The sequence below is a fragment of the Mesorhizobium sp. AA23 genome (assembly GCF_001672435.1).
Taxonomy (GTDB): domain Bacteria; phylum Pseudomonadota; class Alphaproteobacteria; order Rhizobiales; family Rhizobiaceae; genus Mesorhizobium.
The window spans coordinates 111820-169490 of the sequence record NZ_LYTP01000033.1 but is presented as its reverse complement, the minus strand read 5'-3'; the positions used below and the strand labels follow the sequence as shown (position 1 = coordinate 169490).

Annotated in this window: 52 protein-coding genes and 3 pseudogenes (1 of these 55 running past the window's edge); 21 read left to right on the top strand and 34 right to left on the bottom strand. The window is 59.5% G+C overall.

Features of this window, described 5'->3' with window-relative positions; translation table 11 throughout:
* The first annotated feature begins 52 nt into the window (after window positions 1-52).
* Window positions 53-1156, top strand: a complete 1104-nt coding sequence (locus tag A9K66_RS28710; protein ID WP_067330623.1) for a glycosyltransferase — start codon at window positions 53-55, stop codon at window positions 1154-1156.
* A 59-nt stretch (window positions 1157-1215) separates the two neighbouring features.
* On the opposite strand, the gene A9K66_RS28705 is transcribed toward A9K66_RS28710, so the two are convergent.
* Window positions 1216-1944 carry a glycosyltransferase family 25 protein gene (locus A9K66_RS28705; RefSeq protein ID WP_067330621.1) on the bottom strand — a complete coding sequence of 243 codons (729 nt, stop codon included), beginning with the start codon at window positions 1942-1944 and terminating at the stop codon, window positions 1216-1218.
* 243 nt (window positions 1945-2187) lie between these two features.
* On the opposite strand from A9K66_RS28705, the gene A9K66_RS28700 reads away from it, so the two are divergent.
* The 3 genes and pseudogenes from A9K66_RS28700 to A9K66_RS28685 form a co-directional block, all read left to right on the top strand.
* Window positions 2188-3048 (top strand): hypothetical protein, encoded by an 861-nt coding sequence (locus A9K66_RS28700; RefSeq protein ID WP_067330783.1) that lies wholly within the window; start codon window positions 2188-2190, stop codon window positions 3046-3048.
* Window positions 3049-3926: 878 nt separating this feature from the next.
* A pseudogene (locus A9K66_RS28690) lies at window positions 3927-4184 on the top strand (transketolase C-terminal domain-containing protein); the annotation flags it as partial.
* A gap of 24 nt (window positions 4185-4208) precedes the next feature.
* Window positions 4209-4409 (top strand): annotated as a pseudogene (locus A9K66_RS28685) (dehydrogenase); the annotation flags it as partial.
* A 134-nt stretch (window positions 4410-4543) separates the two neighbouring features.
* Here A9K66_RS28685 and A9K66_RS28680 read toward each other — a convergent pair.
* The 8 genes from A9K66_RS28680 to A9K66_RS28645 form a co-directional block, all read right to left on the bottom strand.
* A complete protein-coding gene (locus tag A9K66_RS28680; protein WP_067330607.1) occupies window positions 4544-5959 on the bottom strand; it encodes an aspartate ammonia-lyase in 1416 nt (471 codons plus the stop codon).
* A gap of 84 nt (window positions 5960-6043) precedes the next feature.
* Entirely contained in the window at window positions 6044-7540 is a 1497-nt protein-coding gene (locus A9K66_RS28675) for a GMC family oxidoreductase (protein WP_067330604.1), read from the bottom strand.
* A 9-nt stretch (window positions 7541-7549) separates the two neighbouring features.
* Window positions 7550-8650 (bottom strand): sn-glycerol-3-phosphate ABC transporter ATP-binding protein UgpC, encoded by a 1101-nt coding sequence (gene ugpC / locus A9K66_RS28670; RefSeq protein ID WP_067330601.1) that lies wholly within the window; start codon window positions 8648-8650, stop codon window positions 7550-7552.
* Window positions 8651-8654: 4 nt separating this feature from the next.
* Window positions 8655-9533 (bottom strand): carbohydrate ABC transporter permease, encoded by an 879-nt coding sequence (locus tag A9K66_RS28665; RefSeq protein ID WP_067330598.1) that lies wholly within the window; start codon window positions 9531-9533, stop codon window positions 8655-8657.
* Complete coding sequence (locus A9K66_RS28660) at window positions 9523-10407, bottom strand: sugar ABC transporter permease (protein ID WP_067330594.1); 885 nt, start codon at window positions 10405-10407, stop codon at window positions 9523-9525. The genes A9K66_RS28665 and A9K66_RS28660 overlap by 11 nt, the downstream gene beginning before the upstream one ends.
* Before the next feature lie 87 nt (window positions 10408-10494).
* On the bottom strand, window positions 10495-11745 hold the full coding sequence (locus tag A9K66_RS28655; protein ID WP_067330591.1) for an ABC transporter substrate-binding protein: 1251 nt from the start codon (window positions 11743-11745) through the stop codon (window positions 10495-10497).
* 81 nt (window positions 11746-11826) lie between these two features.
* Complete coding sequence (hisD, locus tag A9K66_RS28650) at window positions 11827-13137, bottom strand: histidinol dehydrogenase (RefSeq protein ID WP_067330780.1); 1311 nt, start codon at window positions 13135-13137, stop codon at window positions 11827-11829.
* A gap of 101 nt (window positions 13138-13238) precedes the next feature.
* The gene (locus A9K66_RS28645; protein WP_067330588.1) at window positions 13239-15041 is read right to left on the bottom strand and encodes a thiamine pyrophosphate-binding protein; all 1803 of its coding nucleotides are present in this window, start codon (window positions 15039-15041) and stop codon (window positions 13239-13241) included.
* A 487-nt stretch (window positions 15042-15528) separates the two neighbouring features.
* On the opposite strand from A9K66_RS28645, the gene A9K66_RS28640 reads away from it, so the two are divergent.
* On the top strand, window positions 15529-16413 hold the full coding sequence (locus A9K66_RS28640; protein WP_067330586.1) for a sugar phosphate isomerase/epimerase family protein: 885 nt from the start codon (window positions 15529-15531) through the stop codon (window positions 16411-16413).
* A gap of 49 nt (window positions 16414-16462) precedes the next feature.
* Here the strand turns inward: A9K66_RS28640 and A9K66_RS31395 are convergent, their stop codons facing one another.
* Window positions 16463-16852, bottom strand: a complete 390-nt coding sequence (locus tag A9K66_RS31395; protein ID WP_245307746.1) for a hypothetical protein — start codon at window positions 16850-16852, stop codon at window positions 16463-16465.
* An 893-nt stretch (window positions 16853-17745) separates the two neighbouring features.
* Between A9K66_RS31395 and A9K66_RS28630 the strand changes: the two genes are divergently transcribed.
* Entirely contained in the window at window positions 17746-18930 is a 1185-nt protein-coding gene (locus tag A9K66_RS28630; RefSeq protein WP_067330777.1) for a Gfo/Idh/MocA family oxidoreductase, read from the top strand.
* 29 nt (window positions 18931-18959) lie between these two features.
* Entirely contained in the window at window positions 18960-19748 is a 789-nt protein-coding gene (gene hisN / locus A9K66_RS28625) for a histidinol-phosphatase (RefSeq protein ID WP_067330584.1), read from the top strand.
* Between the two features lie 99 nt (window positions 19749-19847).
* On the opposite strand, the gene A9K66_RS28620 is transcribed toward hisN, so the two are convergent.
* Entirely contained in the window at window positions 19848-20669 is an 822-nt protein-coding gene (locus tag A9K66_RS28620) for a helix-turn-helix transcriptional regulator (protein WP_067330581.1), read from the bottom strand.
* Between the two features lie 131 nt (window positions 20670-20800).
* On the opposite strand from A9K66_RS28620, the gene A9K66_RS28615 reads away from it, so the two are divergent.
* Window positions 20801-21856, top strand: coding sequence for a Gfo/Idh/MocA family oxidoreductase (locus A9K66_RS28615; RefSeq protein WP_082954135.1), 1056 nt, complete (start codon window positions 20801-20803; stop codon window positions 21854-21856).
* A 31-nt stretch (window positions 21857-21887) separates the two neighbouring features.
* Here A9K66_RS28615 and A9K66_RS28610 read toward each other — a convergent pair whose 3' ends face one another.
* From A9K66_RS28610 to A9K66_RS28570, 8 genes are all read right to left on the bottom strand, one after another.
* Window positions 21888-22703 (bottom strand): IclR family transcriptional regulator, encoded by an 816-nt coding sequence (locus tag A9K66_RS28610; protein ID WP_245307745.1) that lies wholly within the window; start codon window positions 22701-22703, stop codon window positions 21888-21890.
* Between the two features lie 59 nt (window positions 22704-22762).
* The gene (locus A9K66_RS28605) at window positions 22763-24337 is read right to left on the bottom strand and encodes an ABC transporter ATP-binding protein (protein WP_067330574.1); all 1575 of its coding nucleotides are present in this window, start codon (window positions 24335-24337) and stop codon (window positions 22763-22765) included.
* Between the two features lies 1 nt (window position 24338).
* Window positions 24339-25169, bottom strand: a complete 831-nt coding sequence (locus tag A9K66_RS28600) for an ABC transporter permease (protein WP_067330571.1) — start codon at window positions 25167-25169, stop codon at window positions 24339-24341.
* Window positions 25170-25186: 17 nt separating this feature from the next.
* A complete protein-coding gene (locus A9K66_RS28595; protein WP_067330568.1) occupies window positions 25187-26143 on the bottom strand; it encodes an ABC transporter permease in 957 nt (318 codons plus the stop codon).
* Between the two features lie 72 nt (window positions 26144-26215).
* The gene (locus tag A9K66_RS28590) at window positions 26216-27796 is read right to left on the bottom strand and encodes an ABC transporter substrate-binding protein (RefSeq protein ID WP_082954133.1); all 1581 of its coding nucleotides are present in this window, start codon (window positions 27794-27796) and stop codon (window positions 26216-26218) included.
* Between the two features lie 81 nt (window positions 27797-27877).
* A complete protein-coding gene (locus tag A9K66_RS28585) occupies window positions 27878-28756 on the bottom strand; it encodes a dihydrodipicolinate synthase family protein (RefSeq protein WP_067330566.1) in 879 nt (292 codons plus the stop codon).
* A 604-nt stretch (window positions 28757-29360) separates the two neighbouring features.
* Window positions 29361-29951, bottom strand: coding sequence for a DUF1349 domain-containing protein (locus A9K66_RS28575; RefSeq protein ID WP_245307744.1), 591 nt, complete (start codon window positions 29949-29951; stop codon window positions 29361-29363).
* A gap of 128 nt (window positions 29952-30079) precedes the next feature.
* Window positions 30080-30787: a hypothetical protein gene (locus A9K66_RS28570; protein WP_245307743.1), complete on the bottom strand. Its 708-nt coding sequence runs from the start codon at window positions 30785-30787 to the stop codon at window positions 30080-30082.
* A gap of 411 nt (window positions 30788-31198) precedes the next feature.
* Between A9K66_RS28570 and A9K66_RS28565 the strand changes: the two genes are divergently transcribed.
* The 3 genes from A9K66_RS28565 to A9K66_RS28555 all read left to right on the top strand — a co-directional run bounded on the left by A9K66_RS28565 (window position 31199) and on the right by A9K66_RS28555 (window position 34880).
* Window positions 31199-32845: a GMC family oxidoreductase N-terminal domain-containing protein gene (locus tag A9K66_RS28565; RefSeq protein ID WP_082954132.1), complete on the top strand. Its 1647-nt coding sequence runs from the start codon at window positions 31199-31201 to the stop codon at window positions 32843-32845.
* Between the two features lie 135 nt (window positions 32846-32980).
* Window positions 32981-34156, top strand: a complete 1176-nt coding sequence (locus A9K66_RS28560; protein WP_197507530.1) for an MFS transporter — start codon at window positions 32981-32983, stop codon at window positions 34154-34156.
* 421 nt (window positions 34157-34577) lie between these two features.
* Window positions 34578-34880, top strand: a complete 303-nt coding sequence (locus tag A9K66_RS28555; protein WP_067330561.1) for a hypothetical protein — start codon at window positions 34578-34580, stop codon at window positions 34878-34880.
* Window positions 34881-35121: 241 nt separating this feature from the next.
* Here A9K66_RS28555 and A9K66_RS28550 read toward each other — a convergent pair whose 3' ends face one another.
* A complete protein-coding gene (locus A9K66_RS28550; protein ID WP_082954130.1) occupies window positions 35122-35979 on the bottom strand; it encodes a universal stress protein in 858 nt (285 codons plus the stop codon).
* A gap of 439 nt (window positions 35980-36418) precedes the next feature.
* Between A9K66_RS28550 and rnk the strand changes: the two genes are divergently transcribed.
* Window positions 36419-36883 carry a nucleoside diphosphate kinase regulator gene (rnk, locus tag A9K66_RS28545; RefSeq protein ID WP_067330551.1) on the top strand — a complete coding sequence of 155 codons (465 nt, stop codon included), beginning with the start codon at window positions 36419-36421 and terminating at the stop codon, window positions 36881-36883.
* A gap of 159 nt (window positions 36884-37042) precedes the next feature.
* Complete coding sequence (locus A9K66_RS28540) at window positions 37043-37606, top strand: nucleoside-diphosphate kinase (protein ID WP_067330548.1); 564 nt, start codon at window positions 37043-37045, stop codon at window positions 37604-37606.
* 8 nt (window positions 37607-37614) lie between these two features.
* Here the strand turns inward: A9K66_RS28540 and A9K66_RS28535 are convergent, their stop codons facing one another.
* A complete protein-coding gene (locus A9K66_RS28535; protein WP_067330545.1) occupies window positions 37615-38160 on the bottom strand; it encodes a DUF488 domain-containing protein in 546 nt (181 codons plus the stop codon).
* A gap of 696 nt (window positions 38161-38856) precedes the next feature.
* On the opposite strand from A9K66_RS28535, the gene ctaD reads away from it, so the two are divergent.
* Window positions 38857-40452 carry a cytochrome c oxidase subunit I gene (gene ctaD / locus A9K66_RS28530; protein ID WP_067330541.1) on the top strand — a complete coding sequence of 532 codons (1596 nt, stop codon included), beginning with the start codon at window positions 38857-38859 and terminating at the stop codon, window positions 40450-40452.
* A gap of 35 nt (window positions 40453-40487) precedes the next feature.
* Window positions 40488-41117: a Tim44/TimA family putative adaptor protein gene (locus tag A9K66_RS28525; RefSeq protein WP_067330537.1), complete on the top strand. Its 630-nt coding sequence runs from the start codon at window positions 40488-40490 to the stop codon at window positions 41115-41117.
* Window positions 41118-41238: 121 nt separating this feature from the next.
* Here A9K66_RS28525 and A9K66_RS28520 read toward each other — a convergent pair whose 3' ends face one another.
* The 9 genes from A9K66_RS28520 to A9K66_RS28485 form a co-directional block, all read right to left on the bottom strand.
* A complete protein-coding gene (locus A9K66_RS28520) occupies window positions 41239-42060 on the bottom strand; it encodes a universal stress protein (protein ID WP_067330534.1) in 822 nt (273 codons plus the stop codon).
* A gap of 156 nt (window positions 42061-42216) precedes the next feature.
* On the bottom strand, window positions 42217-42507 hold the full coding sequence (locus A9K66_RS28515) for a hypothetical protein (RefSeq protein WP_067330531.1): 291 nt from the start codon (window positions 42505-42507) through the stop codon (window positions 42217-42219).
* Between the two features lie 81 nt (window positions 42508-42588).
* The gene (locus A9K66_RS28510) at window positions 42589-44118 is read right to left on the bottom strand and encodes an FAD-dependent oxidoreductase (RefSeq protein ID WP_067330528.1); all 1530 of its coding nucleotides are present in this window, start codon (window positions 44116-44118) and stop codon (window positions 42589-42591) included.
* A 370-nt stretch (window positions 44119-44488) separates the two neighbouring features.
* Complete coding sequence (gene fsa, locus A9K66_RS28505; protein ID WP_067330524.1) at window positions 44489-45145, bottom strand: fructose-6-phosphate aldolase; 657 nt, start codon at window positions 45143-45145, stop codon at window positions 44489-44491.
* Between the two features lie 123 nt (window positions 45146-45268).
* Window positions 45269-45640, bottom strand: a complete 372-nt coding sequence (locus tag A9K66_RS28500; protein WP_067330520.1) for a DUF488 domain-containing protein — start codon at window positions 45638-45640, stop codon at window positions 45269-45271.
* Complete coding sequence (locus A9K66_RS30610; RefSeq protein WP_127241940.1) at window positions 45591-45845, bottom strand: hypothetical protein; 255 nt, start codon at window positions 45843-45845, stop codon at window positions 45591-45593. The genes A9K66_RS28500 and A9K66_RS30610 overlap by 50 nt, the downstream gene beginning before the upstream one ends.
* Window positions 45846-45883: 38 nt before the next feature.
* Complete coding sequence (locus A9K66_RS28495) at window positions 45884-46291, bottom strand: cytochrome c family protein (protein WP_067330758.1); 408 nt, start codon at window positions 46289-46291, stop codon at window positions 45884-45886.
* A gap of 118 nt (window positions 46292-46409) precedes the next feature.
* Window positions 46410-48176, bottom strand: coding sequence for a GMC family oxidoreductase (locus A9K66_RS28490; RefSeq protein WP_067330517.1), 1767 nt, complete (start codon window positions 48174-48176; stop codon window positions 46410-46412).
* 27 nt (window positions 48177-48203) lie between these two features.
* Window positions 48204-49055 carry a gluconate 2-dehydrogenase subunit 3 family protein gene (locus tag A9K66_RS28485; RefSeq protein WP_156751165.1) on the bottom strand — a complete coding sequence of 284 codons (852 nt, stop codon included), beginning with the start codon at window positions 49053-49055 and terminating at the stop codon, window positions 48204-48206.
* 95 nt (window positions 49056-49150) lie between these two features.
* Here A9K66_RS28485 and A9K66_RS28480 point away from each other — a divergent pair, with 95 nt between their 5' ends.
* Window positions 49151-50002 (top strand): LysR family transcriptional regulator, encoded by an 852-nt coding sequence (locus A9K66_RS28480; RefSeq protein ID WP_067330755.1) that lies wholly within the window; start codon window positions 49151-49153, stop codon window positions 50000-50002.
* Here the strand turns inward: A9K66_RS28480 and A9K66_RS28475 are convergent.
* From A9K66_RS28475 to A9K66_RS28465, 3 genes are all read right to left on the bottom strand, one after another.
* Window positions 49992-50699, bottom strand: coding sequence for an ATP-binding protein (locus tag A9K66_RS28475; RefSeq protein WP_067330508.1), 708 nt, complete (start codon window positions 50697-50699; stop codon window positions 49992-49994). The two genes, A9K66_RS28480 and A9K66_RS28475, sit on opposite strands and share 11 nt — an antisense overlap.
* A 248-nt stretch (window positions 50700-50947) precedes the next feature.
* On the bottom strand, window positions 50948-51427 hold the full coding sequence (locus tag A9K66_RS28470; protein ID WP_245307742.1) for a plastocyanin/azurin family copper-binding protein: 480 nt from the start codon (window positions 51425-51427) through the stop codon (window positions 50948-50950).
* A 41-nt stretch (window positions 51428-51468) separates the two neighbouring features.
* A complete protein-coding gene (locus A9K66_RS28465; RefSeq protein ID WP_067330502.1) occupies window positions 51469-51882 on the bottom strand; it encodes a DUF5602 domain-containing protein in 414 nt (137 codons plus the stop codon).
* A gap of 428 nt (window positions 51883-52310) precedes the next feature.
* On the opposite strand from A9K66_RS28465, the gene A9K66_RS28460 reads away from it, so the two are divergent.
* Window positions 52311-52955 (top strand): PTS sugar transporter subunit IIA, encoded by a 645-nt coding sequence (locus tag A9K66_RS28460; RefSeq protein ID WP_067330499.1) that lies wholly within the window; start codon window positions 52311-52313, stop codon window positions 52953-52955.
* On the opposite strand, the gene A9K66_RS28455 is transcribed toward A9K66_RS28460, so the two are convergent.
* Window positions 52912-53382, bottom strand: a complete 471-nt coding sequence (locus tag A9K66_RS28455; RefSeq protein WP_067330495.1) for an Lrp/AsnC family transcriptional regulator — start codon at window positions 53380-53382, stop codon at window positions 52912-52914. The two genes, A9K66_RS28460 and A9K66_RS28455, sit on opposite strands and share 44 nt — an antisense overlap.
* Before the next feature lie 226 nt (window positions 53383-53608).
* Between A9K66_RS28455 and A9K66_RS28450 the strand changes: the two genes are divergently transcribed.
* From A9K66_RS28450 to A9K66_RS28435, 4 genes and pseudogenes are all read left to right on the top strand, one after another.
* Entirely contained in the window at window positions 53609-54670 is a 1062-nt protein-coding gene (locus tag A9K66_RS28450) for a homoserine dehydrogenase (protein ID WP_067330751.1), read from the top strand.
* Window positions 54670-56079 (top strand): annotated as a pseudogene (locus A9K66_RS28445) (aldehyde dehydrogenase family protein). Before A9K66_RS28450 ends, A9K66_RS28445 begins: the two are co-directional and overlap by 1 nt.
* A 136-nt stretch (window positions 56080-56215) precedes the next feature.
* Window positions 56216-56995 (top strand): ABC transporter ATP-binding protein, encoded by a 780-nt coding sequence (locus tag A9K66_RS28440; protein WP_067330491.1) that lies wholly within the window; start codon window positions 56216-56218, stop codon window positions 56993-56995.
* A gap of 46 nt (window positions 56996-57041) precedes the next feature.
* On the top strand, window positions 57042-57671 hold the 5' portion of the coding sequence (locus A9K66_RS28435) for a transporter substrate-binding domain-containing protein (RefSeq protein ID WP_067330488.1). The gene runs 141 nt beyond the window's last position; only the first 630 of its 771 coding nucleotides appear in the window; it begins with the start codon at window positions 57042-57044; its stop codon lies beyond the right edge, outside the window.

Below are 57671 nucleotides of genomic sequence, written 5' to 3'. Positions count from 1 at the left end.
GCCGTTCAGCGGGAGGTCGCTTAGCGACTGCGTCCAATCGCGGACCCCTTCCTTGAAGATAGCGGTCTACACCATCGCGTTGAACGAAGCCGCACATGTTGAGAGGTGGGCAAATTCGGCCGTCGGCGCCGACTATCGGATAGTCGCCGACACCGGCAGCACCGACGACACGGTATCCCGACTGATCAACGCCGGCGTTACCGTGCACCGGATCGCGGTCCGCCCATGGCGCTTCGATGACGCCCGAAATGCCGCCTTGGCGCTCATCCCCGCCGACGTCGACGTGTGCTGCACGATGGATATGGATCGTTTCCTCGAGCCCGGCTGGCGCCCCAAGCTGGAGGCGGCCTGGAGACCCGAAACGACAGCCCTCTATTGCCAGACGATCTATAGAGCGAGTGTCGACGACCCCAGACCGTTGCGGCAATGGGCCACCAAGAATTTTCACCATCGCTGGGGATATCGCTTCAAGCGCCCCGTCCATGAGGCCCTCGTCTTCACCGGAGAAAGGGAGGTGGTCACGACCAGCAACGACCTGGTCATGTTCGAGGTGCAGGACCTGGCCAAGCCAACCAGGAGCAGCTACCTGCCTCTGATGGAGGTTGCCTACAAGGAAGATCCCGACGACGCACAGATGTGTTTCTGGCTCGGGCGGGACCTGATGTGGGCCAACCGGCCCGACGAGGCCGTCCAATTGCTTGAGCGCTACCTTGGCTTGCCGACAAGCACCTGGGGCGAGGAACGGTCAGAAGCGATGCGCTACATCGCACGCATGATGCCGGACCAGAGATTGGTGTGGTTGGACAAAGCGCGAATGGAAGCGCCGCATCGGCGCGAGATCTGGGCCGACCTTGCGGAGGAACTCCACGGCAGGGCCGACTGGTTGAATCTGTTCTGGGCGTGCAGCAACGGAATCGAAAACACCCGTCGCACCGGAAGCTATCTCGATGACCCGAACTGCTGGGGCTTTCGGCTGTTTGATCTGGGCGCCATCGCCTCATGGCACCTGAATGCGATGGACCGTGCTGTGGAATGGGGGCAGATGGCGCTCGAGCTTGACCCGGGCAATGAGCGTCTCAGGAACAACCTCGATTTCTTCATTCGGCGCCGGCACGAAGATCGAGCAGCGCCGCTCGGCGAAGAAGGTGTTCGGTGAAGGCTATCGGTTGCCTGATGGGACGGACTGGCCGACTGCGGTCAACGCCAGCCTGTCGCTCACGTATTGATCCGTACCGATTCCTCCGGCCGTTCGTCACTGATGACAAGCGGCGGCAAGCACACATAGGCTTTGAGCGAGGGCATCACGCCCGCCATGATGCAATCGATGCCTGCATTGTTCAGCCTTAGGCCGAAGCCTGCAAAATCCACGATCATCGGCCGTATCGGAAGGCACCACTCCAACAGCGCGCGCGCGCCACGTGGCGAGACGGAGTAACAAACCGTGCCGAGCAGATAGCGCGCTCGAAGCAGAGCAGGTTCGATTTCCGCCTCCTGGAAGTCAGCAATATGCGTCATGACTTCGCCCGGAAAGAACTCCAGCCTGGCACCGGTTCCGCCAGGAAGGGCATCTAGCCAGGCATAGCATCGCAGACTTGCACTCCACAGGATGAAATCCCAATCGGCCGGGATGTTCGCCAAGAGCGCGTTCGTATGTCGTTCGAACTCGCGAGAGAAGATCGCATCATCTTCGGCAACCGTTATCACCTTGTGCCGACCGACGGCCTCTCTCCAGAGCGTCACGTGCGAGATGGCGCAGCCCAGACTCCCAGGCGCATACTCCAAATCCGAACTGATAACCCCACGCTCTATCAGCTTGTCGCGGTCGATGGATTTTCCGTCAAATCCGGAGAACCTCCGGACTTCCGGCAGGTGCGAGTTCAACTTGCGAAATTTATCCAGCCGCCCGACACTTCGATCGAGATTGATTACATAAATCTCCGACATGACGCTTTTAGCCCCATTTTGGCGATGGTTCGTCCATTCACTCACTTTGCATCGAGCGAACCAGCTTGCGCCCCGGCCTCCACTTGAGAGAACTTCAAGTCTAGCCGGATCGGTGGTAGCTGGCGAGACGGCTTGGACCAGGCATTCGAACTTTTGGAGGATTTGCGTCCGGCAACTGGAGAGGCTATGAGGCGCCGAGATTTGGCGGTTGGCATCATCGTTGCGGCAGCATCGGCTACCGCAATGGCAAAGTTTTCGGCCATCCTGGACCCGGGCTATGCAGCTATGCCATCCCCCCGGAATAAAACACCCGCGACGCTTCTGTCCGCCCCGCTCGAACTCGCGGGCAATTGGGGCCGCATGCTCCCGCAAGCGGCAGAACAGGTCGTTGAAAAGGCGCGGCGCGCCTGCCTAGACGGCGTCCGACTGCTGTCTGATCGCCAGCCGGCAAGGCTCCGCGTCGACCGCCATGGCACCGGACAGCCGGCGATCTGGCTGCATCCCGACGGCAGCAGTATGGCCTGGATCATTGTCGACATCGGCGAACGGGACTGGTCGAAGCTTGCCTACCAGTTCGGCCATGAACTCGGCCATGTGCTTGCCAACAGCTGGCAGGCCGATGCGAAGCCGGCACCGCCTTGCCAATGGCTGGAGGAAGCCATGGTGGAGGCCTTCTCGCTGCGAGGCCTGGGACGCCTGGCGAAAGACTGGAAACAGGACCCGCCTTTCGCAGGTGACAACGCTTTCGGCGATGCCATTGCCGAATATCGTGGGAACATAATCAAACGCTATACCGCGCTCGCCGACAGCCAGGGACTTACCCGAGATGCTGCGACGTGGTTCGCCGACCACCGAAACGAGATCGAAGTTCCAGGTCTCAATCCGTTCGCGCAAGCAATGTGCCCGACCATTCTCGCAGAATACGAACAGGTTCCCGATTGCGTTGAGGCGCTGGGCGCGCTCAACCGCTGGCCTGGCCGCAGCGGGGTTCCAATCGCCGAATATCTCCGCCGATGGAAAAAGAGCTGTACCGAATTGGACGCCTCGCCGCACCTGCCGGTCCGACTCCAGCAATTGTTGCATGTTACCCGGGAGCGACGCTAACCAAAGCTCGGCAATGTGGCGGGAATCTTGTGATCGGACACATACGGGGGCCTGCGCGGACGCTACGGGTCTCCAAAAAAGCAGGGACGAGAACGCCCAAGCCGGCAGTTGGTCAGCGGCCGTCTGTATGTCGTGGCTGATGTGGAAGGGATTGTTGCTTGGCAGCGTCCGGATCGGTCTCCTTCGCCTTCGGCTCGGAGTGTCGCCGACCATATACAAGCCTGAACACAATCGCGAGATAGCCGACCTGCAACAGAAGCGCGGCTAGGAGGCTCCAGGCAATGCTCATCCAGACGGACCCTGTGACCTCATAGGCCCAGGTTCCGACTACGCTCGACGTGATAAGCATTCCGACCAGAAACTGAGGAAAGTACATCTCCCCAATCCTGCTTCCAGGCACTCGAGGCGAAAATTTCACTATTTTAGCAATCGAGCAAGTATCGCCATCTGTACCAATTTCGACGCAGCACCGAGTTTCTCATTCGAGCAGCACGGTAACGGAAGACGCTGGAACGTCAGGTCGAAAGCTTAGAGGATGACGTGTTCCTAGGAGAATTCCGAGTTGGAAGGCGAGCGGATGTCCGGCGGGGTGGCGATATCAAACAAGGTCGCCAGCGCGTACACACCCGCCGGGGAGTGAGCGACTGACGAAGATGTGGGGACTTTTGCGTGGGCCTTTCTGCACCGATTCCTGCCGCAGTACGCCGTTCGTTTCGCTTTTCCATTTTCTCCCCCGAAACGAAGACGTAAGGCTTACCCGCGAACCCGCCATTAGAAGGACGCAAAAAGGCGGACCAGGGAATACCGGGTCCGCCTTGTCTGCCGACGGGCTTCGGGGAAGAAGGCTGGGTTCGACAAACTATCCGAGGCAATCTCAGCTGGACAATGAGAGAATTCTTGCGGCCGCGCGCCAAGCTGGCCGGCTGGTGGTGGTGGCGGAAAACCACACCGTCATAGGCGGACTGGGTGAAAGTGTCGCCGCATTGCTTATGCGCGAGGGCGTGACACCCGCCTTTCGGCAGATCGCCCTTCCCGACGAGTTTTTGGACGCCGGTGCTCTGCCGACACTTCACGATCGGTACGGCATCTCGACAACTGAGGTCGTGCGCCGTATTCGCGAATGGACGGGTAAGTGAGGCACGATCTCGGCTCTGCTCTTGATGACGGTGATCGGCAGCCGTAACGCCACCAGGAGCGATTTCGATCAGGTCGCCGCATCGATCCGGGACGGCGAAATACCGATTACCAGGCTCGTGACCCACCGGACCACTCTGGCCAAGAGCCCTCACGACATTGCGCGCTGGTCACGCGAGAAGGCTGGGCTGATCAAGGCTGTCATCGCCGTCCACGACAGGTCCTGACCAGCTGACGTAAGGGCCAGCAGTCTCTTGCGAGCGGCGCCTTACCCATTTGGCGCTGTGCGAACGGCATCCGCTGCGCCAAGCCCGACGACCGGGATGTCCCGGTCATCACTTCCGAGACAGTCTTCCAATCTTCAAGCCGGGGAGGCGTCGGGGAGACCAGCGAACTCAGCGCTGTTGCCAAAAATATGCTCAACCTGGTCGGGAAGCAGAACCCCCGCTTCTTCAACGACTTGGCGTAAGGTCCTCTTCCCTGCCAAAGCGCGCTTGGACAATTCGGCTGCTTTGCCGTAGCCGATCAGTTTTGCTAAGGGCGTTGCCAGAACGAGGGATTGATCAAGCAGCGCTCTGCAACGATCAAAATCGACTTCGATCCCGTCCACGCAGCGCTCTTTGAAAATCCGCATTCCTCTCGTCAACAACCGCATGGATTGCAGGATGTTCAAGACGATCACCGGCTCCATTGCATTCAACTGAAGCTGGCCCGCGCTTGCGGCCAGTGTCACGGTAAGATCGTTGCCAATCACCTGGAAGCTGAGTTGGTTCACCATCTCAGGAATGACGGGATTGATTTTACCCGGCATGATCGAAGAGCCGGCCTGCACGGGTGGCAATCGAATCTCGCCCAGTCCGCCAAGCGGCCCACTGCTAAGCAGGCGCAAATCGTTGCAGATCTTGGTCAGCTTGACTGCGATGCGCTTCAGCATGCCCGAAAAGGAAACGAAGCCGCCGGTGTCCGACGTTGCCTCGATGAAATTACGGGCAGCAACAAGCTGAATGCCTGATATTCGCGACAGATGACCGCAAACGATGCCTGGGAACTCGCGGGGCACGTTAATCGAGGTGCCGATCGCCGAGCCCCCAAGGTTGATTTCCAACAACAATCTCGCGACCGACTGAAGTTGGACGATATCTTCGTCGATGAGTTCAGCAAAGGCTTCGAACTCCTGCCCAACTGTCATGGGCACCGCGTCCTGAAGCTGAGTTCGGCCAACCTTGAGCTCATTCGCGTGCTGGAGCGCCTTGGCGCGAAACGCATCACGCAAATTGACTTGTGCCGATACGAGCCCGTCGCAGGCCCGCAAAACCGTCAGACGGATTGCGGTCGGATACACATCGTTTGTCGACTGGGAAAGGTTTACGTCGTCGTTGGGGTGCAGCCTTGCGTAATCGCCAATTTTGGCGCCGAGTTTGATCAGGGCCAGGTTGGTCACAACCTCGTTGACGTTCATGTTTGTCGACGTACCGGCCCCTCCCTGCATCATGTCAACCGGGAAGTTTTCTTCGATCCCCTTCAGTTCGATGATATCGTCGCACGCATCTGAGATAGCCTGGGCCTTTTCGGGCGAGAGCAGTCCGAGTTCCATGTTTGCAAGACAAGCAGCCTTTTTCACCATCGCCATCGACTGGATGAACTCGGGAAAATCCTTCAGCCGCAGCCCGGACACATCGAAGTTCTGTTCTGCTCGACGGGTGTGCACGCCATAGAGCACGTGGCCCGGTACAGCGAGCGGTCCGATCAGATCCGTTTCGATACGGTCGGCAATCATGGTTGCTAACTCCGCTCAGCCAAGACCTCGGGCGTCACCCACACAGGTGCAAGATTCACAAGTCTGGATACTAAGATGAGGTCCTCACGACCGGCTGATGACGGCGCCAGCCTTGATGGCGAGCGCCGCGATAGTCAGTGCCGGGTTGACGGCCGCGGATGTCGGAAGCACAGAAGCGTCGGTTATATAGAGGTTTGCAATTTCGTGGGAACGGCAATCAGGCGACACAACCGACGTCTCCGGATCGCTTCCAAGCCTGGCAGTGCCACACTGGTGCGAAGTCGTCTTTCTGCCGAAGGTTCGAGTAAGAACGATGGGGAAGCCCGCCCTTCGCATCACACCTCGCGTCCTGCGGATCAGCAGCTCGTGCGCTCGCATGTTGCTGCGAACCCAATGCATGACGATGCGGCCATTCTGAACCGTGACCCGGCTCTCTGGATTGGGCAGGTCCTCGCTGGTCAAGAACCAGCCATAGCAATTGCGGGCTATCAGCCCCGCCAGCCACCGTGGCAGCAAGGGCGCGTTCGCCTTGAGGATGTTACCCGTGATATGTCCAAGCAATTGCACGTTGCCAAGCGGGAAACCTGTTTCCGGCTCGGCGTTATAGAAGTCGTTGAATGCCAGGGTCTTCTGGTAAACCGACGTATTGGCCGATCGCGGATCGATCGCCAGCATGGCGGTGGTATTGTGGTTCATGAAGTTGCGGCCGAGTTGGTCGGAGCCGTTGGCCAGCCCGCGCGGATGTGCGGCATTCGCCGAGCGCAGCAAGAGCGCCGCGCTCTGGACCGCGCCGGCCGCAACGGCGAAGATACCAGCGCTGATCCGCCGCTCAACTCCATCCTTGAAAAACACCGCGGCAGTCACCTTGCGACCCGTCGGATCGGTTTCCAGCCGTACGACACTGGCCCCGGTCACGAGACTGACGTTGCTGCTGTTCAACGCGGCAGTCAGCGGTCCAACTTCGGCGTCGATCTTGCCGGAACCCGTGTTGGGAAACGCATCCCAACCGGTCTTTGCGCGGCGAAGCCACTCATTGATGTCGATAGCCAGGGGAAGGCTGGCTGGATGGATCCCCGCCTCTTTCAAGCGAGCGCGCACGGCCGCTATGGCCGGCTCGTCGGGTACCGGCGGAAAACGGTAAGGACCGGTGCGCGGCGGCTCGGTGGGATCCTGCGTGGGGTCACCCCGCACCTTGAAAATCGCCTCGGCTCGCTCGTACCAGGGCTCGAGCTCCTCGTAGGTGATCGGCCATCCAGGCGAGGCGCCGTCCATGTGCGGGCGGGGCGAGAAATCCTCAAGCCTGTAGCGGTACATCACCGCGCCGAAGAATTTGGAATTGCCTCCAACATAGTAATAGTTGCCGGGCAGGAAAGCCTGCCCATCGTCGCCGAGCCACTCTTCGGTCGAACGGTAGAAGCCCTCGAGAAATATCGCCCGGTCGTCGCGCGCCTGGGGCGCGTCGCGCAGGTGCTCGCCACGTTCCAGAATCACGATGCGCCTGCCGGTGCCGGCCAGGCTATGGGCCAGGGAAGCGCCTCCTATGCCTGACCCGATAATGACGATATCAGCTGTTTGATCCACGTCGATGCCTCAGTCTATGCGTTGCTCATTGTCGGCATCGAACAGCACGATCTTGCCAGTATCGACCGCGAGGGTCGCCGAAGTGCGGGCTGCCACGGCCCTTGGCGGCACACGAGCTGTGACTTCGACCCCGCCTGCCTGGAAAAGAGCAAGCGTATCGGGGCCCGTAGGCTCGACAACGTCGATGTTTACCGTGACCGCTTGCGCGGCTTGCTCGCCGGCGACGCTGAACAACTCCGGACGAACGCCCAGCAGAATACTGCGCCCAGCGTATTTGGCTGCCGCTTGTGAAGACAAAGGGATGCCTGAGAGGCGGGCAGCCGCCCCACCTGGGACGTCGATCACCGCGACTGGCCGACCGTCTTCCACGTCAAGTCTCGCCGGAATGATGTTCATGGAGGGCGAGCCCACGAACTTGGCCACGTATACGTTCGCCGGCCGGTCGTAGACCGACTGCGGATCGTCAAGGTGCTGGACCACGCCGTCCTTCATCACGGCAACGCGCGTGGCGAGCGTCATGGCTTCGATCTGGTCATGCGTGACGTATACGATTGTGGTTCCCAATCGTGCATGAAGACGCTTGATCTCGGTTCGCATGTCGACGCGCAACTTGGCGTCCAGGTTGGATAAAGGTTCGTCGAACAGGAACAGCTTGGGTTGGCGCACGATCGCGCGCCCCATTGCCACGCGCTGGCGCTGGCCTCCCGAGAGTTGCGAGGGCTTCCTGTCCAGAAGATGCGTCATCTGGAGCAGGTCGGCCGCCGTCTTGACCGCTTTGTCCCGCTCGGCTTGCGGCACGCCGCGGATCTTCATGCCGAACTCGATGTTCTGGCGCACGGTCATCGTGGGATAGAGGGCGTAGGACTGGAACACCATGGCGATATCCCTGTCTTTCGGCGACAGGTCGTTGACAACCCTGCCGGCGATGCGGATTTCGCCACCTGAGATGTTCTCGAGGCCGGCGATCATGTTGAGCAGTGTGGACTTGCCACAACCCGAAGGGCCGAGCAGCACCAGGAAGTCGCCGGTGCCGATGGAGATACTGACCTCCTTCAGGACTTCGAGGTCACCGTAGAGCTTGCGGGCCCGATCGATTTCAAGCGTTGACATAGCACTAGCCTTTCACGGCGCCGGCGGTCAGACCGCGCACGAAGTAGCGTCCCGCGACGACGTAAACGAGAAGGGTGGGGATGGCGGCAATCATGGCGGCCGCCATGTCGACATTGTATTGCTTGCGCCCCATCGTCACGTTGACGATGTTGTTCAGCGCCACGGTGATCGGCGATGATTGCCCTGCGGTGAACGACACGCCGAAAAGAAAGTCGTTCCAGATCTGCGTGAATTGCCAGATGCAAGAGACCACGATGATGGGAAGCGCGGTCGGCAACATCACTGAAAAGAAGATCCGAAAGAACCCAGCTCCGTCGATTTGAGCCGCGCGGGTCAGTTCGTCCGGGATCGTGATGAAATAGTTCCGGAAGAACAGGGTCGTGAAGCTTATGCCGTATACGGTGTGAACCAGCACGAGACCCGGAATGGTGCCGGAAAGGTGGAGGCGACCAAGCAGCTGCGCCATGGGCAAGATAACGGCCTGGAACGGCAGGAAGCAGCCGAACAGCAATAGTCCGAATATTGCGTTCGCCCCGGCGAAACGCCACTTCGTGAGGATATAGCCGTTTATCGCGCCTATCCCCGTGGACAGGATGACGGCGGGCACGACCATGAGGATGGAATTGATGAAGTATGGCCGCAGTCCCGTGCAGGCCGTACCAATGCAGGCCTCCTGCCATGCCTTGTTCCAGGCTTCGAAGGTGATCGCCTGGGGCACCCCGATGAAGGAGCCGCCATAGATTTCATCCAGCGACTTGAGCGAGGTGACGATCATCACCCAAAGCGGCATCAGGTAGAAGGCGGCGAGCGCGATCAGCGAGCCATAGATGAACAGGCGACCGATCTGGTGTGAACGACGCGCCGAGCGTGCTTCAGTGCGCATTGCGGTCCTCCCTCAATTCCGAATAGAGGTAGGGAACGATGATGGCGGCGACCGTCATCAGCATCATGATGGCGCTGGCGGCACCTACGCCCATCTGGTTGCGCCTGAACGTCGCGGCGAACATGAAGGTCGAGGGCATTTCGGTGGCGCTGCCAGGCCCGGCATTTGTGAGGGCCAGAACCAGGTCGAAGCTCTTGATCGAGATATAGCTCAGTAGGACGATGACGCTCAGGAATGCCGGGCGCAGCATCGGCACGATGACGCCGAGGTAGATTCGCGGCAGGCTGGCTCCCTCGATCTGCGCGGCCTTGATGATCGAAGTATCGATCGCTCGCAGCCCGGCCAGGAAAATGGCCATCGCGAACCCCGTCGATTGCCAGACCGCTGCGATCACCACGCAGTAGATTGCAAAGCTTGGTTGTGTGATCCAATCGAAGACAAAACCGGTCCAGCCGAGCTCGTTGACGACCTTCTGCAGGCCGAGGTCCGGGTTCAGGATCCATTTCCAGGCTGTGCCCGTGACAATGAATGACAAGGCCATGGGATAGAGGTAGACGGCTCGCAGGAAGCCCTCCGCCCTCACCTTCTGGTCGAGCAGAATCGCGAGGAACAAGCCCAGCGCGATGGTGATCGCCAGGAACAACGCCGTAAAGATGAAGAGATTGGCGACTGCAGTGTGCCAGCGCGGGGTCGACCACAAACGGACATATTGCTCGAGCCCGACGAAGTCGAACTTCGGGACCATCTGGGACGAAGATAGCGAGATCCAGGCCGTCCAGACTATGAAGAGATAGACGGCAATCAGAACGGCCAGCAGGCTGGGCGACAGGACGAGCCGCGGCAGCCATAGGTCCAATTTGTTTTTGAACGACATGGGACTGACCAACCTCGCTATTGCCGAGCATTGTTGCGGACGGTGTCCCCGCCGGCACGATTGCCGGCAGGGCTTTGGTGGCCTGGACTAGCGGGCGTTGTTGATCCCATCGACCAGGGCCTGAACAGCATCCTTGGACGACATGTCGGTGACGAAGAATTTGCCGACGACGTCGGTGAAGACGCCGGCGAATTGAGGCTGGGCAGCAAAGCCTTCCGTGAGGCCGCCGAGCATCGTGCCGTTCTTCACCGCCGCCTCGCGGTCAGCATAGCTACGCTTCGCGCAGTCATCGAAACTGTCGACCGGAACGTCGGAGCGAGCCGGGATCGAACCCTTGATCAGGTTGAACTGCTTCTGCACCTCGGGATCCATGATCGATTCTGCCCAGGCGTCCTGGCCTGCTGTGGTCACGGCATCATCGACCTTGAACATGCCAAATGCGTCGATCACGAACTTGAAGTTGGGCTTGTCGGTCGGCGTTGGGAAGCAGAGGAAATCGACGCCGGGCTTGAGGCCCTTGGCAAGGAACTCGCCTTTGGCCCAGTCGCCCATGACCTGCATGGCGGCCTTGCCATCCGCGACCATGCCCGTTGCGACGGCCCAATCACGCCCGGTGAAGCCGTCATCGACAAGTCCGCGGACCTTCCTAAGCTTGTCGAACGTCGCGATCATTTCGGGGCTCGAAAGAGCGCCCTCGTCCAGGTCGATGACTGCCTTCTTGTAGAATTCGGGCCCGTTCACGTCGACAAGGATTGCCTCGAAGACCTCGAGGATCTGCCAGCTCTCGTCACCCATGGCGAGCGGGACCACACCGGCGGCCCGGAGCTTGTCTCCGTCGGCGATCAGCTCATCCCAAGACTTCGGTTCCTTGACGCCGGCCTTGTCGAAAACGGCCTTGTTCGCCCAAAGCCAGTTCTGCCTGTGCATGTTGATCGGCACGGAAATGAAGTCGTCTCCGTTTTTGACGAATGCAAGCAGCTGCGGGGCGAGCGCCTTGTCCCAGCCGTTCTTGGTGTAGAGATCGTTGAGAGAGCGCAGGACGCCCTGCTTGCCCCAGTCGAGCCCTTCATAGCCAAGGAACTGCATCGTTGCCGGGGGGTTCCCGGCGGCAAGACGCGTGCGCAATGCCTGCAGCGCGTTGGCGCCGCTGAGACCGCCGACCGCGCTATCTTCCCAGGTGTAACCCTTGGAGGCCAGCTTATCGGTGATGACCTTGAGCGCTTTGACCTCGCTTTCGGACACCCAGTGATGAATGCCTTCGACCTTGCCCTTGCTTTCGGCCATTGCCGCAACCGGCATGAAGGCGGTCGAGGCGGCTAGGATGGTGGTGAGCTTCATTGTAGTTCCCCTTGTTGCTTGCGTTGGTGGCTTGATGATCCGGCTCGATCCTGTGGGGCGCGTGCCGGGGCGTGTTGCGCATCAGAGCGGTTCGGCTGCCGATGCGTATGGAACATTGCGCCGGCCATAGCGGCGGACGCGGATGTTGGACTGCTCGGCATGGCCGGCGAAACCTTCCATGATGCAGAGGCGCGAGCTGTACTGGCCGACCAAGGCGGACGCCTCATCGGTCTCGATCCGCTGGTAGGTGCAGGTTTTAAGGAACTTGCCGACCCACAGACCGCCTGTATATCGGGCTGCCTTGTTCGTAGGCAGCGTGTGGTTGGTTCCGATCACCTTGTCGCCGAAAGAGACGTTGGTGCGAGCGCCCAGAAACAGAGCGCCATAGTTCTTCATCCTCTCAAGGAAATAGTCCGGATCACGTGTCATGACCTGCACGTGCTCGGAGGCAATGCGATCCGCTTCCGCCACCATCTCATCCAGCGTGTCGCACAGGATGATCTCGCCGTAGTCTTCCCAGGCTTTGCCGGCGACAGCCGCAGTCGGCAGGATTTTGAGCAAACGCTCGATCTCATCGAGGGTATCGCGGGCAAGTTTCTCAGAATTGGTGATCAGAACGGCGGGAGAGTTGACGCCGTGCTCCGCCTGGCCAAGCAGGTCGGTCGCCACGATCTCACCGTCGACACTGTCGTCGGCAATCACCAAGGTCTCGGTCGGACCGGCGAACAGATCGATGCCAACTTCGCCGAACAGCAGCCGTTTCGCTTCGGCGACGTAGGCATTGCCGGGGCCGGCCAGGATATCCACGGGAGCGATCGTCTCGGTGCCATAGGCCATGGCCGCGATCGCCTGGACACCACCAAGGCAATAGATTTCGTCCGCGCCCGCAAGGGCCTGGGCGGCGACGATCTTGTCGGCGATCTTGCCTCGAAACGGCGGAGCGCAGGTGATGACGCGTTCGCAGCCTGCCACGCGAGCGGTCAAGACCGTCATGTGAGCAGAGGCAAGCAGCGGATATTTGCCGCCCGGTACATAACATCCGACATTCTGGATCGGTATGTTCTTATGCCCCAAAATTACGCCTGGTAGCGTCTCGATCTCCAGATCGCGAAGTGTGGCCCGCTGGGCTTCGGCGAATTTGCGTATCTGGACCTGGGCGAAATCGAGATCCTCGCGCTCGCGTTTGCTCAACGCGTTGATGCATCCGTCAATCTCAGCCTTGGTCAGGCGATAGCTGTCGCGGTCGAACTTGTCGAAGCGGATGGACAATTCGCGCACTGCCGCGTCGCCCCCTTTCTCGACTTGCGCCAGCAATGCCTGGACCGTCGCGGTGACTGCGGGCTGGCCATCGTCTGCGACACTGCCTTTGGCGGGCTTGACCGTGCGTATCATGGCAACAACTCTTGGTTTGCGGGCGCTTGCGCGCCGCATCATCAATGTGGTGGATGGCGAAATGCGAGGGCGGCGCATGACCAACCCTCGCGTCAATTTTGCTAGAGGTGCTGTTCGCGTGCACGCATCTGGGCGTAAGCAGCCTGCTCTTTTTCGTAGTAGGCTGGCGACGGGAAATCCCACCAGCCGGTGGCGAACGGCCCCGCAGCGTCACGCGACACGATGACTTCGACGAGAGCGGGCCCGCCGCATTCCAAGGCTGCCTTCAGGCTGCTTTCGAGATCTTCATCCTTCTCGACTTTCCAGGCCTCGAGCCCGAACGCGCGCGCCGAAGCCGTGATATCGGCCGAATAAGGCTGACCATTGCCTGAGTGATGGTTGAATTCGGAAGCAATGTGACGGCCCATGAACTTGCGCTGACCGCCTCGGATCGACATATATCCCGAATTGTTCAGCACGAGGAAGACCACATTGATGCCGTTCATCGCGGCAGTACCCATTTCGGGCAGCGACATCATGAAGTCACCGTCGCCAACGATCGCCACGACTTGGCGGTCCGGGCATGCGAGCTTTGCCCCCAACGCCGCCGGCACCGCCCAGCCCATTGGCGAATAGGAGCCCGAGGTCAGGTGGGTGCGAGGCTCGTAGACAGGGAAGCTTTGCTTCACCGAGCCCTGGGTATTGCCCGAACCGACAACCACAATACCGTTGCGATCGAGTACCTTGCGCAAAGCGACCAGCGGGCGCTGGGAGGTGAAAGGCGTTTCGCGGCTGTTTTCGCGCGGCGACACCTGAGCGATCCAGTCCGCCTTGGCCTTCTGAACGTCGGCCAGGAACTGCTCGCGTTTGCCCAGAGCCTTCTTAGCATCGCCCTCCGAGATGAGGGCCAGGATCGCCTCCAAGGCCACCTTTGCGTCTGATACGATCCCCACCTCGGTCGGATAGGTCTTGCCGATCTCGCGCGGGTCGAGGTCAATATGGATCAGCTTACCTGGAGGGATCGAGAACGAGACGCCCTTGGCGTAGGAAGATGCCGACCAGTCGGTGAAGCGGCAGCCGACCGAAACGACCACATCTGCGGAAGCAGTGATCTTGTTGCCGCAGGTCGTGCCGGTCTGGCCGACTGCTCCAATGAAGAGCTCGTGATCTTCCGAGATGGCGCCCTTGCCGTTCCAGGTGATCGAAACGGCGGCGCCGACGCGCTCGGCCAGACGCGTCAGTTCGCTCGACGCGTTGGCCGTGATCGCACCGCCACCGGCGACGATGACCGGGCGTTCGGCACTCAACAGGACCTTGACCGCGGCCTCGATCCCGCTCGGATCGGGATAGGCCACGCCAATGGGAAGGCGCTTTTCTAGCGGATGAATGGTGACATCGGCCGCTTCGACCTGAACGTCCATAGGCACCTCGACATGCACGGGACCCGGGCGGCCGGTGAGCATGGCGTTGAAGGCGCGATGCATAATGCTCGGCAGGACCTGCACGGACTGGGCTTGCCATGCCCGTTTTGTCACCTGCTCGGTGATGCGCGGGAAAGCATTGTCCTGTTGGCGCTCGATCTCCTGCATGGTGCCATGGCCGTGCATGTAGGTCTGTGGCGAGCCGGAGACGTAGAACAGCGACGTGGAATCGCAATAGGCTGTGGCGAGGCCAATAATTGTGTTGGTCGCACCTGGCCCGACCGATGTCGAACATGCCATTGGCCGGCCGCTTGCTCGGAAATAACCGTCCGCCATGTGAACGGCGCTTTGTTCGTGCATGACCTGGATGAAGGGCAATTGCGAGCCTTCCTCCAGGAAGGCATCGAACAGAGACCAGATGCCATGGCCGGGAACACCAGCCACGTATTCGACGCCATATTCCTTGAGCGCTTTCGCGACGATCTGCCCGCCGGTCAGTTTCATTGTTCGACCCTCTTGTCTTTGTTGGCGAGGCGATTGTGGATATGCTCCTCGTCCATGCGCCTAGTAAGCAGTCATCTGTGGCTGCGCGACAAGTTCGCAGGGTAGCTTTAATAGACGCGATGTGACGCGCTAAGAAAGAAGCATTGCGACATATGGGATCGGTCAGTTCCCGTGGGCTGCGAACTCAGCCGCATAGCGGGCTCGTTTTTAATTGGAAGCCATTTTGCCCCCTTAGCAGCGAATTTGGCGCAACGTGACGCGACCGGAACCTTAGGTCGCGCACGAATTCGGGCTGCCGCGCAGTTCCCCCTCGGCATGCGATAAGTCTTGATTGCGCGGGTAATCGGCTCGCGATGGTCAAAGCCATGAGCAACCAGAGTGGTTATCGGCCTGGCGCCGCAGAGCCAGCGAGGCTCTATGCCACCGTCGTGATCCGGCAGGGACCTGGCATTGGACATAATCCGGTAGTCAAGCGAGGGGCACAGCAATGACGACGAAGCGCAACCAGCTAATTCTGCATGCTCTCGTGGCGCGACACGGCACGCTGGCCCTAGATGTGGATATTGCGCGCGAGCTCGGCTTCGACGGACTGGAAGCCTCTGGGGCCAAGATCCGCGCTTTTCTGGATGCCGGGTTCACTGTCCAGGAGCTGCGCCGCTTGATCGATGACATGTTCATTCCAGGCATCGGATTTCTTCTCGATGTCGAGCGCCACGGCAATGCCCGCAAAGCATTGCTGAAGGACGCGGAAGAGTTGATAGAACTCGCCGTCTCGGTTGGAGCGAAGGGCATTCAGGTCATCACCGGTCCAATCAGTCTCGCGGCTCTCGATCCCGAGGCCAGCAAGAGGCACCCGGATCTTTACCGAGGCGTCGTCGGGTTGCCGATCGAGGAGCAGATCGACATCACGGCGTCCGGGCTGGCAGCCGTCGCCGACCTCGCTGCCCAACGCAAGCTGGTCATCTACCATGAGGCGCTGTCCTGGACCCCACTCAATACGATTGACAGGCAGCTTCTGACCATAAGGAAAGCTGCACGCGACAACATACGTCTCGTCGTCGACTTTTGGCACTGTTACACCTCAGGCGATGGCCCGGACCGCATTGCGCGCTTGGACAAAGACCTCATCTACGGAGTGCACATCTGTGACTCTCTTGCGTTCACCGGCGGCATTCCTAACGAGCCTGTTCTCCGCGATGTCGAAACGGGCAAGGGCGTATTGAACCTGAGAGAGTGGGTGGCTGCAGTGAAATCGACCGGCTACGACGGCTGGTGGAGCTGCGAGCTGTTCTGCAACAAGCAGCATCAGATGGACAGCTACGATGTGGCGCGCGATCTGAAAATCCTGATGCAGGATCTCGTCGCTCGTTAGTCATCCGGCGAGATGGACGCAAGGCCCTGCGAAGGACCTATCGCAGCCTTCAGCCAATGTGGTCGATAAGCGTGCCTTGGCGGCGAAACGGTTCGAGGGTCTCGGCATCAAGCTGGCGCCCTGCGAGTATATGATCGATCGCATCAGGTCCCGAAACCCGAAAGGGGGCGGTTTTCGCGATGCTCTCGGCCGTAGCGACAACTACTCTCGCGGCGCTTCGGCGGCACATAACGCGCTTGATTTCGGCGTCGGGAAGGTCAAAGGCGGTCAATCCGACGGAAGCATGGACCGCGCAATCGGCGACAAAAAACATGTCGGCGTTGAACTGCTCCAATTGCGAAAGGGCGGTAGTTCCAACAGAGCATCCCTTGTCCTGGTCGTACAAGCCGCCCAAAAGAACGACGCTCGCTTGACGATGCCCTTCCAGCAGTCGCGACAAGTAGGGAATTCGTCACAATCGTTAAAGACATGTCGCGGGGTAAGGCGCCGGCGAAGGCAACACTGAGGGCTCCATGGTGCATCATGATCGTTGCGCCGGATTGTACGAGTTTCGCTCCGGCAGCAGCCAGCGGTGCGAGATCCATGGTCGAGGACCTCGACCGCTCGGGCCCGGTCTTGGCCTCCGATGCCTTTGCCAGCGCTCCGCCATAGACCCTGCGGCAAAGTCCGGCTCTGGCAAGATCGCGTAGATCGCGGCGCACAGTGTCTTCAGAGACACGAAATTCAAGAGCCAGCGCGTTGGCCAGGACCTTGCCATGCTCCGACAGTCTGTCGCGAATGATCGCTTGGCGTTCTTCAGCAAGCATTTCCAAACATCCTTAGGACCCGGGCAACTTTCAATTCGGTTCCAGCCCAGCGGATATAAATCCCAAGCGCCTCATGCCGCAATGTCGTCGTGAACAGACATCACGCTTGGCCTACGACAGGGGCGCGCGCTGCGGGCGACGACGCCAGTCGATCCTGCCGGCAAGCTTTGGAATGTACTTCAGGATCGGTAGAACCGGCTCGCGACCAATCCGCAGCTCATCGTGCCTGACGCCCCCGCTGCATGCAGGAGATGCTGCGCTTTTGGCATGGCGCCGGCGCGTCTTGTGGAGCGACTATGATGTCGGTGCGGCTATCGCGATAGAGCGCTCGGCCCTCATTCCGATCGAACGGCATCAACGGTCGCATCACTGTGCGTCACTGATTGGAGCCGTGCGAAATTGTCGCTCGATTGAGCGAGTGGGAGGATGCCTTCAATCGTGACGCGGGCGCTGCCGGATTGAGCGACGCGCGACGCCTGTCTTTCCAGACCCGATGAGAGCCGGGCCAAATGCGCAAGAGTACCCCATGAACCTCCTGACAGATGACATCCCCCGCAAACGTCGCCTTCGCGCGGGTATGGTTGGAGGAGGACGAGGTTCCTTTTTTGCAAGCCGGCATCGAACTGCCATGCGGCTAACCAATCGTTTCGAACTGGTGGCAGGTGCGTTCTCGTCTGACCGTCACGCCTGCATTGAAGCCGGCCAGGCCCTAGGAGTGGCTTGGGACCGCACCTACTTCAGCTTCGGCGACATGGCAGCGGCGGAAGCGGCGCGCGATGATGCCATCGAAGTCGCGATTATCGTTACGCCCAACCATCTCCATTTCGAGCCGTGCAAATTGTTTCTCGAAGCGGGGATTCCCGTCATCTGCGAAAAGCCACTGGTCCACTCCTCAGAAGAGGCGCGCGAGCTCCAGCGGATCGCTGCCGCAAACGAGACGTTCTTCGCCGTAACATACACCTATACAGGCTATCCAATGGTCCGAGACGCCCGCGCTCGCATCCGCGCGGGCGAAATCGGCCAGGTACGCTTCATGCATGTAGAGTACTTGCTGGAATGGTTGGTCAACGACCCCTCGAAGTTGGGCAAGGGCGGGGTATGGCGCGGCGACCCGGCAAAGGCGGGACCGACGGGCGCGCTGGGGGATATCGGAACCCACGCCTTCAACATCCTCGAATTTGTTTCCGGACTCCGGTGCACCGCACTCAACGCCAATTTGATGCGAACCGTCGACTCCTTCGGGCTAGACGACACTGACGTGATCCAGTTGGAGTTCGAGGGCGGCGCCAACGGCCTCTTGTGGTCCTCTCTTGCCGCTCCGGGCCACCGCAACGGCCTGCGTTTCAAGATCGTCGGCTCGAAGGCCACCATCGAGTGGCGGCAGGAGGCACCGGAGACACTCACTGTGTCCCGCCTCGGCGGAGGCGACCTTACCTATCGTCGCGGCCACGGCGACATGTCCTCGGACGCGCAACTTGCGACAAGTCTGCCGGCGGGCTCTCCTGAAGGCTACCTCGAGGCTCTCGCGGTTCTATACAGCGATTATGCGACTGCGCTTGAAGCCGGCCGAAACTGGCGAGGTGCGCTCCCGGTGCCAATCGCAGACGTTTACGAAGGGCTGCGGGGCGTTCTGCTTTCCGAGATCAGCGTCAGTTCTTCAGCTTCCAAATCGTGGGTTGCCTTCCCCGGCTCCGAGCAGACGAGCCAATGATCTTCTATCGATCTTTGCCAAGGTGACACATGTCAAAGCTACCGGACTCATCATTCTTGCACCGTCTCGCTGATTTGGCGGATGCCGAGACGCTGCCCCGCTATATGGTCGACCTTGCCGTCGATACCAAGCCGAAGCCCGGATATAGATTCGATCCGGTGACCGAGGCTGATCGAGAAGCAGAAATCGCGTTGCGTGCCGCCATAATGGCGGAGTTCCCGGATCACGCTGTACTTGGCGAGGAATTCGGCGAGACGGGCGGCGGCGACTGGCGTTGGGTGCTTGATCCCGTGGACGGAACCCGACCTTTTATCTGCGGCATCCCCGTTTGGGGAACGCTCATCGGTCTGACGGTTCGCGGGCGCGCCGAGATGGGGATGCTCAGCCAGCCCTATATCGGCGAACGGTTCTGGGCGGACGCGACAGGCTCATGGCGCCAGCGCGCCGGTGAGCCCCAGCCACTCAGGACGCGTGGCATCGACACCCTCTCCGACGCCATTCTCCACACCAACTCCCCCGAACATTTTCACGGCGATCTCAAAGCTGGCTTCGAGCGGCTGAACAGCGCGGTCAAGATGACCCGGTACGGTGGGGAATGTTATGCCTTCGCCATGCTAGCGGCGGGCCGGATCGATCTGGCGGTTGAACCTTCCCTGCAGCCCTACGACATCGTCGCGCTGATCCCGATCATTGAGAAGGCAGGTGGTGTGATCACTCGTCTCGACGGCGGCCGAGCTGAGGAAGGAGGCCCCGTCCTTGCCGCCGCGACGCCGTCGCTGCATCGGTTGGCACTGAATGAACTCGTCCTGAACACCTAAACTGCAAGACATTCAAGCGATTGAACGGGTAGCGTGAAAGTCGGGTTCGCCAAAGCCGAATATAGGGCCGACGAGTAATGCTCTTAGTCGGTTCGCATTTCACATCTGGATCATGTCCGAACCGTCGCCCAGATATTGCAGCACTTCCCTCGGGATGCCTGGGTCGCTCCTGTCAATCACGGTAAGTTCCTTGAGGTGACTGCGTTGGAGCAGGCCCGGCCCCTTGTAGTGCAAGGCGACCTTCGTCGAATAGGGCTGTCGGAAGGCATTGGCGGCAATGCCACTGGCGATGCCGAACATGAAACGCTTCGCATTTCGCTTGACCTGGGCATAGACACCGAAGGTGAGCTCATTGCTCTGGATGCCTTCGAAATCGGCCGTAAACAGCCGGTCCGCAACTGGGAAGCTGAACCCGTAGTACTTGAAGACGTATTCCGTTCTTCCCGGCCGGTCGAAGCTCGGGAACCGCTCGATATAGTAATGCTGGAGAAAATTGTTATTTCGATAGAGGCAGAATGCCGATTTTAGTATGAAACCTTTATAGATCGATGAAAACTGATATCGGTCATAGACACCCAGGATCTCCGAATCCTGCACACTACCGTCGAAGACAATATTCGAGAGGAAGTTGACAAACTCCGGCAGATGGCGCGCCGTGGACATCGCATGAAAAAAGTTGCCATCAATGAGCGTCCTGAACTCCTCGGGGTCGGAGAAGAGGATCGGAACGCTCAATCCGAAGAAGTTAGCGATCGTGCGCAGATTGGCGCTGGACGGCACATGGGCGCCAGAGAGATATTTGTTAAATTGTTGCCGATTGACGTTTAATTTGCGACAAACAGCGGCGACAGACCCGTGGCGATCGCACAACGTCCTCAAATTTGCCGCGAGCGCGGCGGTATCCCCCGCGATGTGGTTCACCTCGATCGCCTCCCCTATGACGCGAACAGACGCTATCTGTACGTCAGTTTAATGCAGACTTCAACGAGATGCGAAGTTGGCTGCCAGAGGCGAATGCGCCCATACTTGGGGCCAGATCAGGAGCGCCCGGCATGGCAATTCACGGCAAGACTGGGTGGTCAGTTATGGGGACCGGCACCATTGCCACGGAGCAGATGGTCGCGGGCATCAGAGCGCAGGGGCATACTCCGTTGTGGGTGGTCAGCCGCCGAAAGATGGATGCAGCTCATTTCGCTCAGGATCTCGACATTCCGCAATGGACGACCAACCTGTCGGAGGCTCTCGGCGATCCTGACGTCGAGTTCACCTATGTCAGCGCGCGATTGAGGCGGCGGGCCCACTACATCACTGCTGCGGCGAAAGCGCGCAAGAACGTCCTTTGTGACGGACCAATCTCCGAAAACAGCAAAGTAGCCGCTGAGCTTGCGCGTCTGTGCGACGCCGCCGGGATCGTGCTTGCGGTACATCACCCGTTCCGTGCGTCGGCCATACACCAGACCATGCGCAGGCTGATCCTGGATGGTGACATCGGGAAGGTCCAGTCGATCCTTCTTACCCGCGAGGGACCGTACAAGCCCGCAGCCAAGCGCAGAAAGGACGATCTCGACAGCGAAGGTGACATCTATCTCGACATGTCCGTTGACGACATCGACCTTGCAAGATTCCTGACGGGTGGAGAACCGCGTGAAGTTTCGGCCATTGGCACTGTTGTCGATGGCAGACCCAACCAAATTTCCTATTCGTTTCAACTGGACGATGGCAGCCTGTTTCATGCATTCGAAAGTTTTGCGATCGCCGATCTGGAAAGCACGGTTGTAGTGGCTGGAGATCGCGGCACGCTGATCGCCCACGGTACGCTGAATGGCAAGGCTTCGGGTACGCTCATGCGTCGGCACGCAGCCAGGAATGAGCTCGTGCCGGTTCGCGACGGAGATTCGCATCTTGCTGCAGTCGAGGACTTTGTCAGCGCCGGGGAGCGCAGGCTGACTTGGCTGGCACGGGGGTCAGATAATGTCGCCGCCCTGCGCGCCGCGGAGGCTTTGGCTAAGGCCGCCTCGAAGCGCCGCACCGCCACAGTTCAAGGAGGTCAGCCAACGAGGGGCCTCCTTAAGCGAGATCAATCTGCACAGGATGCTGCGGGCCAGTGACCCGCACCAGAAACCAAGGAGCAAGAGCGGCCTAGGCGTGCCTAGTGTCACGGGATGGCTTTCCCGAATACCCCATTGCACGGGATATCTGCCCTGCGATCTCGGCAATTCGCCCTCCGGTCGAGGGGACATCCTCGTCAGTAACGCGCGCGATTGGTCCACTGATGCTGATGGCGCCGAGCGGGCGCCCCGATTGATCGAAGACGGGTGCACCGATGCAGCGTCCTCCTATGGCGGACTCCTCGTTGTCGATCGCATAGCCCCGCTCCCGGATAAGTGGAAATTCGGCACGCAATTGGTCGACTGTGGTGAGGGTGTTATAGGTGTAACGGGGCAGCCCCGGCTGCTTCAGCAGCACGTCCACTTCATGCGGATCAAGCCAGGCGAGAATCGACTTTCCGAGGGAAGTGGCGTGCCATGGGTTGACTACTCCCACGGATGCTCCCTGACGCAACGTCTGCATGGCCTCGATACAATCCACGACAACAACCTCGTGGCGCAGCCAAAGTGCGAAGCTTACCGTCTCGTTGAACTGTTCATGCAAGGTTTCCAGATAGGGGTGGGCTACCGTCCGAACGTCCCTGCGGTGGAGTGATTTCTGCCCAAGAATATAAAGCCCAATGCCCAGGACATAGCGATTTCCATTCACCTTTTCGATCAGCCCATGCCCGACGAGACTGGCCACATAACGTGACGTGGTTGGCTGTCCCAGCCCGACCTCGCGCGCGATCATCGACAGCGACATGGGCTGATCAGAGCGCTCAAGAACGCGCAAGACTGCAACCGCCCGATCGACAGCGTCGAAGCGGGCACTTTTTTCCTCGTCGGTGAACAGGTCGTTTGGCAAGATCGTTCCAGCGAATCCCGTGGCAATCGCCCCCTTGGTGCTCCAAGTCGAACCGGTCGTCAATTAAGTCGCGGCGCGGCGTCCAACAGCATTCTTGTGTAAGAGTGCTTTGGCGAACGCAGGACGTCATTCGTTCGTCCCGCCTCAACGATGCTCCCATCCTGCATGATTATGATGGATTGTGCAATTTCGGAGACCAGCGGCAGGTTGTGGGTTATGAAAAGCATCGCAAGGCCGTCCTTCTTCAGATCGAGCAGAAGCTCGACCACGGCCGCCTGAACAGACACGTCGAGAGCCGAAGTGATTTCGTCGCACACCAGAAGCTTCGGTTTGACCGCGAGCGCGCGGGCCACGGCCACGCGTTGACGCTCACCTCCCGATAGATCGCCCGGGTAAAGATCGGCAACCCGTTGCGGTAATCGAACCCGGTCAAGAAGCGACCGCACTTCGGCACCGACCCTTGCTTTGTCAGCCAGCCCCGTCAGGCGAACGGCGCGGGCGATGCTTTGCGCGATCGATTCCTTTGGGTTGAGCGAGCGGTCAGGATTTTGGAAGACGATCTGCATGGCGCTCAAATCTGCCTTGGAGCGCCTTGAGACGGCGAACGGCATCAAATGCCCCTCGAACAACAAGCCGCCCGAAGCGTTGCTGTGCAAACCGGTCACGCATCGGCCCGTAGTGGTTTTGCCGCTGCCGCTGCCGCCGACAAGGCCGACGCACTCGCCTTTGCGGACCGAGAATGAAACGCCGTGCACGACCTCGACGTGGCCATGGGCCGCGCGCAGGTTCTTCACCTCGAGGACGCTCTGGATTTTGGCACCGTCGGCCTCGGACGCCGCCGCAGGACCATCGGTTACCAGTCGTGGAATAGCGTCGAGCAGCATGCGCGTATAGTCGTCGCTCGGTGCCGCGAAGACTTGCCTGCGGCTCCCCTGCTCGACGATCCTTCCAGAAAGCATGACGGCCACCCTGTCGGCCACGACGTTCACGACCGCAAGGTCATGGGTGACGTAGACCACGCTGGCGCTGCTGGACTTGACCAGCCTCGCTATCAACTCAAGGATCGTTTGCTGGGTGGATACGTCCAGGCCCGTGGTGGGCTCATCCATCACGATGACCTGCGGAGCCGTGACGAAGGCCATGGCAATTGCGATGCGTTGCAGTTGACCGCCGCTGAGCTCGAAGGGATAGCGTCTCAAAAACTTTTCATCGTCTGGGAGATCGACGCTCCGCAACGCGTCACGCATCAGTTGCTTCATGCCGGTGCCCGAATGGCCGTGCGCCGCAAGAAGCTCGGCCATTTGCTTGCCGACTGACATGCGGGGACTGAAGCTCGTGGTCGGATTCTGTGGAACCAGCGATACTTTGCCGCCCTGGAAGGCACGTTGCCTCCGGCCCGAGAGTGAGAGGATGTCGGTGCCGCCAATCAAAATGTTGCCGGAGGAAATGCGCATTCCCGGCCGCGCAAAGCCTAGCAAACTCAAGGCGACTGACGTCTTTCCAGATCCCGATTCACCGATGATGGCCAGGACTTCACCCCGCTTCACATGAAGGGAGACGTCGCTGACGATTTCGCGGCCATTGAGGTCATGCATGAAAAGCGATTGCACAACGAGCGGGATTGCTTCGGTCATTTCAAATCTCTTTCGACCGACCGACCGAGCGCGCAAAGCTGTCGGCAAGCACGTTGACGGCAACGGAGAAGGCAGCAATTGCCAGAGCTGGCGCGATTGCGATCCATGGCGAGATCGTGATGCCAATCCGGTTTTCGCTGATTATCAGACCCCAGTCGGCCGCCGGCGGTGGCAGGCCCAGGCCCAGGTAGCTTAGCGAAGCGTAGAGGATGATCGACCCGCAAAGTCGGACCCCGAAGTCGGCCAGGACCGGTGTCAGCACGTTGGGCAGGATGTCAAGGAAGCAGATTGCGGCCCAGCTTTCCCCGCGCGCGAAGGCAGCTTCGACGTACTCGTTCTTTGATATGTCCATCGTGATCAGTCGCACGATACGGAAGATGCGGGGTGAATGCAGGATCACAATCCCTATGATGACTGTGGGCAGGCTTGGCCCGGTCGAGGCGAGAAGGACGAGAAGAAAGATGGCCGGCGGGAGCGCGTAGATCACGTCGGAAATGGCAATCAGAAAAATATCCAGCGGGCCTCGCCGCAGGCCCGAGTAGATGCCAAGCGGCACCGCGACTACATAGGCCGCCACGGTCGCGCAAAGCGCGACGACGAGCACAGTCCTCCCGCCATAGAGAAAGCGACTGAAAGTGTCGCGCCCCAGGAAGTCGGTTCCGAGCCAATGCTCGTGGGTTATGGTCGCGAAGGGAGCCCCGACGATTTCATCGAAGGCGTACGGACTGAACAATGGTCCGAACGAGGCGAGGGCAACGATGATGACGACCAGGACCAGAGCGATGCGAGCTGCTGGCTTCGCCAGGGTCAGGCGCAGGACGGAGTGGCGCATACGGTCAATCTCTCCGGCTAGGTCGTACCGCGCGCCACGCGCAGCCTTGGATTAAGAAGAAGGATCAGCGCTTCGGACACCAGGTTGATAAGCACATAGGTCGCCGTGATGATCAGCGTGATGGCCAGCACTGTCGGCATGTCTCGGTTGATAACCGCTTCCGAGAGCGCGCTGCCGATGCCCGGCAGTTGAAAGACGGACTCGGTGACCACCACTCCGCCGGCCAACCAGGCCGCATTCAACGCGATCGTCTGGATGCTGGGTGTGATGGTGTTGGGAAGAACATGACGTAATAGCACCCGCACGGGGCTTATGCCCCTCAGCCGTACCATATAGATGTATTCGGCGTTCAACACTTCGAGTGCCACCGCCCGCACCATGCGTACGACCTGGGCCAGCGTTGTGCCGAGCAGGGTCAGGACCGGCAAAATGAAAAGGGTCGATTGAGATGAAAGCGGAAGGCTGTCGTTGATCAGCGAAACCGGCGGCAACCAACGAAGATAAACCGCGAAAAGCACAATCAATACCGTGCCGATTACGAACTCAGGCAGGGCAACGGTCACGATTGTCGGAACTGATATCAGGTGGTCGGCCAATCTGTCTTTGTAGATCGCCGCGGCAACGCCGAGCACGAAGGAGAGCGGTATCAGCAGGAGCAGCGATGTGACCGTCAGTATCAGGGTGTTGACGGCCCTCGGCCCAATCGTCTCCCAGACTGGCCGGCCGGACGGAATTGACCGGCCGAAGTCGCCGGTGAGTGCGCTCCCGATCCAGCTGGCATATTGCACGACGGCCGGCCGATCCATGCCAAACTCGCGCCTGAGCGCCTCCACCGCCGAAGGGTCCGCCTTGGCACCGAGCGCTGCCCGGGCCGGATCTCCCGGCAGATATTGGGTCGCGGCAAAGACGACAATGGAGACGGCAAAAAGAGTGACGACAGCCAGGACTATTCTTGTCAACAGAAGCTGCAGCAAGGGTTTATTCAAGGGGTCTCACCTTCAGAAAAAGGGAGCCGCCGCGGCTTGGCTGGCCACGGCGGCTGCAGTTTACCCGAGATAGACGCTTTCGAACTGATAATAGCCGAGATTTCTCTGGGTGGAGGGAACGATATTCTTGACCTTGGCGCTGGCGGCGTCGAGAAGATCACGGAAGCCCCAGATGATGTAAGCTCCCTCGTTCCACAGGACCTTCTGAGCCTCCACATAATATTCGCGGCGCTTGGGGCCATCGAACGTGGTTCTTGCCTTGCTTACCCACTTGTCGAACTCGTCACTGGTCCAATCCGGTTCGTTCCAGTAGGCACCCCGGGCATAGCCTTGGCCGAACTGGGATTCGAGAGTGTGCTGTCCCCAATCCGAACTGCCCATCTGCGTCTTTTTGAAGTTCGGGCCGGAATAGTAGCTGTCGGGCGGCACGACCAGAAGTTCGATGTTGACGCCGATCTTCTTGGCCTGGTTGGCGATGAGCGTAGCCGACGCCTGCATGCCTGGAGCGGCATCCGAGGTGTAGAGGGTGATCGCCTGGCTATTGTCAAAGCCCGCCTGCTTGAGCAGCGATTTCGCCTGATCCGGGTCGTAAGCGCGTTGCGGCAGTTCGGAGGCGTAGTCTGGATCCGTGATGCAATGCAGGTCGTTGCCAATCCTGCCATATCCCGACAATGCGTTGTCGAGCAGTTGCTGGCGGTCGATCATGAGCCGGAACGCCTGGCGGACGCGCACGTCCGTAAAGGGTTTCAGGTTCGTCATCATGAATTGGTCGGTCGTGGCACCGCTCTTCGAGCGCAGCAGGGTGAGTGCGGGATTTGCTTCAATCAGGCGCGCAAGACTTCCATCGAGCTGAGCCACGGCATCGACTTGGTTGGCCACCAGCGCATTCATGCGCGCGGTCGGGTCGTTGATCGCGATGAATTCGACCCCATCGAGATATGGCTGGTCGGGCGTGCGATAGTTATCGCTGCGTGCCAGCGTCACCCGCTGACCGCGGGACCATGACACAAACTTGAAGGGCCCGGTCCCGATCGGCTTGTCGAAGTCGGTCGTGCCGTCCTTCATGAGGAACATGACCTTGCTGCCCAGCACTTGCGGCAGCAGCGCATGGGGCTGCTTCAATTCGACTTCGACCGTATTGGCGTCGAGCGCGCGTACCCCTTTCGGCTCCATGAGCGGCGCCAGGTTGGGGTAGGCATCGGCCTTGTTGTCAGAATTGAGGATGTACTGGATGGTGTAGACGACGTCCTTGGCCGTGAAAGGCGCGCCGTCATGCCAGACCACACCTTTCTTGAGCTTGATTTTCCAGACGTTGCCCTCGGCGTTGTGAGTGAAGTCATCCGCCAGCTTGTTGTAGAGATTGCCATCCTTGTCGAAGTCGGTGAGCCGGTCGAAGATCGACTGGGCGACGGCGAAATCCATATCGCCTGTCGAGATGAAGGGGTTGAGCGACGATTTCGCCCCGGCTGCGCCTAGACCGACGCGGAGCGTCCCTCCCCGCCTCGGTTCATCGGCCAGGGCCGGGCGAAGCCCCGCCCCGGCAAGCATCATACCGGTGCCCAACAACAAGCCTGTCTTCAGCACATCGCGCCGCCCGATAAGCGTCGAATCTGCCTTTGGGCGATTTATGTCCTTGCTCATTCCACATTCCCTCCTGTTTAGATGGTTTTCTTCGGCTTGTTCATTCAACCAATGGACGGAGCGCTCGCGCCTGGCCACGGCTTAGGCAAGCAGTCCAGCAAGCTTGAGGGCCTTCAGGATGTTTTCCTGGTCCTGCTTGGCCAGGTTGCCATTGGGCTTGCGCGGTTCACCCACCTTGCGGCCTTGAGCGTTGATGGCAAACTTGATGCGGGCGGGGAAATTCACGCTCTTGGTCATCTCCCGTGCGAGCGGCGCGATCTTGTCCGTCAGCTTCCGGCCAAGGACGTAGTCGCCCGCCGCGTGGGCGGCGAAGATCTCCCCGTACTGTTTCGGGATGACGGTGTTGATGCCGGAAATCGAGGCCTGCGCCCCAAACAGAAAGCTCGCAATGTTCACGCTGTCCGCGCCAGCGGCAATGGCGACCCGGTCGCCGACGGTCTGGACGAGTTCCGTCACCGGCTCCAGCGCCACTTCCTTCACGCAGATGACTTCGGGCAGCTGGGCTACGCGCTGCATGACGGCAGGGGGGTTGAAGAAGTGGTTATAGTAGATGATGGGTAGAGAGGTCGCCGCCCCAACATCCTGGATGAACTTCTCCAGCCCCTCCCCCGATGGGGTATTATAGATTGGCGGCCCAAGCATCAGCGCACAGGCGCCGGCCTGCTTGGCTAGCAGACCACGCTTGATGGCGTCGCGGGTTGTGGTTGTGATTATCCCTGCGATTACGCGCAGCTTGCTGTTGGCCGTGGCTGTTTCCACCAAGAGCTCGAGTTCTTCTGCGGAAAGCTCATCCCCCGAACCTGTGCTTCCGCCGACCACGGCAAGGCGAATGCCAGCGCTTTCCATGAACCGAAGCTCACCCTTGAAGAGATCCAGGTCGAGATCACCATCGGGTCTAAACGTCGAAACGAGCGGCGGGATGATCCCCTTGATCTCGTCCTTTTGAAGCACAGTCGCCATTGCAGTTCCTTATTTCACCTAGTGAAAGCCACTATTACTGAATGAACATCCTGCGAAGCGCGGAGCTTGTCAAGGGCATTTCGCAATGACGGCGCTGAATGACCGAGACAGGCTTGCTGCGCTTGGTTTTCAGCCCCCCGAATCCGTTCGCTGGTCAACAGGCATCTTCGTGCGGGGAGCAATGAAGCCGGCCATAATGCGACGCGGTCGGAGCACCGATCTTGTGGCGCAAGACGAGAATGCACACAGCGGGGTCATGGCATGAGTTGCGCGGGCTTGGTGGCAACCAAATCCCGCACTACACCCTTTGCGACCTTTGCACTCCTGGCGCGGCGATCGCGCTTGTGCTCAAGGCCCCGTACCTCGGCCGATCCGTAAGGATCACTGTTCTTGCGACCTGGAAACAGGCCACCCCCGTAACGCGACGGCGTGACATCCGTGACCCCGATCACAGTGTCCTGCCCCATCCCGCATCACCGTCGGCGTCTGGCAGGGAAAGCGATGCGGACGACGATAAAGGACGGTCAGTCGCTGTATGCCCGACCGAGATCGATGATATGAGACGAACTGAGGCAGCTGTCCTCAACGGCCAAAGTACGGTCAGCTATTGTCCGTTGCGCAGATCGCTGATCTTGGCCACAGAAAGCTGGACGTCAGAGAAAACAGCCGTCGTCCCCTCGCCCGTCGGCGATTGAACGCCAAGTCCCATACGCACCGGCCGCCTTGCTACACCGGGCAGAGTGAACCAGCGCAGGAAATTCCAGTATTTGCCGTCTTCCGAAAAATGGAACGCGACCGTCTCGCCATCGCAATAAGCACGCAGCCACACGTGGGCGCCGGAATGACGAGGACCGTCCGAGTCGTCGGATGTGCCGCGCGTCACCACGCTCACGATGGTCGGCTTACGCGCGGCAGAAAATTCGAAGGCGACCTTTGCCCAATTGTTGTCGTCACATTCGATGAAGATCGCGCCGGCATCGTAAGCAGAGGCGAAGTCGACAGAGACCCTGGCAGACAGCGCAAAATGCTGCTCGTCGATCTCGCGCACCAATCGCGTGACATTCGCGGCCCGGCTTTTGCCGCTCGGGGCGAAGAACCAGTCCGTGTTCGCGTTGGCCCGCAGCCGCACCGAGGCGTTCTCGATTGCCGCGGAGCCGTTGTCAGCCCCCTCAACGCGCATGCTGTCGAGCTTCATGTTTTTTCCTTCACTTCAACAAATTCCGCCGAGAGCCGGCCGGTTTTGACCGGCTTAAACAGCGCTGAGAACGGCACTCGGCGCCAATGCTTGATACCGCCCGCGAAGCGCGCCAAGGATCGCCGAATTCAGGGGTGGAGTTCTATGGCGAGCCACACCGAATCGGTATCCGCGTAGTAGCGGTGCCATGGGTAGGCCCACTCATTCTTGCCGCTGACCCTGCAGAAGGGGTCATGCGAATAACCGACCGGCATCACAACGTCTTCATAAATTGTGGTTTCGTCACGAAGTCGAAACTTCTGCATCCGGCCGGAGCCGTGGATTTGCGTGTGTGTTTCAAGGAAGCGATGCTCATTGTGAATGAAGCAGTCAGTGTCTCCCGGCGACCACCAAAGGTTCAGCTTGAGCGTGAACGTCTGCGGGGTGCCGGGTGCTGCGCGCTCGTTGGTGAATACCAAAGGATCGGTGCTGACCGTGCCGATCTCATCCTGCGGGGAAATGAACAGCGGCGTGTCGCGTGGGAAACTTTTGATTCGATTGCCAAGCCAGTCCCAGCCGCGGAACATGCACCCCCCGAGATTGGTGGCTTTTCGCACCTTCAGAAGCGCCGCCCGTTCCGCGGATTTGATTTGCCCGCCCTTCAGCCATGTCGATTTCCAGGCAGGCACGATCGCCGGATGCTCATCTCCGGTGATCATCGCGCTGGGGCTGACATTCACAACGACAGCGTCTTCAACGGGATAGTCGTGGACATCTTCGACGAGCTTGGCGAAGATGAAGTCGTCGGCAAACGAAAGGTCTCTCGTCTGGTTCGGCACGGTTTTGTCGTCCATCATCAGGTTAACCTGAGCCCGACCACACCACAATGCGGACGCCAAAAGAAGTGCGCGTCTGGACGATTCTTGTCGTAACTTGACGTCAATTCTGCGCCATATTGCGAAGTGCGCCGGTCCCGGTGGGTAAGCCGGCAATCGGGTGCCTTCGAAAGACTGGCTCTCAGGGCGCCAGCAATGCCAGGCAAAGAGTGACCTCACCACAGCGAACTCTCTCGCTCGGCGCGTCACATTGCTTCCATGTTCCATGCGTTGCGAACTTGTAATGAGCTCTCGATGTTTGCCTACTGGGCGAGATTGGCAGAGGCAGCTTCGACATTGCGTCGTATCGATGATCGAACAGGAGATCTGCCGCGCCAAAATCCGGCATGAACCCGACCTCAGGCTGGAGCTCGATCAGAGGATCTCGACCCCATGACAAAGTATGGCTCGGCCCTCTTGGGCATCCGACCGCGGGATGAAATTGTGCAGACCAACTGTGACTACATAGTCGTTGGCGGCGGCTCGACTGGATGCGTGGTTGCCGCGCGGCTTTCGGAAGATCCTGATGCCTCGGTCTTCCTGCTGGAGGAAGGCCCACGCGACTTCAATCCCTACATCCATATCCCGGGTGCCTACTATAAGACCGCACAAGGGCCTCTATTGAAAAGGATTCCCTGGGAACCAACCGCAGCCCAATCCCGTGTCGAGCAGCCGACGATGGTCCAGGCCCGGGTGCTGGGCGGCGGCAGTTCCGTCAACGCGATGATCTATATCCGCGGCGCGCCATCCGACTATGCGCGGTGGGAAGCGCTCGGCGCGGATGGCTGGAATTATGATGATGTGTTGCCCTACTTTCGGCGGTCGGAAGACAACAACCGGTTCTGCAACCAGGCCCACGCCGTAGGGGGACCGCTAGGCGTTTCCGACATCGACCATATCCACCCCCTCACACGCGCCTGGCTGCAGGCGTGCCAGCAGGCTGGGCTGCCCTATAATCCTGATTTCAATTCCGGCGATCAGGCCGGCTGCGGTCTTTACCAGATCACCGCCAAAAACAGGCGGCGCAGCAGCGCCGCAACGGCCTTCATCAAACCCGCCCGCCACCGACCTAATCTCCAGGTTCGAACGGGTTCCACGGTCACGCGGATAATTGTCGAAAAGGGGCGGGCCGTCGGGGTCGAGTATGTAGCGAAGGGCCGCAAATGGGCCCTCATGGCCAGTCGCGAAGTAATCTTGTCGGCAGGTGCGATTGCCTCGCCGAAATTGCTGATGTTATCAGGGATCGGTCCGGCCGACGCTTTGCGCGGACATGGCATTCCTGTCGTTGCCGATCTGCCCGGGGTCGGACAGAACCTGCAGGACCATATCGAGATATCGCTCGTCTATCAGTTGAACGGGCCCCACAGCTACGACAAATACAAGAAGCCGCACTGGAAAGCCGCGGCTGGCCTGAACTATCTACTGTTCAGGGATGGCCCGGCTTCTTCCAATCTGATCGAAGGAGGGGCGTTCTGGTGGGGCAACACAAGCGAAGCGATCCCGGATGTGCAATATTTCATGGTCGTGGGTGCGGGCATCGAGGAAGGCGTCGACGCCGTCCCGGGCGGAAACGGCTGCACGATAAACCTAGGACAGATCCGGCCTCGGTCTCGAGGGGAAGTGACGCTGAAAAGTGCCGATCCTTACGCCAACCCACGCGTGGCCCCGCGGTATTTTTCCGACCCCTATGATCTCGATGCGGTGGTTGAAGGAACGATGGGGGCGTTCGATATCATGGAGCGACCCGCCATCCGCCGCTACATTGCCTCAAGGCAGATCCCGTCCGCCGGGACAGCGACGCCACTACAGGTGAGAAAGTTCTGCCAAGAGGTCGCGCATCCGGCGCTGCATCCTGCAGGCACCTGCCGAATGGGCAAGGACGGCATGGCAGTGGTTGATCCCGAGCTTCGCGTCCACAGTATCGAAGGCCTTCGCGTGGCGGATGCGTCGGTCATGCCAACGCTCATATCCGGCAATCCCAACGCTGTGTGCATTATGATCGGCGAGAGGACTGCGAACTTTGTCCAGCATGGCAAGTAGAAACGCGCGACCCTGCTCCCTCTCAAAGATTAGCCGGCGCCCGCGGTGGCCTGCCTTGGCCACCCCCAACCATGACGGCCTCGCTCCAATCACCGGTGTCTCAATTTGAACGCCACACCAGAGAGAATAGCGATAGTGAAGGACAGCTCGACGATCTCCCCTGCGATCCGAAGCAGCCGTTTCTTTTGCAGCCTTTTCTTTTTGGGAGCAGGCGTCGGCATCGGAGCTTGGGCGTCCTCACTTCCAGTCCTCAGCGCTCAAATGGAACTGGACAAGGCGCAACTCGGGTGGATCCTGATTGGCTTCGCTCTGGGCGCAATTGTGATGATGACCAATATCGGTCGCTTGGCTGTCATTGCCCCGAGCAGTGTGCTCAGCTTGCTGGGATCTCTAACGTTCGGCGCAGCGCTGTTGGCCCTCCCGTACGCCGGTGGCACCTATTGGCTGGCGTTGATTGTGTTTTTTGCCGGTATCGGTTTCGGGACGCTCGACGTATCGATGAATATTGATGCGTCGACAGTGGAGCGTCACATGGGTCGGCAAGCAATGTCCTCTTTTCATGCCGTATTCAGTTTCGGAAGCCTGATCGGCGCATTCGTTGTCGGCCAGATACTGTCCAACGGCGGCGCCTTGGCCGTTTGTCTTGGGGTGGCGGGACTTGGTGTTGCGGCAGTCGCGGTCGTCGCCTGCATAGGATGGAACAATTCAGGCCGGTTCGACGATCCTGCCGACTCCATTGAGGCGACGGATGGCAAATTCGATAATGCAATAAGGAAGCATCTTTACCTGCTTGGTGGCCTGGCATTCTTGGGGATGCTGGCCGAGGGCGGGATGATGGATTGGAGCGCTATTTACATCGTGACCCGATCCGGAGGAGCAGAAAGCACAGGCGCCTATGGTTTTGCGGCATTTGCAACCATGATGGCAACCGGCCGCCTATTCGGTGACGCCATCGTTAAGCGGATCGGCCAGATGCCAATGTTGCGCTATTGCACAATAGTTTGCGCAGGCTCGGTGTTCACAATGATCCGGATGGGCGGCAATCTTCCTGTTGTTCTGATAGCGCTCGCCATAAGCGGTCTTGGCCTAGCAAACGTCGTGCCCACACTTTTCGCCGCCGCCGGGCGTGCAGGTGGCACTTCTGCTGCTCGGGCAATGTCAATCGTGACGACGATGGGATACGCGGGATTGCTTCTTGGGCCTGGATTGTTGGGTTTTATCGCTCAGATTTCGTCGCTCGTCGGCAGCTTATCCGTCATCCTAATGGCATTTGTCGCAGTTTCGGCGTCAGCGCGCTCGAGCAAATGCTAGGGTTTGGCCACTCACCCGTCCGTGGTGAGGCGGATGGCTCGCGTGCATTCTTAGGCCTCGCCAAGGACGTAGCTGCCAGCTGTATGGCCTCGCGCAGTTAGCTTTTGACACTGACGTACAGCCGGGGTGCAGGTTTCGCGGAACAATGGTATTCGTCCGACTGGGCACAAGCCGATCGCGTGCTGCCGAGCCAAGTTATGTTGTAGGGGCGAACACGGTTACCAACTGAATATGAGACTGGATGTCTGAAAAGGGCCGAAGCGGAACGGGAGCTTCACAATTTCGACACCAGCCAACGGCATCGGCCCTTCCCTTTTTCGGACTCGATATCCATTTCTGACGGGTCGAGCCATCGCGCCGGAGCATACTGGCTTTCAGCAGACAGCGATGTCGCTCCCGAAAGCGTCTGAAAGGGTAACTTATGACGATCACTGGAGCTCAATGCCGCGCTGCTCGCGCGCTGGTCGAATGGACCCGCGAAAAGCTCGCCAGCAATTCAGGCGTGGATGCGCTGGCCATCGAGGAATTCGAACGTCGGATCACACTCCCCGACTACGAAGTCTGTAATAGGCTCCAAATCGCGCTCGAAGGCGCCGGCGCCTTTTTTATTGCCGAGAACGGCGGCGGTATCGGGGTTCGCCTGAAACTAAACCGCTCCGAGGTCAGGCGGATCAGCGTTCTCGAGAATGAGGGGGGCATCGTTGGCACGGATGCCGTTCCATAGATCCTGGGCAGGGTCCTCAACGGTACACCGCGCGCGAGGCGATGTAATCGAAATCAGCGAGCCCACCGCTGCTTCTGGGTACACTTTGAACAGTCTGCTCTTAGCGTGGTCGTTTGCGGGAAACTCATGGCACGCGCGGCGCTTCACGGGACCGCAGCGAGGGCATGGTGGCGTCCCGCTCAATTCGTGGTGACCGCGGATTCCCAAGACGAACAACGATGATGATCCATGCGGACCTTGATCAACTTCGGATAGGCGGTACCGCAAAAACATCCACGTCGACCGAACGCAGAAGGCTTTCTGTCACGCTTCCCAGAAATAATTTGATGAAGCCCGAACGGCTATGCGTTCCGATCACCAGAAGATCGGGCGCCACCTCGTTAATTGCCTCCATGATCGCCTCGACCGGGCCGCCTTCCCTAATTTGCAGCGACCAATTGTCGACGTCAAAGTCGTTCGCTTCCAGAAATGCTATGAGTTCTTTTTCCACCTGCGAACGTTCTGTCGCCACGTAGCTCGCCAACTCGTCCTTGCCTATTCCGGCATTTGACATTTTTCCCTTGGCGAAGGCATCGAACCCATGGACCAGCGAAAAACTGGCCTCGCCTATCAATCCGGTTTCCTTCGCCGTGCTTATTGCGCGCGCCGACGGCTCGGACATATCCACGGCAGCCATCACTTTTTTGTAGGAATGTTCTACCTCAGCATTCACCATGAGCACTGGGAATTGTCCGGTGCGGATCACACGTTCGATCGTCGTTCCCACAAAGACATCACGGAGCAATTGCTTGCGGTGCGCGCCCATGACAATGAGATCGACCCCGCGCGCCTCGGCCGCATTCAAAATGCCGCGGAACGGATTCCCGGTCACGACTGCGAAATCACATTGGAGTCCCTTCAACTCGGCGATCGAGGTCATTTGTTCTGCAAGATATCTTCGGGCCTCGCGGGTTTCGAGCCGGACTATGGCTGAGGGTTGGTCGTCGTCGACGACATGGACGAGCGTGAGTTCCGCGGCAACGTTCCGGGCCAGAAGGCCGGCCCGCCGCAATGCCCGTTGTGACCGGGTGGAAAAATCTGTCGCCGCAAGGATTTTCATGCCAGGTTCCGTCTTCCTCGTCCATGAGATCACCATCCCCTTCCTTCGGGAGACTTTGGGTAGTGATCTAAGTGACGATGGTCTCGTTTGTCCGCCGAGTCACCCCAGGCGCTGGCTCAACTGTTTCAAGGTGCCGCTTTTGGCAGGTCTTGCGGCTGAGCCTGCCATTGTCCGCCTTGACTTCACGAATTACGTCACCAACTATACCTATATGAACGCCGCAGCCAAATTCTGTCGTGATTTTCTTTTCCGGGTTTGCCCCATCGCGGGATCTTAACCCCCGGCCCGGCTGCCAATGCGCCCCGAGCCGAGGGGTAACGCTTAATCGACATGTTAGGATCAGCAGGGCTCCAACCTTTTGGCGCACTGGGATCAATTTCCGAAGTCGCCTGTCCGCCACCTTTGATGGCGGCTGAGCCAGTAGAAATATGAGCATTAGATGCAGAAAAACTCGAAAATCCGGCGCAAGCCGAATATCCGCATCTCGCAGTCGGATCATGCGCGCTTATCGGTGCTCGCGAGCACTTTCGCCGCACGATATCCGGAGGCTTCCGATGAGCTGCTCGCCGAGCTCGAGCGCGCGCGGATCGTCGCCGATGGTTGGGTCTCCGCCGGTACCGTCCGGATGGGTTCAACTGTGACGTTCAAGCCCGACACCGGTGATCGGAGAACGGTAACGCTGGTTTTCCCTGGCGATGCTGACATCTCCGAAGGCAAGGTTTCGATTCTTACACCGATTGGCACAGCCCTGATCGGCCTCTCGGCTGGACAGTCAATCATGTGGACCGCCCGAGACGGGCGCCGGCACGAACTGTTGGTGCTTGGTGTGACCCAGCCCGCCCCGCAAGGTGATGGAGTCAGTCAGCTCGCACCTGCGTCTCCAACGATGGCGGCGAGCGTCTGACATGGGCGTCTCCGTCCGTCTCCTCAATCATGCAGGCAGCTTGATCGCGGGAGTCTGACCCCTGCGCCGGCTCATCTCGGTCCGGCACAGGGGTACTTCCTCACATCCGATCAACTGCAGTTGCCGGATCGCCTTGTGCGGGCCGGCTGGAGACGTACCATGCCCAATATAGACACCTGCCAACTGACCACCAAGGATTACACGATTCTTCAAGTGATACGGGAACGCCATCCGATCCGCGACGAAACCTTCTCGACTATTCTCCAGCGGAAGATTTCGAGCGCAGTTGTCATGTTTCGCGATGACATCCCAGCGAACGTCGTGACACTCAGCAGCCGCGTGGCCTATCGGGTGAACGACGGTCCTGCCGAAACCCGCATCGTCGCACATGACCAGATGCGCGGTCTGGTTGGCATGCTTTTGCCTATCACCAATCCGCGAGGCCTGGCGTTGCTCGGTCTGGCCAAGGGGCAGTCGATGTCCATTCCGACAGCGGACGGGATGCTTGAAACGCTGACGGTGCATGAAGTGGTTTACCAACCAGAAGCCGCAAGGCGCGAGAGACTGAAACTGGCGGGAGTTGCTGCATCGGATTCGCTGCGGCTGGATGGACACGGTCCGCGGGCCGTCCATCGTTCCGATGAACCGCACGACGAAGTTCAGAACAAGGTTGCGGCGGCTTTCAACGCCGGGTTCGACGACCCGGGGCCGTCGGCTGCCTGAGGGCTCGACTATGCCGAAGGCTGTGAAGGCGGGTAGACAAGCATTCCATCGGCTCCTGCCCTCACGACGTCGGTGAGTTTCGCCGGCACGACCTTGTCATGGCTCATCAGATGAAAAACGGACTCGCCGCGGCTGATCAGGTAGTCCGCGACGATCCTTCTGTGACAGCGCCACCACAGCGCTTCCGAGCACATGACGGCACACTGCCGCTCCCTGCCGAGCGATACAAGCCGGGCCAGGCCGTCATGAAACTCCGCCGACAACGCGTAGTCGGCGTAGTTGTGAAAACTCTGGTTAATCCAGAACGCGTTTAGCATTGGTGGAATGTCATGCGCCTTGCCCCGCAGGCCGCCAAGCTCGGCAATGTACTCATATCCAATGCCGAACGGGGCCAGGCTTTCCGCAAGCACCTCGGTGTTGAATTGCGGGTTCGCCCGCGAGCGTCTGACGGTTCTTATGTCGATTACCAGGGCGACTTCTCCCACATGCAGCAGGGCAACGAATTCTGGAATCGACCTGGTCGAGTGACCGATAGTGTAAAACGGATAAGGCATTTTCTCCCTTGTCGACCCACAGCCAGCCATGTGGCTTCGCGCCTGGGAGGAACGATCATCCACAACGTGTTTAAATCCGCCTCGCGCCTCCTGCAGTCCCTCACTCCCGCGGCATGCTCCCGAATAGATGATTCCGGCGCCTTGCGCGACCTCGAGCCTACCTGACTCAATATCGGGAGCTGCGGCGCCGATGCGGAAATATTGCCGGCATCAGTTGTGCTCCGTCGTGGCTATTTGATTCCTGAGACTCGCCCCCCGGCGTGCAGATGTGCGCTCACAGTACAAAGGCGACCGCGGTCTTCCAGACGCTGCCCGAATGACGATTTCAAGCAAGGTGCGGGCGCGATTGATGCCCACCAGCTCGCTTGCAAGAGCAATAAATTTGCACTTACGCGGCATTTAATTCCGTTTGCCTTCCTCTTCCCTCCGTAGCACGTTTGGGGCGGTACGGAGCTGGCGCCTCGGAATGTGGCGGCGGTTTCTTCGACAGAAAGCTCGCGGCCATGCACAGGCGGACCGCTGGCCATTGGCTTACGCCCGATCGGCTCCAAAGCCCACGACATTGCGATGGACGCAATGTCACGGACGACTGAAAACACGAAGCAGACAGCGCCTGGTTCTCCGATCGCGGCGGATGAATGCCGTCCCTCGCGAGAGCCATCAGGCTTGCCTGCAATGAAAGGCAGGTAGCGCACCATGTCGAATCCAGCGGCAGCGATGGAAGGCCACAAGCCCCGGTTTCTGGTCAGGTGGCTGTACTCGACCAACCACAAGGACATCGGGACGCTCTACCTGCTCTTCTCGATCTTGGCGGGGATTCTCGGCACCGCGCTTTCGATGCTGATCCGGATAGAGCTCCAGGAGCCAGGGCTGCAGATATTCAGGGATCCGATGGCCTACAATGTCGTGGTCAGCTCCCACGGCCTCATCATGATCTTCTTCGTTCTCATGCCGGCCCTGATCGGCGGCTTCGGCAACTGGATGGTACCGATCATGATCGGCGCACCCGACATGGCGTTTCCGCGCATGAACAATATCTCGTTCTGGCTGCTGGTGATGGCGTTCATCCTCTTCATCACCTCGATGTTCGTGCCGGGAGCGCCAGGCACGCTCGGCCATGGCGGCGGCTGGACGCTCTACCCGCCGCTTTCGACCTCCGGCCAGCCTGGTCCCGCGGTCGATCTCGTCATCCTTTCGATCCACCTTGCGGGAGCGTCATCAATCCTCGGCGCGATCAACTTCATCACGACCATCTTCAACATGCGCGCGCCAGGAATGACGATGCACAAGATGCCGCTCCTTGCCTGGGCGATGCTGGTGACCGCTTTCATGCTGCTGATGTCGCTGCCGGTGCTGGCCGGAGCGATCACGATGCTGCTCACGGACCGCAACTTCGGCACGACGTTCTTCGTTCCTGATGGCGGCGGTGACCCGATCCTCTACCAGCACCTGTTCTGGTTCTTCGGCCATCCGGAGGTCTATATCATGATCCTGCCCGGCTTTGGCATCATCAGCCACGTCATCTCGACCTTCGCCAGGAAGCCAATCTTCGGCTATCTCGGCATGGCGTATGCGATGGTGGCGATCGGCCTGATCGGCTTCCTCGTCTGGGCGCACCATATGTATACGACCGGCATCTCCCTCGACAGCCAGCGCTACTTCGCCTTCGCCTCGATGGTCATCGCCGTTCCCACAGGCGTGAAGGTGTTTTCGTGGCTGGCCACAATGTGGGGCGGATCGATCGAGTTCAAGACACCGATGCTGTGGGCTATCGGCTTCGTCTTGCTCTTCACCGTCGGCGGCGTCACCGGGATCATGGTCGCCAGCCCCGGAATCGACCGCTCGTTGCACGACACCTATTTCGTGATTGCCCACTTCCACTATGTGCTGTCACTGGGCGCGGTCTTCGCCATCTTCGCTGGCTGGTACTACTGGTTCCCGAAGATGACCGGATACATGTACAGCGAGACGCTCGGGAAACTGCATTTCTGGACGATGTTCATCGGCGTCAATCTCGTCTTCTTCCCGCAGCATTTCCTCGGCATGGCCGGCATGCCGCGCCGCTACGCTGATTATCCCGATGCCTTCGCCGGCTGGAATTTCGTCTCCTCGATCGGCTCCTACATCTCGACCGCGGGGCTGTTCATCTTCTTCGTCGCGGTCGCAGAAGCTTTCAGCCGCAAGCGCCCGGCCAGCGCCAACCCGTGGGGCGAAGGGGCGACCACACTTGAATGGCAGCTGCCGTCGCCGCCGCCATTCCATCAGTGGGAAAGGCTGCCCCGGATCCACTGATATGGGCATCTTCGACAAGTCGATGGGTGAATGTCATGAGCGAGACCTCAGACCCGACCAGCCAGATCCTTCTCGTTGCGATTCTCGCGCTTTATTGGGCAATGCTTGGGAGTTGGAGCCAGCTCCTCTCCCGCTGGAACGACGAGAGGGCCAAGCGGGACACTGCAGCGGCGCGGCGGGACGAAAGTGCCGAACACACATCCTGTGCGGACACGCCCCAGGATGCACTTCGTGAGATCGACCCGGATTTCGACCTCGGTGCATTCCTGTCCGGCGCCAGGAGGGCCTATGAAGCGATACTGCGGGCGTTTGCGGAGAGTGACATCCAGACATTGCAGCGCCTCGTCGGGCCGGAAGTGCTTGATGCCTTCGAACGAGATATCGTCGGGCGGCGCGATCGGCAAGAGATGCTGGAACTCACCTTCATCAGGACAGACGAAACGAAGGTTGTCGATGCTTTCGTGGAGAATGGCACCGCTGAGATAGTTGTTCGATACGTTTCCGACGTAGTCAGCGTTACACGCTCTGCCGACAATGCAGTCGTCGCCGGCGATCCCTGGGAGATCGTTGAGATGATCGATACGTGGACGTTCGCCTGTCAAACCCAGTCAAGGAAGCGGAACTGGATGTTGATCGTCACCGAGGGCGAACAACAACAAGCCTGAGTTCTTGCGATAGGGTCCGGCGGCAGGCTTGTCACGGTTAACGAGCACCAACCCAGCGGGCTGGGATGCGTTCGCGAAATCTGTCAGCAGGTGGGATGCACTCCGCCATCGGTGCCGGCGATCAGTTCGACATGAGCCGGTTCAGCCGATCAGCTTCAAGTAGCGAGCGGGTAGCGCCGCCGAAGATCCACTCCCTGAACCTGCTGTGGCCATAGGCGCCGGATATGACGAGATCCGCGTTCATTGCGCCGGCGACGTCGGCGATCGTTCGGCCATTGGATTTTTCCGGAAACACCTCCGCCTTGGCCTCTACGCCGTGCATGTCCAGGAAGGCGACAACATCGTCCAGCCCGTTCCAGGTTTGGTCAGTTGGGCCATCGTCGATCGTAATGACCCGAACCTCCTGAGCCATCCGCAAAAAGGGCATGGCATCTAGAACCGCGCGCCTGGCTTCACGCGTGTCCTTCCATCCGACCAGAACCTTGTTGATGCGGAAATTCTCCTGGTTGGTCGCTGCCACAAATACGGGCCGTCCGGCCTGAAGGATCAGATTGCCGAGGTCGGTCGACCGATACGCGTCGTCGAAACTGGCACCCTCCGGCGATGCTGTGACGATGACATCGGCCAACCGCGCCGATTCAATCAGCGAGCGGGTCGGATTGCCCACGGTCCCACGCCATTGCGTATGAACCGTCGTGCCAGCAATGCTTTCGAACTGCGCGTGGAGGTCCTCGAGCCGTCGCTTGATGTTCTTGCGCTGGCGCATCATGCTCTCGCCTTCGAAGGCCACTCCACCTTCCATTACAACCGGCGGCGGAACGTCGGCGGCCGACAGACCTATCAGGCGCGCGTCGAAGCGCTGGGCGAGATCGACTCCGAGCTTGACAACAGGAGCGACCATCCCGTCGATGTTGAGGTTGAGAACGATCGATTTGTAGCCCATGTTGGCTTTCCTTCCGTTGGTTGCGGTTGATCGCGGCGCCGGAACGCAAACGTCAACAGGGCCTGCCGCGAGATCCGGCAAGGTTTCAACAACCTCAAGGACGAACGATGGTTGGAGTGAGGAGTTCGCCGGCCGGCGCGATCGTCAGGTCCCCGCCTACTCGAACATAATCCGAGCGGTGCCTCTTTTGGCGATCAAGGCTCTGCGAACTTCCTGAACCCGTTCAGCCTCTCGTTTGGTATAGGGGCCCATCGGCCGGGTCTTTTCATTGCCGCGACGGACCTGGCAGTACCAACGACCGCTGTCGGAGAAGATTGCGACCGACGTCGGCATCTGATGGGACTCTTGTCCGGCAACCTCCTTGGCGAACTCGACGATCTTTGAATGATGCTGAGTGGGCGCAATGATTTGCAAATCCCCGGCAACGTCCTGTTGCAATGCGGACATAGATGGGTCTCCTTTCGGTCACGGTGACATGTTCGGCTGCGTCATTCTCGGTGCGCTCCCACCCGTGCTCGAGAGCGCGTTCTAGCTTGCCGTTTGGCGCTCCATTTCCAGCTCGGCCTGCAAACTTTCCAGGTCGCGGAAGATCGAGGCGACAGCGAGCGTGCGCCCCTGCCGTTTGAATCGGAGCAGGCAATCCCTGGCCGCGACGTCTCCATCGACCGAGATCTCGTCCCATCGCTCGGCATGGCCGACATAGTTGATGGGCACATCGTAATGCTGGCTCCAGAAGAACGGCACCGCTGCGAACTTCTCGCGATGGCCAAGCATGTTGAGTGCGGCGGTGCGACCTTGTCTCTCCGCAACCACCCAATGCTCTACCCGAAGATTCTCGCCGCTGTGCGGATCGGGCCACCGGGCAATGTCGCCGGCCGCGAAAATTCCGGGCGCGCTTGTTTCCAAAAACGCGTTCACCGCAACGCCGCGATTGAGTTTGAGCCCGGCCTTTTCGGCGAGACCTATGCGTGGCCTGACGCCGACGCCGGCCACGACGAAATCCGCCATCAACGTGCCGCCGCTGCTGAGCTTCATCTTGTTGCCGTCGATGCTGGCCGCAGTCGCCTCGAGATGGAAGACGACACCCTTCTCCTCATGGAGGGCGCGGATGAAGTCGCCCATCCGCGGACCCAGTACCCGCTCCATAGGCCGTCTGTCCGACGCTACGACATGAACGTCGATGCCGCGCGAGCGCAGCGCCGCCGCAACCTCCAGGCCGATGAAACTGGCGCCGAGCACGACGCAGCGTCGCGCATTCGCGGCCCGCTCGATAGTCGCCTTGCAGTCGGCGAAAGAGCGCAGCGTGTGGACAAATGATTGCTCGGCTCCGGGGGTAGCAAGCCGAACTGGTTCGGCCCCCGTGGCAAGGAGCGGCCTTTCGTAAGAAATCGTGCTGCCATCCGACAGCACAACCTCGCGGGACCGCGGGTCGATGCGGTCGGCCTTTGTGTCGAGACGCAGGTCGATGTTGTTTTTCGAATAATACTTCTCGCCGCGCAGCGGAATCCAATCCTGCGGCGCCTTGCCGGCGAGATAGTCCTTTGAGAGGTTCGGTCTGTCGACGGGCGGCGCCTGGTCATCGCTGATCATGGTGATGCTGCCCTGGTATTGCTCACGCCGCAGTGTCTCGACGGCAGCGAAACCAGCCGCGCCACCCCCGACAATGACAATTCTTTCCGGAGCCGCACCGCCATCTCGCACCACCGGTGCCGTTCGCTTACGCTTCTCGACCACGAATATCTTGCCTTCTCGCCGTTCCACAGACCAGCAGGCGAGCGGGCTGAAGGCGGGCGCGCGCAGCGCCTCGCCCGTGCGCAGATCGAAGCACGCGTGATGCCACGGACACCGAACCGTGTCTTCTGCTACCAGACCGTCGACGAGCGGCCCGCCGTAATGCGTGCATGTCGCGCTGACCGCGAATACCTCGCTCCCGCGGCGCACCAGCAGCACCTGCTCGTCGCCGCAATGGCCGACGAGCTTGCCGCCATCCTCAAGATCGGCGATCGCGATGCCCTGAACCAGATCCGGACCGTTTGCCTTCGAATGGCTCCCAGCCATTTTCGTCTCCGTTGGCGATTCTCAGCGCAAGATCGATAACTGGAGCCTCGATAGACTTCGCACGCCCTGAACATGTTCCATCCAAGCGCGCCTTCAGACCGACGCTTTCGTTTTCACCGGAGCTCCCGACTAAAGCGGAACCGCTACGTCCCAGTCTCCTGCCATCCAGGGCACCATGCAAACGAATTTAGTGAGCGATTGAATGCATTTTTTGTGTTGGATTCCAGGAGCATGTGATGGACGGACGAAGTGAGGACAAAGTGAACATGCCGGCCACTTTGAGGCTGTCGGTGTCACCACGGCGCGTGTTCTCGACCAGCCCGTCCCTTGGGCTGCTCACGGCTCAAGTCGGACCGCCGGCCAGCAAGTTTTAAAGGATCGCTTGCCTGGTCTTGCCCCAGTCCGCGAGAAAGGATGCCAATCCCTTGTCGGTGAGTGGATGCTTGGCAAGGCTCCGAAGTACAGTTGGGGGAATGGTCGCAATATCGGCGCCTGCAATTGCCGCAGCTTTGACATGGAGTGGAGTGCGTATTGAAGAAGCCAGGATTTCCGTCGTGAAGCATGCGTCGTTGTCGTAGATCGCGCGGATTTCCCGGACCACTTCCATGCCGTCCAATCCGAGGTCGTCGAGCCTGCCGATGAAGGGCGAAATGAACGTCGCGCCCGCCTTGGCCGCAAGCAATGCTTGGTTTGCGGAAAAGCACAGCGTGACATTGACCTTGTGGCCGAGGCGAGCGAGCGCCCGACAAGCCCTGAACCCATCCCAGGTGGATGGTACCTTGATGGCCACGGTGGTCGCGATGCTCGCCAAACGCTCTCCTTCGGCAATCATGCCGTCGAAGTCGGTCGCGGTGACTTCCGCTGAAACCGGGCCTTCGATCGTCCCGCAGATCTCCTTGATCACATCCCTGATCGGCCGACCGGTCTTCGAGATGAGCGACGGGTTCGTGGTCACCCCATCGACAAAGCCTGCCGCGGCAAGCTCGCGAATTTCAGATATATCGGCTGTATCGACAAAGAATTTCATTGTGCGTCTCCTCGATGATTTGATGAACCTTGCTCGGTTTGGTTCCAGAAAGTGATTTGAACCCGCTGTAGTGGTCACACGCCCCATGTCCTTGATGGCACAAAGGCAGGCGGCGCGACGTCTCTAGCGATGTCCCAGCAAAATCTCTCTCATGACGACGGCATCGTTGTGGGCCTCGTCATGAGCCGAGTAGACGAGCGTGACAGGGCCGTGTCGTATCAGGTCGCGGAGCCGGTCGAGCTCATCGCCATGCGCGTGGATTTCCGCCGCATATCTCCGACGGAATTCGTCCCAGCGGGCGGGATCGTGTCCGAACCATTTCCGAAGCTCGGTGCTTGGCGCGAGTTCTTTCATCCAGCAGTCGATGCCGGCATCGATCTTCTTGACCCCGCGCGGCCAAAGCCGGTCAATCAGCACCCGCGTGCCATCGTCGGCAGCTGGGCTCTCATAGGCGCGCTTCAGTTTTATGCTCTCGTCGATGGCTTTTCCGCTCATCCGTCCGTCTCCTTTCGTTGACGGCATCGAGAAGCCCGGAGAACTCGTTTCGAAGGATCATCTCGTCGGCTTGATCGGATACGATGACGAAGATGCTGCCTCGATACCGTTCGATCCAGTGATGGCCGGTTCCGTGGCTTCGCAGGTAGTCGCCGATCTGATGAACGGTCGAATACCCCAGGCCCTGATGCAGGAGGAATTTCATAAGATTGTGCTTTGCAAGCCGGACAGATCGTCCCTGGCTCAGGGAGAGGCCTTCTGTCCTTGGGCGTTGAATTGTTTCAGATAGGCGATCACATCGGCGATCTCCTGGTCTTTGCTGAGACCAGCGAATGTCATCTTCGTGCCGGGCACCAACTTGCGCGGCGCGTGCAGATATGTGGTCAGCGTCGGTTCATCCCAGGTCAGGCCCGAATTCTTGTTCGCCGCGGAATAGCTGTAACTAGGGTAAGTGCCTGCCGCACGGCCAACGACGCCATTCAATACCGGCCCTACCCCGTTCTTGGCGTCGGGCCCGACCGCATGGCAGGCCATGCATCTCTTGAAGACCGAGGCGCCGGCGTCAGCATTGCCAGGAGGTTTGTCCTGCGCCTGCGCAGAGCCGACTGCGGTGAGAACCGCGGTCGTCAATCCAAGAATCGTCGATCTCATCTTCGCGTGCTTCAATCAGGGGCGGCTTGGTTGTCGCCAAGCCACCCTGGTTATGTCGGTATTCGAAACGCACAGTCTGCCGGATCCGAAGCGTGGATCCGGACCCGGCAGACCTGCCTCAGGAGGGAACCAATGGGCCGGGGTTCTTCAGATAATTCTTGATCGCGTCCGCCGCCCAATAGGCAAGAGCGCCCACCGGTCCGGTCGGATTCTTCCCGGCGTTCTGCGGGAACACGCAGGCGCCGGTGACGAATACGTTCGGGACATCCCAGACCTGAAGATGTTTGTTCAGGACACTGGTGGTGGGGTCGGCGCCGAAAACGGCCCCGCCGGTATTGTGAGTGCTCTGATAGGGAACGATGGAATAGGGCACCGGCGGAATGCTCCGGTCGACCCTGATCGCACCCATCTCCTTGGCGATCTTCACGCAAATGTCGGCCTGGCCGTTCATCTGCTTTATTTCGTTATCCTGGAAATCGAACGTCATCCTCATCAGCGGGCGTCCGAAGATGTCCGTATAGGTCGGATCGAGGCTGAGATAGTTCTGCCTGTAGGCCATCACCGCGCCTTGATTGCCAACGTTGGCAGCATGGTCATAGTTGTCGACCACTGCTTTCTTCCAGTCCGAGCCCCAGCGCGGCGTGCCATGGGGTGTCGGATGTGACTGGATAGGCCGGGCGCCCGAGTTGCTGCAACTGATACCGCCGCCGCCGATGTATCCGGCCTTCACGAAATCGTAGTTGTCGCCGTTGAAATCATCCATGCAGGTGCCGAGCGCGCCGGCGCCCATGAAGCGGTTCAGGATGGTCTTCTTGTCGAAGAAGGCGGTAGCCCCGCCGCCGCACTGGTAGGCATAGTTTCGGCCGACCACGCCTTTACCCGTGGCGGGATCGTAAGGAACGCCGATCCCCGACTGCAGCAGCAGGTTGACGTTCCCGAGCGCGTAGGCCGACAGGATGATAAGGTCGGCAGGTTGTTCGAATTCTCGCCCGCGAGCGTCGAGATAGCTGACGCTGACGGCCTTCTTGCGGGTCGAATCGAGATTGATCTTCAGCACGATCGAATTTGTGCGCAGTTCGAAATTCGGATTCTTCAGCGCCAGCGGAATAACGGTGAAGTGCGGGCTGGCTTTTGCATTCGCCTCGCAGCCGAAACGCTCGCAGTAGCCGCAGTAGTGGCATTGGCCGAACGCCACGCCATCGGGATTGACGTAATCGCGAGACGCGTTGGACGAGGGGTTTGGGAAGGGATGGTAGCCGAGATTGCGGGCCGCCTTCTCGAACATCACCATGCTCTGCGCGGCGATCATTGGCGGGTTGGGATAATCCTCCTTACGCGCGCCCTCGAAGATATTGCCGCCGTCGATTTTCTTGCCGTTGAGATTGCCGGCCTTGCCGGAGGTGCCGCAGGTCTTTTCGAACTTGTCGTAATAGGGTTCGAGATCGTCATAGGTGATCGGCCAGTCCTGCAGGTGCATGTCCGAAGGGATGATCTTTTCGCCGTACTTGTCGACGGTCCGGGTGCGCGCCTGATGATCCCATTCGAGCCAGCGCCAGGTCACGCCGTTCCAATGCACGCCGGCACCGCCGACACCCTGCCCTGGCAAGAACGAGCCGAGTTGACGCATCGGCAGCGCCGTTTGCGATTCACTATTGCGGAATGTGATGGTTTCCCGCCGCACGTTCTGCATGAGGTCGTGGCGGGCGGCGTAGCGCAGTTCGTCGTGGATTTCAGGATCGATGAAATCCGGATTGGTGTCACGCGGGCCTCCCCGCTCAAGGGCGACGATCTTGAGCTTGGTGGATGCAAGCTCCTTGGCAATGATGCCGCCTGTCCATCCAAGACCGACAATCAGCACATCGACCGGGTTCAGTTTGGTGGCCATGTCAAAGTCTCCTTTTTCTTGCGGCGATCAAATGAGGTCCTGGATGCCCTTCGGTTCAGCCTTGTAGGGCTTGTTCCGGAACGGCTCGATCTTGTCCACGTACATGGCATCTGCGCCGGGGAAGCCGATCATCTTCCAGGCAGCTGCGTCCTTGTTCCCGCCGTACATCGGGTCCGCGAAATAACCCTCGATCGTGAGCTGCAGAAGGAGGCTGAAGAAGGTTGCAGCGGGCACCGTTGGAAGCTCGGTCTTCGTGGCCTCAAGGTCCGCCATAACGGCGGCGCGGTCCTTTGCCGAAAGGGCCGCGAAGCTGTTCTTGTGGCTTTTCTGTACGACGGCATTGACGTCGGCGATTCCCGCCCGGATCAGTTCCGAGGGCGTCATCGGCAATTGATATCCCTGCCCGGGCGTACCCTCGCCGAACGGCCCTTCCAGATAAAGCCGGTCGCCCTTGCCGTATCCGCTGGCCATCTGCCGGTCGATGTATGTCGCCACGCCAAGCTCCTTGGCTCCGGGACCGGCCGCATCCTTTGGAATGAGCGTGTCGACCGCCGCCTCGACGAAGGCGGATTCGTCGACATTGAAGAATTCGTAGCCACCGCCTCGGGCACGAGGTTCGGCGGCGTGATGGTGCTTCGTGTCCGTGGCGGCAGCTGCCACGATCTCGTCCGCCGATGTGGATCCGCCAAACGGCAGGGTGCCCGCTGCCGCGCCGGCTGCGCCGAACAGTTTTAGAAAGTCACGACGTCCGACATCGCCTTGGCCGTTCTTTTCTTTCGTCGACATGATCGCTCCTGTGACACTGCGGGCAAAACGAGGGTGAGGATGGAGAGGCCTATGCCCGCTCCATCCCGGCGCTGCGCCGCATTCAGCGCTCAATCCGGTGAGTATTCGGAGAGCCTAATGTTCGCGCCTACTATGTGGCAAACGAAATTCATTGACATTTAAGCGCAACTTTTATGCTATTAGCGGTCATGGATATCCAACTCGCTCGCACCTTTGTTGAGATCGTCTCGACCGGGAGCTTCATTCGCGCCTCGGAGCGCTTGAACGTCGCCCAGACGACCGTCAGCGCACGGATCCGCAACCTCGAGCAACAATTGGGCCGACCACTCTTCGTTCGCCACAAAGGCGGCGCTTCGCTCACGCCCGCGGGTGAGCAATTTCTGCGGCACGCTCCGATGTTCGTCCAACTATGGCAACGCACCCTTCACCAGGTTGCCGTGCCTACGGGACGCCGGGCTGTTCTGACGGTCGGCAGCGAAGTCAGCCTTGCGCAACCTCTTCTGCTCGATTGGGTCCGATGGATGCGCCGCTCGCTTCAGGATATTGCACTTAGAGTGCATGTCGATGTGCCACAGGACCTGATCAACCAGGTCGCCTCGGGAATGGTCGACATAGCCATCATGTACGCGCCCCCACACAGACCGGGCTTGAAGATCGATCTGCTTCTTGAGGAAAAACTGGTTCTCGCGACCACCAACCCCGAAGCGCAACTCCTGGACGGATCCGATTATGTCTATATGGATTGGGGGCCGGATTTTGAGCTTCATCACGGCGTGAATTTCCCGAGTGCTGCGCCGGATCTTTCCTTCGACCTCGGTCCGCTCGGATTGAACTATGTTCTGGCCGCTGGCGGGTCCGGATATTTCCGAATGAGCTCTGTGCAACCTCACATAGAAGCCGGCCGGCTTCATCTTGTGCCTGAAATGCCCCAGTTCTCCTATCCGGTGTACGCGGTGCAATCCGCGAGTGCGGATGAGAGCGTAGTAGGTCCTGCCCTGTCAGGATTACATGCCGTTGCAGGCGGCGACGTTAAATTCTAGTCATTCTTGACGAGGCTTTGACATCCGGTCGGATTGACGGGAACAGCAGGTCGACTGTCGTCCCAATCCCCGGCTCGCTTGCAATGCGAACATGGCCGCCGATCATACGCATCAATGCGCGCACTTGCGGCAGCCCCATGCCGGTACCTTCCTCACCCTTCGTGGTGAAGAAAGGATCGAACGCGTTTCGCAACACTTCGGCGGTCATGCCGCAACCTTGGTCCTTGACGCTAACGCAGACATAGGTTCCCGGCCCCGGCGGATCGGGTGTCGCGGTCTCCTGCACCAACGGTCCGGTGATGACTCTGATCTCGCCGCCATTTGGCATGGCATCGCGCGCGTTGACGACGAGATTAAGCACTGCGGTGTCGAACAATGCGGGATCGATCAGGCAGTCGGGAGTTTCTGCACCGAGTTCAAGCTCGACGCGCACATCGGGTCCGCCGCCGTACCTCAGCAAAGGCGCGAAGGATCTGAGGAATTCATTCACGTCGCCAGCATGAGCATCAAGTTCCTGGTGCTTTGCAAAGGCGAGGAGCTGCGAGGTCAAATCGATCCCGCGATTGATTCCTTCTCGCGCCAGCGTGATGCAGGCCCTCACACGGTTGGGCTCGTCGGCTCTTGCTTCGGCAAGCCTCAGGCCGGACTCGATGACCGCCAGCAGGTTCCTGAAGTCATGCGCAATGCCGCCAGTCATCTCCCCCAATGCAGCAAGGCGATTCCTCGCACGCTCGCGTCCCTCGACTACGGCCCAGCCATCGATAGAAGCGTCCAGCAGCTGAGAGCGCCCGCCTCGCGCAGCTTGAGACCGCGACTGATTTTCGCATGTATGCACGTCGCTTGCCATGAGAGCCGTCCCCCAATCGACGACAGCCGGGAACTCGTGCCCCGGTCTGACGCAGCATCCAATCCTTCCTTGTTTCAGCCCGGTCCCGCAGGCGTGGTCTAGTCGCGCCGGACGAACCCTCGTGCCATGATGTCTTCGACTTTCGGAAATGCATCGAGGGCCGCCTCCGGCAGATCGCCATTCGCGCCAACCAGCTCGCTCCAGCCATGTGCCTCGGGCGTGCCGACGATGATACGTCCGACCATTCCGGCGTGCTCATGCGGGATGCAATAGTAGTCATAGACCCCCTTCTCGGTGAAAATGACCGAAAAGCTCTCGTTGGGCAGGAGGTAGTCGGAATCCCACGGTTTTGCCGCCTTGGGCATGCGGCGCGGTCTCCCGAAGTTCGTCGGACTGTAGGCAGTCGTCGTGTGCGAATTGCCGGAATTGAGATTCGTCCAGCGCACCGTCTGTCCCGGTTCGACCAGGATGCCGATCGGGTCGAACCAGACCTGTGAGCCGTCGTCGCGGCCTCGCATTCTGATTTCCACCACCTCGTCGGCCCACGCGACCTGGGGAGAGAGGGAAAGGGCAGCCACAAGCCCGCCACCCCCGCCCAGTACCTGACGACGTGTGAAGCTCATTTGGCGACACGTGCTTCGTCGCCGGCAGAGACGTGCCACAACACGACGTGGACGTGCGGTTCCGGAACGCCGGGATGCCCGGCATTGTAGTAAATGTCGACATGGTCGACATTGCCGCCCGGCGCCTTGAGGTCGTCCAAACGCTTGTCCGGATTGAGATCCTTGATCGGCAGCATGTAGATGGTGCTGACAAGCTTGCCGTCATGGTCATAGGCAAGGAACGGGCCGGCAGGCAATGTCGTCGGATCGACGAAAAGTTGGCCCATGCCCGGGAGGAAGTCGGGCAGCTTCACGAGCTTGCTGACCTGTTCGTAAGGAGCCGCTGGTGGGGCTTTGGTGACCTTATCCGCCGCCATGGCGCAAAGCGAACCGCCCGTTGTGAAGGCCACTGCGAGGATGAGTTTTTTCATCACGGTATCTCCTTGTTGAACTAAAAATGCGACCACCGTTGATCTATAGGAAGGTCGACAACCGATATTCATTGGCGAGATGGCCTTATCGCGTCCAACCAGCAAGCAGGAGACTGTTCCGGTCGTCAAACGAAATTAACTGTTGTCTCAGTGCACTATTTTTGCTCGTCAGGTCTGGTACGGTTTGCTTGATTTCGAAAAATCTTTCACTATCTTCGAACTGCTATGCATATTTTTAACCTCGATTTCCGGCGAATGCCGAAACGCCTCAAAACGGGCCATTAACCCGGACGCGAGAGGGCCCTGGCTGCGCGTCCGGGATGGCCAGGATCTGAACTTCATTCGAAAGTGATTTCGGCTCTGCCTAAGCAGCGCGGCTGAACACTCATTTGCGCCTGCGTTTGGATCGACGCGGAGGTTTGACCCCGATGATCTCCCCCATCTTGTCGGAAGAAGACATCTCGCTTGACCTTGTGACAAAGGGAAAGCAATCAGCCTTGTCGAAAATCGCGATCAGGATCGCTCGAAGGAGTGGACTTGACGAGAAGGTGGTTCTCCGCGGTCTTTTCGACCGCGAGCGCCTCGCCTCGACTGGCATCGGTCGTGGCGTGGCGATCCCGCACGCTCTGCTGGAGAACATCTCCTCGCCTGTCGCGTCTTTGACACGCTTGGCCCCGCCTGTGGATTTCGACGGTCCCGACGACGACCCAGTCGATCTCGTTTACACTATCCTTTGGCCGCGCTCAGCCTCTTGCGCCTTCCTCCCTGCCCTTTCGCGAATATGCCGGCTGCTTCGGGCATCTCAGGTTCGGGAGCGGCTCCGCCTTGCACAATCCGCAGATGAGGCGTTGACCGTTCTCGAAACTCAGCTGCTCCCGAGTTCCACCAATTTGCATATTTCCCCGGATCAGATGCTCGGACAGCGCACCGACAGCTTTCGCGTACCAACGAAGCCTACCGGCGCGGTCACGATCACCGCCACACCGGCAAGCATTGCCGAGACTGTAAACATCACCACGGTCGCATTTGCTATGGCGATACTGGGACAAACATCCCTGTTTTTATGTCCTTGAGGACAACATTGGTGTGCATTCGCTTGATCTGTGGATTTTGGGACATGATCTGCGCGGTGATCTCGTCGTACTGCTCCACATCCTGTGCCGTGATGATTGCAACGAGATCCACTGATCCAGTCACATAGTAGACCTGTTGGATGTGATCCTGTTTCTCGACCCAAGCCCGGAATTTCGATAGAGCATCGTAGTTTTCGCGCTCGATCTCCATTCCGACAATGAACGTCATCGGACTTCCAGCAACCTTGCGGTCCACAAGGGCGATTTCCGCGGAGATGATCCGTTCCTCCCGCATCCGCTTAATGCGCCGCTGAACAGCGGACGCTGAAAGGCCAACCATTTCTCCAATGGCTTCCGCCTTCATCTGACAATCCCGCTGCATGATCTCAAGGATGGTTCGGTCGAACTGATCCAGTAACTCCGCCATTTTCTCCTCGCACCTGAGACTTTCCGCTGACTATAGTTCCCAATCGCGGTCAATCGTCAAAATTTGGCCGATGCTCGCTTCTCCCGCGACAATTGATGAGTTTTGCGCGTTCCGGGCATTTTGCCGGCTCAGCGTGCAGGCTGACCAGTTCTTTGGCCATTCTGCGAGCTTCGACCTGCCTCTCGGCTCGTTCATCATCGATCCATCGCTCACGAGAGGAACTGGCATGACACAGTACAATATCGCGCTTATCGGTTTCGGCGGTGTCAACCGCGCCTTGGCCGAGCTGATCGCAGGAAGCAATGATCGTTGGAATGCCGAACTCGGCTTCCGTTTAAACATCGTCGCTGTTACCGATCTCCATCTCGGCTCAGTCATTTCTCCCAACGGCATCGACGCGCGCATGCTGGTGGAAACCAGATTCGCGAGGGGCGGGTTCGCACAACTGTCCGGCGGCAGTGCCGAAGCCGACAACGAAAAGGTCATCAAGCAGGCTCCGGCTGACATTGTCGCCGAGGCGACCTTCACCAATCCGGTCGATGGCGAGCCGGCCGTATCCCATTGCCGTTGGGCACTCGAAAGCGGCAAGCACGTCGTCACAACCAACAAGGGCCCGGTTGCCCTGGCGGCCGCGGAGCTGAAGGCACTCGGGGCGCGGCACGGCGTGATGTTTGAACATGAGGGGGCTGTCATGAGCGGCACCCCGGTCATTCGTATGGCCCAAAGGACGCTCGCGGGCGCCGGGCTTCATGGTTTCGAAGGGATTCTGAACGGCACCTCGAACTTTGTTCTTGGCCGCATGGAGGGCGGGCTTTCCTTCGCGGAGGCGGTAAAAGAAGCAAAGGGCCTCGGTTATGCGGAAGCCGACCCTACTGCCGATGTTGAAGGTCACGATGTCCGGTTGAAAGTCGTCATCCTCGCAAATGAACTACTCGGTGGAAAGCTGACGCCGCAGGACGTGGACTGCAAGGGTATTTCGGGCCTGACCGTGGCCGATATCGACGCGGCGACGCGAGAAGGCTATCGCTGGAAGCTGATCGGCTCGGCCTCGGTTCGCCAGGACGGTGGTATCGCAGCCCGTGTGGGACCGCAGCGCCTTGCGCTCGATCATGCGCTCGCCGCCGTTGGCGGGGCGATCAACGCCATCTCGCTCAAGACAGACCTTCTCGGCGCGGTGACGGTGACCGGACCCGGCGCAGGCAGGGTCGAGACGGCCTATGCGCTCCTCTCGGACATCATCACCATCCATCAGTGCCGCCCTTCCGCCGACAAGAAGGAGGCCGCGTGATGACCGCTGCAAAATTGCGTGTCGCCGATGTGTTCGAGCAGATAGCCGTCAGAAATCCCTATGATGGAACGGTGATCGGCAGCGTCGAAAGCACGGCTGCCAACCAGATTGCGGCGCTCATAAATCGCGCCAAAACCGGAGCTGTCTTGTCGCGAGCGCTGCCAAGACACCAGCGAGCGACTATATTGGAAAAGGCCGCCCGCGCCGTCGAGCGCCAGAACGAAGATTTTGCCCGCTTGATTGTACGGGAAGCCGGCAAAACCATCGTCCAGGCCCGCAAGGAAGCCTTTCGGTGCGTCAACACGCTGAAGCTCTCCGCGGAAGAAGCAAAACGCAACGCCGGTGAGGTCATTCCGTTCGACGCTTACGCCGGTTCCGAGGCGCGTCAGGGCTGGTTCACGCGGGAGCCGCTAGGGATCATCGCAGCGATTACTCCTTACAACGACCCGCTCAATCTCGTCGCCCATAAGCTCGGGCCGGCAATCGCCGGCGGCAACGCCGTCTTGCTGAAGCCGTCCGAACTGACCCCGCTTTCGGCGATCCGCCTTGTCGAAACGCTGGTCGAAGCCGGGTTGCCTGAGGAGATCATCACGGTCGCTGTCGGCGGCGCCGACCTGGGCAGCGCGATCGTCTCGGCGCGCGATGTCCGAATGGTGTCGTTCACCGGAGGTTTTGCGACCGGAGAAGCAATTGCCAGGACAGCAGGGCTGAAGAAGCTCGCCATGGATCTCGGCGGCAATGCACCTGTCGTAGTCCTGGCGGATTGTGACTTCGCCAAGGCGGTCGATGCGTGCGTGTCGGGCGCGTACTGGGCTGCCGGCCAGAATTGCATCGGCACCCAGCGGATTATCATCCAGGCGCCGGTCTATGAGCGGTTCCGTGAAGCGTTCGTGGCTGGTACGCGCAACCTGCTTGCCGGCAATCCAGAGCGCGAGGATACCGACGTCGGCCCGATGATTTCGGAACAGGCGGCCAAACGCGCGGAGACGATGGTCGACGACGCCATTGCCGCGGGAGCAAAGCTCCTGTGCGGGCACCGTCGAGCAGGAACAGTCTATCAGCCAACCGTGCTGGAAGGTGTGCCGAAGACATGTCGATTGTGGGCGGAGGAAGTCTTCGCGCCCGTCGTCCTCCTGTAATCCTTCGATACACTCGCCGATGCGATCGTGATGGCGAACGGTCCCGAATACAGCCTGCACGCAGGCGTCTTCACCAACAACATCGGCGACGCATTGGATGCCGCCGGGCAGATCGAGGCAGGAGGAGTGATGATCAACGACTCTTCCGATTATCGATTTGATGCCATGCCGTTCGGCGGTTTCAAGTATGGCGCCATGGGGCGTGAAGGCGTTCGCTTTGCCTACGAAGAGATGACACAGCCAAAGGTCATTTGCATCAATCGAGCCTAGCTGTCTTTCTCCCGCAAAAGAGCCGCCTTGAGAGATCATTTTCCGCGCGTCTGACCACGAATACGCGGGAAAGCCGCATACCGGGCCGGGTACTATCCGGCAAAACCCAATAAGAATTCCATAGGGAACTACAGGCATGACGAAAAAGGCTCCTCCTGCCTTGCTCGTGGATAATGTCCACAAGAGCTACGCCAAGCATGAAGTCCTGAAGGGAATATCGCTGTCGGCTGAGAAGGGCGATGTCATCTCGCTCATCGGGTCTTCGGGGTCAGGCAAAAGCACCTTTCTGCGGTGCATCAACTTTCTCGAGATTCCTGATCGCGGCCGCTTTGTCATCAATGGCGAAGAGGTTCTCATGAAGTCCGACCAAGGTGGACTGGGGTATCCGGCCAACTGGCGGCAGATCGAGCGTATGCGGACCGGCCTGGCCATGGTGTTCCAGAGTTTCAATCTCTGGCCCCACATGACGGTGCTCCAGAATGCCATCGAGGCCCCGGTTCATGTGCTGGGGGTGAGCCGCAGCGAGGCGATCGATCGGGCCGACAGTTTGCTTGCGAAGGTCGGACTTTATGAGAAACGGCACGCCTATCCGGCCTTCCTGTCGGGCGGCCAACAGCAGCGTGCGTCCATCGCGCGTGCCCTTTGTGTCGACCCGGCCGTGATGCTGTTCGACGAGCCCACTTCCGCACTGGATCCTGAACTTGTCGGCGAGGTCCTGAAGGTTATCCGGGATCTCGCGGACGAGGGCCGAACGATGCTCATAGTGACGCATGAGATGAAATTCGCTCGCGACGTCTCCAGTCACGTGATGTTCCTGCATCACGGGCGTGTCGAAGAAGAAGGGTCGCCGGATCAAGTCTTCGGTGCGCCGATAACTGCCCGTTGCCGAGAATTTACCGGCGCGTTGAGCGGCTGACCCTCCCTGTTTCCAACCTGACGAAAACTCAAGAAAGGGGAATTGAATGAAATTGCTGTCCATCCTGCTGACAGGGACCGCGCTCGCGCTTTCAATCGCCACGGCGAGTGCCGAAGTTCGCTTTGGCATCATGAACGAAGCCTATCCGCCCTTCTTCACCAAAGACCCCTCCGGCAAGTGGGTCGGCTGGGAAATCGAGCTGATGGATGCTGTCTGCGCCGAGATGAAGGAAACCTGCTCTGTCGTCGACATGTCCTGGGACGGGCTCATTCCAGGGCTTCAGGCGAAAAAATTCGATGTCATCTGGTCGTCGATGTCGATCACCGACGAGCGCAAGCAGACGATCGACTTCACCGACAAATACTACAACACGCCGAGCAAACTGATTGGCGCCAAGGATGGCACGACCGGAGCTTCGCCGGATGATGTTTCGGGGAAGACGATCGGTATCCAGGTGTCGACCATCCAGTCCGAATACTACAAGAAATATTTCGCCGACAAGGCATCGGAAAAAACCTACACGACGCTCGATGAGGCGTTCCAGGATCTTGCCGCCGGCCGGATCGACTACGTCTTCGGCGATTCCATACCGCTATCGGAATTCCTCAAATCCGACTTCGGCAAGGAATGCTGCAAGGACATGGGAAATGTGAAAGACGATCCGGCCATCCTTGGA

Bases quoted from the DNA above. Each gene is read 5' to 3' on its own strand.
- A9K66_RS28605 (WP_067330574.1), bottom strand. From the start codon at position 24,337: ATGACCGAAGCAATCCCGCTCGTTGTGCAATCGCTTTTCATGCATGAC.
- A9K66_RS28600 (WP_067330571.1), bottom strand. From the start codon at position 25,169: ATGCGCCACTCCGTCCTGCGCCTGACCCTGGCGAAGCCAGCAGCTCGC.
- A9K66_RS28550 (WP_082954130.1), bottom strand. From the start codon at position 35,979: ATGAAAATCCTTGCGGCGACAGATTTTTCCACCCGGTCACAACGGGCA.
- A9K66_RS28570 (WP_245307743.1), bottom strand. From the start codon at position 30,787: ATGATGGACGACAAAACCGTGCCGAACCAGACGAGAGACCTTTCGTTT.
- A9K66_RS28575 (WP_245307744.1), bottom strand. From the start codon at position 29,951: ATGAAGCTCGACAGCATGCGCGTTGAGGGGGCTGACAACGGCTCCGCG.
- A9K66_RS28640 (WP_067330586.1), top strand. From the start codon at position 15,529: ATGACGACGAAGCGCAACCAGCTAATTCTGCATGCTCTCGTGGCGCGA.
- A9K66_RS28555 (WP_067330561.1), top strand. From the start codon at position 34,578: ATGACGATCACTGGAGCTCAATGCCGCGCTGCTCGCGCGCTGGTCGAA.
- A9K66_RS28460 (WP_067330499.1), top strand. From the start codon at position 52,311: ATGATCTCCCCCATCTTGTCGGAAGAAGACATCTCGCTTGACCTTGTG.
- A9K66_RS28645 (WP_067330588.1), bottom strand. From the start codon at position 15,041: ATGAAACTGACCGGCGGGCAGATCGTCGCGAAAGCGCTCAAGGAATAT.
- A9K66_RS28475 (WP_067330508.1), bottom strand. From the start codon at position 50,699: ATGACTGGCGGCATTGCGCATGACTTCAGGAACCTGCTGGCGGTCATC.
- A9K66_RS28440 (WP_067330491.1), top strand. From the start codon at position 56,216: ATGACGAAAAAGGCTCCTCCTGCCTTGCTCGTGGATAATGTCCACAAG.
- A9K66_RS28655 (WP_067330591.1), bottom strand. From the start codon at position 11,745: ATGAAGCTCACCACCATCCTAGCCGCCTCGACCGCCTTCATGCCGGTT.
- A9K66_RS28450 (WP_067330751.1), top strand. From the start codon at position 53,609: ATGACACAGTACAATATCGCGCTTATCGGTTTCGGCGGTGTCAACCGC.
- A9K66_RS28455 (WP_067330495.1), bottom strand. From the start codon at position 53,382: ATGGCGGAGTTACTGGATCAGTTCGACCGAACCATCCTTGAGATCATG.
- A9K66_RS28520 (WP_067330534.1), bottom strand. From the start codon at position 42,060: ATGGGCTACAAATCGATCGTTCTCAACCTCAACATCGACGGGATGGTC.
- A9K66_RS28495 (WP_067330758.1), bottom strand. From the start codon at position 46,291: ATGAGATCGACGATTCTTGGATTGACGACCGCGGTTCTCACCGCAGTC.
- ugpC (WP_067330601.1), bottom strand. From the start codon at position 8,650: ATGTCAACGCTTGAAATCGATCGGGCCCGCAAGCTCTACGGTGACCTC.
- A9K66_RS28515 (WP_067330531.1), bottom strand. From the start codon at position 42,507: ATGTCCGCATTGCAACAGGACGTTGCCGGGGATTTGCAAATCATTGCG.
- A9K66_RS28510 (WP_067330528.1), bottom strand. From the start codon at position 44,118: ATGGCTGGGAGCCATTCGAAGGCAAACGGTCCGGATCTGGTTCAGGGC.
- A9K66_RS28465 (WP_067330502.1), bottom strand. From the start codon at position 51,882: ATGAAAAAACTCATCCTCGCAGTGGCCTTCACAACGGGCGGTTCGCTT.
- hisN (WP_067330584.1), top strand. From the start codon at position 18,960: ATGTCAAAGCTACCGGACTCATCATTCTTGCACCGTCTCGCTGATTTG.
- A9K66_RS28665 (WP_067330598.1), bottom strand. From the start codon at position 9,533: ATGCGCACTGAAGCACGCTCGGCGCGTCGTTCACACCAGATCGGTCGC.
- A9K66_RS28630 (WP_067330777.1), top strand. From the start codon at position 17,746: ATGAACCTCCTGACAGATGACATCCCCCGCAAACGTCGCCTTCGCGCG.
- hisD (WP_067330780.1), bottom strand. From the start codon at position 13,137: ATGATACGCACGGTCAAGCCCGCCAAAGGCAGTGTCGCAGACGATGGC.
- A9K66_RS28660 (WP_067330594.1), bottom strand. From the start codon at position 10,407: ATGTCGTTCAAAAACAAATTGGACCTATGGCTGCCGCGGCTCGTCCTG.
- A9K66_RS28480 (WP_067330755.1), top strand. From the start codon at position 49,151: ATGGATATCCAACTCGCTCGCACCTTTGTTGAGATCGTCTCGACCGGG.
- fsa (WP_067330524.1), bottom strand. From the start codon at position 45,145: ATGAAATTCTTTGTCGATACAGCCGATATATCTGAAATTCGCGAGCTT.
- A9K66_RS28590 (WP_082954133.1), bottom strand. From the start codon at position 27,796: ATGAGCAAGGACATAAATCGCCCAAAGGCAGATTCGACGCTTATCGGG.
- A9K66_RS28700 (WP_067330783.1), top strand. From the start codon at position 2,188: ATGGCAAAGTTTTCGGCCATCCTGGACCCGGGCTATGCAGCTATGCCA.
- A9K66_RS28615 (WP_082954135.1), top strand. From the start codon at position 20,801: ATGGCAATTCACGGCAAGACTGGGTGGTCAGTTATGGGGACCGGCACC.
- A9K66_RS28535 (WP_067330545.1), bottom strand. From the start codon at position 38,160: ATGCCTTATCCGTTTTACACTATCGGTCACTCGACCAGGTCGATTCCA.
- A9K66_RS28500 (WP_067330520.1), bottom strand. From the start codon at position 45,640: ATGAGCGGAAAAGCCATCGACGAGAGCATAAAACTGAAGCGCGCCTAT.
- A9K66_RS28585 (WP_067330566.1), bottom strand. From the start codon at position 28,756: ATGGCGACTGTGCTTCAAAAGGACGAGATCAAGGGGATCATCCCGCCG.
- rnk (WP_067330551.1), top strand. From the start codon at position 36,419: ATGCAGAAAAACTCGAAAATCCGGCGCAAGCCGAATATCCGCATCTCG.
- A9K66_RS28490 (WP_067330517.1), bottom strand. From the start codon at position 48,176: ATGGCCACCAAACTGAACCCGGTCGATGTGCTGATTGTCGGTCTTGGA.
- A9K66_RS30610 (WP_127241940.1), bottom strand. From the start codon at position 45,845: ATGAAATTCCTCCTGCATCAGGGCCTGGGGTATTCGACCGTTCATCAG.
- A9K66_RS28540 (WP_067330548.1), top strand. From the start codon at position 37,043: ATGCCCAATATAGACACCTGCCAACTGACCACCAAGGATTACACGATT.
- ctaD (WP_067330541.1), top strand. From the start codon at position 38,857: ATGTCGAATCCAGCGGCAGCGATGGAAGGCCACAAGCCCCGGTTTCTG.
- A9K66_RS28565 (WP_082954132.1), top strand. From the start codon at position 31,199: ATGACAAAGTATGGCTCGGCCCTCTTGGGCATCCGACCGCGGGATGAA.
- A9K66_RS28705 (WP_067330621.1), bottom strand. From the start codon at position 1,944: ATGTCGGAGATTTATGTAATCAATCTCGATCGAAGTGTCGGGCGGCTG.
- A9K66_RS28525 (WP_067330537.1), top strand. From the start codon at position 40,488: ATGAGCGAGACCTCAGACCCGACCAGCCAGATCCTTCTCGTTGCGATT.
- A9K66_RS28680 (WP_067330607.1), bottom strand. From the start codon at position 5,959: ATGATTGCCGACCGTATCGAAACGGATCTGATCGGACCGCTCGCTGTA.